This window comes from Escherichia sp. WS1265 (genome assembly GCF_046487585.1).
Classification (GTDB): Bacteria; Pseudomonadota; Gammaproteobacteria; order Enterobacterales; family Enterobacteriaceae; genus Escherichia; species Escherichia coli.
In genome coordinates, this window is the sequence record NZ_JBJQJE010000012.1 from 57,672 (window position 1) to 115,342 (window position 57,671).

The following is a 57,671-nucleotide window of genomic DNA, read 5'->3' on the forward strand; positions in this document are numbered from 1 at the left end:
CTGGAACGCTTTAAAGAAGCGCATCCGGAAATCCCGACCAAGTCTGGTCTGATGGTGGGTCTGGGTGAAACCAATGAAGAAATTATTGAGGTAATGCGCGACCTGCGCCGTCATGGTGTGACGATGTTAACGCTGGGGCAATATTTGCAGCCAAGCCGCCATCACCTGCCGGTTCAACGTTACGTTAGCCCGGATGAGTTCGACGAAATGAAAGCCGAAGCGCTGGCGATGGGCTTTACCCATGCTGCATGCGGTCCGTTTGTCCGCTCGTCTTACCACGCCGATTTGCAGGCGAAAGGGATGGAAGTTAAGTAATCCTGTAATAATTGCTTACATCTGTCTGATAAAAAACCCGCTTTTTGAAGCGGGTTTTTTGTATCGAACAAGATATTGAGGGAGCGTCCTGCTCGCCACGTCACTCTTTATGAGAGAGCTTTTCAGCCTGAAGATCAACGTCTGCGCCTTTTTTCGCCGCAGCATCGTCATCATTCATCGCCTTCTTGAACCCTTTAATGGCCGCTCCAAGGTCTCCGCCCAGCGTACGTAACTTCTTAGTCCCAAACAGCAGAACGACCAGCGCCGCAACTACCAGCAGTTTGGTAATACTAATCTCACCCATAGATACCTTCTTGACATATAACCGGCAACAGAACGCGCCTTAAAAACCAGAGAATATTAACGGTCATTCGACGCGCGCACACAATAGCAATCTGTAACAAGGTGAATCAAGCGCCGAGTAAAAAAACATCATAATAATTGCGGCGGCGCAAAGCGACGGTTGTTTAAGACGGGCAGTTGCGCGCGCACCTGACGCACACGTTCGGGCGTCACTTCCGCCATAATGAGTGCAGGCATTTCTGACGCTGCCGCAATGGTGACGCCAAAGGGATCTATAATCCGGCTTTGCCCGATATTTTTGTTCCCGCACTCCCCCGCCGCCACCATATAACAGGTGGTATCCAGCGCACGAGCGGCAAGCAACGTTGACCAGTGATGCTCTTTGAGCGGCCCACGAACCCAGGCGGCAGGAAGTACCAGGATTTCAGCTCCCTGTAATGCCTGTGCCAGCGCCAGCTCTGGAAAGCGTAAGTCATAACAGGTCATCAGACCGACCTTCATCCCTTCCACCTCCAGTAACGGAGCTATTTCATTACCAGCATCAACATGGCGTGATTCCTGAATGGCAAATGCATCATAGAGATGCAGTTTGGCATAACGGGCGACGATGTTTCCTGCCTGAAGTGCCACCAGCATATTCCATGCGCGCCCCGGCGTTGAAGGAACATGAATCGTCAGAATTGTCGTCAACATGTTACGTTTACTTTCTCGCCGTAAACGTCCGAGGAATTCGCCTTCCAGCAGCTGTGCTGATTTAACCGATAGATCTGCATCATGATCATCGCGCGCCAGCAATGCTTCCGGCAGGACAAACAGCGATACGTCGTTTTCCGCCGCCTGCGCCATCAACGAGGCACAAATCTCAGCGTTCTTTTCCCACACAGATGTAACAGCAAACTGTCCTGCGGCAACCAGCATTGCCACCTCCTCCTGTCAGAGTCGTAAAATTCGCCAACGGCGATTATTCGGCGTTACACTTATCACTCATACAAATCAAATAGCAGGATTTTGCAGTGTTACAACTTCTTTTAGCAGTTTTTATTGGCGGTGGTACGGGAAGCGTGGCGAGATGGCTGTTAAGTATGCGATTTAACCCGCTGCATCAAGCGATTCCGTTGGGGACGCTGGCTGCAAACCTGATTGGGGCATTCATCATAGGAATGGGATTCGCCTGGTTTAGCAGGATGACGAACATTGATCCAGTGTGGAAAGTATTAATCACCACCGGATTTTGTGGCGGTCTAACAACCTTCTCAACATTTTCGGCAGAAGTGGTGTTTTTGTTACAAGAGGGCCGCTTTGGCTGGGCGTTACTGAACGTTTTCGTCAACCTTTTGGGGTCTTTTGCCATGACCGCACTGGCTTTCTGGCTGTTTTCCGCCTCAACCGCACACTAAAGACCAAAAAAAACCCGCTGATTAAGCGGGTTTTGAATTCTTGCTGACGTATCTTACAGAGCGATTACGTTTGCAGCAGAAGGGCCTTTGGCACCGTTAGTGATTTCGAACTCTACGCGCTGACCTTCAGCAAGAGTTTTAAAACCATTAGTCTGGATTGCAGAGAAGTGTACGAACACGTCTTTGCTGCCGTCTTCCGGAGTAATGAAACCGAATCCTTTGGACTCATTAAACCACTTAACGTTACCTTTAATCTTAGACATCAAAATTACCTTTACATGAAAAATAGACACAAATGCTGTGTCGGTTACCAGTACACCAATTGTGGTACGCTTTGTCCAGTGCAACTTTACTAAAAAGTGATAAAAGTCGCGTTATTTTTGATGTTAATTATTTTACCCATTGATTTTAAAGAGTTTACTAAAATTTCATTTGTCTCAAAACTGAAAGCGCATCCAGGCAAAGTACACATTGCCATTGTTATAGGTACCCGGAATGTAGGTCATCTGAAAAGTCACTGGACCATAACCCACAGAGGCCAATGGCAGTAGAACCGGGAGAGGGATGTAATTCCAGTTATCGCGTGCCCTTACGCCAGCGGTGAATCCCAGTCCTAAATGAAAATTTTCATCCGCCAGCGGTCGCCAGGTACTTTCCCATCCGTATCCGGCAATCGGTTCCCATTTGTTCCACGAGTCCTTAAATGCCATGGCATACAGGCCATGCCAGTTTCCTTTTTCATCCCATCGCGACTGACCAAAACCGCCACCCCACGGTCGCTCGTTATAGCGATCGGTTTTTTCTTTGTCGTAAGCGAAACGTGCATGCCAGGTGATGGCAGGAATATATAAATCATAATGTTCAGGCTGTTGCCAGGTTTGAGCAATATTTTCTCTAAACGTTGTCATCCACTCATCTGCGTTAGCAAAAACTTTACCAACGCTGATTAACTGAATAAAAACAAAGGAAAAGATAGCAACATATTTACTCACGTTCATTTGTGACCATAAAACATTTATCAAAAATCTACTACTAGCATAGCAAAGCTACAATTAACATAACCTTAATAGCCCCAACATAAAGAACAATCTGAATAGCTGCTCTATTTATTTCCGCTTGTTTAAGTTAAATATTTCCGCGCATCGATTAAAGATGATGTATCGTTTTCTGCGATGGGAATAGTCATAAAAAAACCAAGTCTTTTTTGATGACAAAATACAACCAAGAAAAAATTACTTTATTTTTTAATAGGATACAAAAAACCTCTTAACGAAGAATATATTATATATCGTCAACCTATGCTCATGTTAGATTGTTTTTTGAGCGCACAGCCGCAGCTAACACCATTGCAATTAACAAATTTGCATCAATCCACCATCAATTTACACACATTATTATGTGATAATTGCCAACCGCTAAATATGCGTTTTGTTATCTATGTATAAAAACAGCAAATTCAATGTCTTAATGGCAGTTTTTCTTGATTTTAATCAGCATTCATCGCCAATTTATTGGGCATATTTTTTCCTTAAGCTTTAGGAATTTTTTATTATTTACTTTGGGGCCTGGAGACAGGAAAAATTATGCTGACATTCATTGAACTCCTTATTGGGGTTGTGGTTATTGTGGGTGTAGCTCGCTACATCATTAAAGGGTATTCCGCCACTGGCGTGTTATTTGTCGGTGGCCTGTTATTGCTGATTATCAGTGCCATTATGGGGCACAAAGTGTTACCGTCCAGCCAGGCTTCAACAGGCTACAGCGCCACGGATATCGTTGAATACGTTAAAATATTGCTAATGAGCCGCGGCGGCGACCTCGGCATGATGATTATGATGCTGTGTGGCTTTGCCGCTTACATGACCCATATCGGCGCGAATGATATGGTGGTCAAGCTGGCGTCAAAACCATTGCAGTATATTAACTCCCCTTACCTGCTGATGATTGCCGCCTATTTTGTCGCCTGTCTGATGTCTCTGGCCGTCTCTTCCGCGACCGGTCTGGGTGTTTTGCTGATGGCAACCCTGTTTCCGGTGATGGTAAACGTTGGTATCAGCCGTGGTGCAGCTGCTGCTATTTGTGCCTCCCCGGCGGCGATTATTCTCGCACCGACTTCAGGGGATGTGGTGCTGGCGGCGCAGGCTTCCGAAATGTCGCTGATTGACTTCGCCTTCAAAACGACGCTGCCTATCTCAATTGCTGCAATTATCGGCATGGCGATCGCCCACTTCTTCTGGCAACGTTATCTGGATAAAAAAGAGCACATCTCTCATGAAATGTTAGATGTCAGTGAAATCACCACCACTGCTCCTGCGTTTTATGCCATTTTGCCGTTCACGCCGATCATCGGAGTGCTGATTTTTGACGGCAAATGGGGTCCGCAATTACACATCATCACTATTCTGGTGATTTGTATGCTGATTGCCTCCATTCTGGAGTTCATCCGCAGCTTTAATACCCAGAAAGTTTTCTCTGGTCTGGAAGTGGCTTATCGCGGGATGGCAGATGCGTTTGCTAACGTGGTGATGCTGCTGGTTGCCGCTGGGGTATTCGCTCAGGGGCTTAGCACCATCGGCTTTATTCAAAGTCTGATTTCTATCGCCACCTCGTTTGGTTCGGCGAGTATCATCCTGATGCTGGTATTAGTGATCCTGACAATGCTGGCGGCAGTCACGACCGGTTCAGGCAATGCGCCGTTTTATGCGTTTGTTGAGATGATCCCGAAACTGGCGCACTCTTCCGGCATTAACCCGGCGTATTTGACTATCCCAATGCTGCAGGCGTCAAACCTCGGTCGTACCCTGTCACCCGTTTCTGGCGTAGTCGTTGCGGTTGCCGGGATGGCGAAAATCTCACCATTTGAAGTCGTAAAACGCACCTCGGTGCCGGTGCTTGTTGGGCTGGTGATTGTTATCGTTGCTACAGAGCTGATGGTGCCAGGAACGGCAGCCGCGGTCACAGGCAAGTAAATAGTCATGCCGGAGGCAAGTTTCCTCCGGCTTTATCATGTCACCCACTGTGGTATATGCGTTGCGGTCTGCCAACTTTGCCGTGAACAATTTCAGCAATAATCAGATGGCGGCTGGCGCAATATTCAAGATAACGTCTGGCAGTGGTGCGGCTGATAGTCAGTGCCTGCGCCACCGTTTCTGCCGTATGTTGCACACCAGGCTCTTTAAACAGTTTTCGCACCGCGTTTAGCGTCAAGGGGTCAATGCCGGTCGGCAGTTCGTCTTTGGGTTCACCGCGAGCATAGGCATTAAACATCTCATCAATTTGCTTCTGGCTGGCGCTATCAATACTTTCCAGCATATGTTTACGCTGGCGGAAACGGGTTAGCGTTTGCCCCATCCGTTCATAGGCAATTGGCTTAATGAGATAATCAAATACACCACAACGTACGGCCTCAGACACCGTTTCCATATCGCTGGCTGCAGTGGTAAACACCACGTCGCCGGGATAATGCGCCTGCACCAGTTCATGCAGTAAATTAATCCCTCTACCGTCAGGAAGATAGTTATCGAGCAAGATTAGCCCCGGCTTAAAACGCTCGATCATCATTCGGGCCTGCGCCAGGTTTCCCGCCAGTAATATCTGACTGAATCCGGGAATGTGACGAATATATTCCGCATGCATCTCTGCCAGCGGCGTTTCGTCCTCAACGATCAATAGGGTTAATGGAGCTGTCATTAGGTTTCACTTTCGGAATATAGATTGAAAATAAGGTACCGCAGGGATCATTATCTTCGAGAGTGATAACACCACCGCAGCGCGTTACGTAACTGGCAATCAAGTACAACCCAATGCCATGTTCGCCGGGCTCGTCAGCACGCGTACTGACACCCTGCTCAAATATTTTGTCTCGTAGAGACTCTGGAACGCCGCAGCCCTGATCGGCGACTTCAATCACCACATCATCGCCTTCATCGCTGAGGAATAATTCAACGATCTTGTTTCCTTCATCGCTACGCAGGCTGGCTTCGAAGGCGTTATCAAGTAAATTGCCAACAATGGCTGCAAACTCGGTGCTGTCCAGTCCTGGCGGCAGTTGCGAAAGCTGACTTCCGGGGACGATGACCATTTTTAGCCCCAGTTCGCGGGCGCGCTGCACTTTACCAAAAAGCAGCCCCGCCACCTGGCGATCGGCAAACGCCTCGCGCAGGCTATCAATAAGCTGTTGCTGGGCCTGAGACTCCCCCTGCACCATCGCCAACACGCGATCATACTCTTTCATCTGCAACAGACCATTGAGCGTCGACATCCAATTGAGATGCTCGTGTCGCAATGTGCGCAGGCTCTCGACGTATTGTTTAATTTGCGTCAGTTGCGCATTGAGGGTGGATATTTCGTCTTTACTACGAAAGCTGATAATGGCCCCCAGCAAATCATCACCTGAACGAATAGCTTCCCGGTTGGCAATAACGCTCAGACCGTTAAAGTTCGCCACCACATCCTGACGTTTTTCATCAATCTGTTCGGTAAAGAAATCGGCGGGCCTGACCACTTCAGCAATGGGTTTACCCAACCATTGCCGTCCGGGGGAACTCAGACCCAGCATCTTTCTTGCGTTACGATTGATGGCGGTAATGTAACCATGCGGATCCACCGCAATGAGCCCTTCATAAACCGAACTAAACAGCGCCTCTTGCTGACGGACCACGCGTGCGATTTGCTTTGGCTCCATGCCCATCATCTGCCGACGGATATGCGCGGCCAGGAACCACGATAGCAACATCAGAATCCCTAACAGCACGACAAACACGCCAGCCATCGGTAATAAAAACTCAGCCCGCCAGCTATCGATTTTACTCACCAGGTAGCCAATCGACACCACGCCGATGACTTTTCCATCGTCATCAAAGATTGGCGTTTTGGCACGCATCGCCATGCCAATTGACCCTTTCCCGGTGATGAAGTAGCTCTCCCCTTTCTCCAGCGCGCCCGGTTTGGTGAACTGCATAGGATAACCAATTTTCTCCGGATTAGGATGGTAAAGACGAATCGAGTGCCGATCGCCAATCACCACATAATCGAAATCAGTATCTCTTTGTAATTTGTTAGCGATGGTCGCCAGCCTCTTGTAGTCACGCGTTTTCACTGCGCTGATGATACTGTCATTAGAAGCAATAATTTTTGCCTGATTCATTGCCATGTCGCGCACATGAAGCGTTAAATAGTCCTCAAAACTGGCCGTAAAATATTGCGCCAGGGCTGCAATGACAAATATTGAGAACACCAGAATCAGCAAAAAGATACGCAGCGGAAATGCCAGTCTTTGGAAAAATGCAAACTGTTTATTCTCGTTAAGCTGCAACATTGTTTTCCTTGCGGGTTGTCCCGAGCCTCTTTGACGGATGTAATTAAAATGTTGAATCAAAATACATAGATATTAAATATAATCGTGGCAAATTTTATTCATTAAATCAATTAAATCACTTAAACCTGCGGGTCATTTCGTAATTACATTAATTAAAAAACTTAAAACCATTAAATAAATAAAAAACCACTAACTCTATGTGAAATAAATCAAAATTTCACGCTACAATACTCCTTAGGATGTATAGCGAAAGGAGAAAAAGATATACCTCGATCGCCCCCCTTTCTCCCAAGTGAAAATAAAAGGTTATCAGTTTGCAACATCGAACAACATTCGTTGCAAATCGATAACAACATGCACCTTCAGGATACTATTTATTATGTTCGGCAATGATATTTTCACCCGTGTAAAACGTTCAGAAAATAAAAAAATGGCGGAAATCGCCCAATTCCTGCATGAAAATGATTTGAGCGTTGACACCACAGTCGAAGTATTTATTACCGTAACCCGCGATGAAAAGCTTATCGCGTGCGGTGGAATTGCCGGAAATATTATTAAATGCGTTGCTATCAGTGAATCCGTTCGCGGTGAAGGACTGGCGCTGACATTAGCCACCGAGCTAATTAACCTCGCCTATGAGCGGCACAGCACGCATCTGTTTATTTATACCAAAACCGAATACGAGGCGCTGTTCCGCCAGTGCGGTTTTTCCACGCTGACCAGTGTACCCGGCGTGATGGTGCTGATGGAAAACAGCGCCACGCGACTGAAACGCTATGCCGAATCGCTGAAAAAATTTCGTCATCCAGGGAACAAGATTGGCTGCATTGTGATGAACGCCAATCCCTTTACGAATGGTCACCGTTATCTGATTCAACAGGCTGCAGCACAGTGCGACTGGTTGCATCTGTTTTTAGTTAAAGAAGATTCTTCACGCTTTCCCTATGAAGACCGGCTGGATCTGGTGTTAAAAGGCACCGCCGATATTCCACGCCTGACTGTGCATCGCGGCTCCGAATACATCATCTCCCGCGCTACGTTCCCTTGCTACTTCATTAAAGAACAGAGCGTCATTAACCATTGTTACACCGAAATTGATCTGAAGATTTTCCGTCAGTACCTCGCTCCCGCGCTGGGTGTAACTCACCGCTTTGTCGGTACTGAACCCTTTTGTCGCGTTACCGCCCAGTACAACCAGGATATGCGCTACTGGCTGGAAACGCCGACTATCTCCGCACCGCCCATCGAACTGGTTGAAATTGAGCGGCTGCGTTACCAGGAGATGCCGATATCCGCTTCCCGGGTACGTCAACTGCTGGCGAAAAACGATCTCACGGCTATCGCGCCGCTGGTCCCTGCAGTCACGCTGCATTATTTGCAGAACCTGCTTGAGCACTCCCGCCAGGACGCGGCAGCTCGTCAAAAGACCCCCGCATGAGAAACAGGTGAAAAATGAAAATAAACCAGCCCGCCGTTGCAGGCACCCTTGAGTCTGGGGATGTGATGATACGCATCGCCCCACTCGATACGCAGGATATCGACCTGCAAATCAACAGCAGCGTTGAGAAACAGTTTGGCGATGCCATTCGCACCACCATTCTGGACGTTCTCGCCCGCTACAACGTGCGCGGCGTACAGCTGAATGTCGATGACAAAGGCGCACTGGACTGCATTTTACGTGCACGACTGGAAGCCCTGCTGGCACGCGCCAGCGGTATCCCGGCTCTGCCATGGGAGGATTGCCAATGATTTCCGCTTCGCTGCAACAACGTAAAACTCGCACCCGCCGCAGCATGTTGTTTGTGCCTGGTGCCAATGCCGCGATGGTCAGCAACTCCTTCATCTACCCGGCTGATGCCCTGATGTTTGACCTCGAAGACTCCGTGGCATTACGTGAAAAAGACACCGCCCGTCGCATGGTTTACCACGCGCTGCAACATCCGCTGTATCGCGATATTGAAACCATTGTGCGTGTAAACGCGCTGGATTCCGAATGGGGTGTTAACGACCTGGAAGCCGTCGTTCGCGGTGGTGCGGACGTTGTGCGTCTGCCGAAAACCGATACCGCTCAGGATGTTCTGGATATCGAAAAAGAGATCCTGCGCATCGAAAAAGCCTGTGGTCGTGAACCCGGCAGCACCGGCTTGCTGGCGGCGATTGAATCTCCGCTGGGCATTACCCGCGCAGTGGAAATCGCTCACGCTTCCGAGCGTTTGATCGGTATCGCCCTCGGTGCAGAAGACTATGTGCGCAACCTGCGTACAGAACGGTCCCCGGAAGGAACTGAACTGCTGTTCGCTCGCTGCTCCATTTTGCAGGCCGCGCGCTCTGCGGGTATTCAGGCGTTCGATACCGTCTATTCCGACGCTAACAACGAAGCCGGATTCCTGCAAGAAGCCGCCCACATCAAACAGCTGGGCTTTGACGGCAAATCGCTGATCAACCCGCGTCAGATTGATCTGCTGCATAACCTCTACGCACCGACCCAAAAAGAAGTGGATCACGCCCGCCGCGTCGTAGAAGCCGCTGAAGCCGCCGCTCGCGAAGGCCTCGGCGTGGTTTCCCTGAACGGCAAGATGGTGGACGGTCCGGTTATCGATCGCGCCCGTCTGGTGCTCTCCCGTGCAGAACTTTCCGGCATCCGCGAAGAATAAGGCAATCAAAATGACGCAGAAAATTGAACAATCTCAACGACAAGAACGGGTAGCGGCCTGGAATCGTCGCGCTGAATGCGATCTTGCCGCTTTCCAGAACTCGCCAAAGCAAACCTACCAGGCTGAAAAAGCGCGCGATCGCAAACTGTGCGCCAACCTGGAAGAAGCGATTCGTCGCTCTGGTTTACAGGACGGCATGACGGTTTCCTTCCATCACGCTTTCCGTGGCGGTGACCTGACCGTCAATATGGTGATGGACGTCATCGCGAAGATGGGCTTTAAAAACCTGACTCTGGCCTCCAGCTCCCTGAGTGATTGCCATGCGCCGCTGGTAGAACACATTCGCCAGGGCGTGGTTACCCGCATTTATACCTCTGGCCTGCGCGGTCCACTGGCGGAAGAAATCTCCCGTGGTCTGCTGGCGGAACCGGTGCAAATCCACTCTCACGGCGGACGTGTGCATCTGGTACAGAGCGGCGAACTGAATATAGACGTGGCTTTCCTCGGCGTCCCGTCCTGTGATGAATTCGGTAATGCCAACGGCTACACCGGTAAAGCCTGCTGCGGCTCCCTCGGCTATGCAATGGTTGATGCCGACAACGCGAAACAGGTTGTGATGCTCACTGAAGAACTGCTGCCTTATCCTCATAATCCGGCAAGCATTGAGCAAGATCAGGTTGATCTGATCGTCAAAGTTGATCGCGTTGGCGATGCCGCGAAAATCGGCGCTGGCGCGACCCGTATGACCACTAACCCGCGCGAACTGCTTATTGCCCGTAGCGCTGCGGATGTGATTGTCAACTCTGGCTACTTCAAAGAAGGTTTCTCCATGCAAACCGGCACCGGTGGCGCATCGCTGGCGGTAACCCGTTTCCTGGAAGACAAAATGCGTAGCCGCGATATTCGCGCCGACTTCGCCCTCGGCGGTATTACCGCGACGATGGTTGACCTGCACGAAAAAGGTCTGATCCGCAAACTGCTGGATGTGCAGAGCTTTGACAGCCACGCTGCGCAATCGCTGGCCCGTAACCCCAATCACATCGAAATCAGCGCCAACCAGTACGCTAACTGGGGGTCGAAAGGTGCATCGGTTGATCGTCTCGACGTGGTGGTACTAAGCGCGCTGGAAATTGACACCCAGTTCAACGTTAACGTGCTGACCGGCTCTGACGGCGTACTGCGTGGTGCTTCCGGTGGTCACTGCGATACCGCGATTGCCTCTGCGCTTTCCATCATCGTCGCGCCGCTGGTACGCGGTCGTATTCCGACTCTAGTGGATAACGTGCTGACCTGCATCACCCCGGGCTCCAGTGTCGATATTCTGGTCACTGACCACGGTATCGCAGTTAACCCGGCACGTCCGGAGCTGGCAGAACGTCTGCAGGAAGCGGGCATTAAAGTGGTTTCCATTGAGTGGCTGCGTGAACGTGCGCGTCTGCTGACCGGTGAACCACAGCCGATTGAATTCACCGACCGCGTCGTTGCCGTTGTGCGTTACCGCGATGGCTCGGTGATCGATGTTGTGCATCAGGTGAAGGAATAAGCCATGCACCTGCTTCCTGAACTCGCCAGCCACCATGCGGTGTCAATTCCCGAGCTGCTCGTCAGCCGGGATGAAAGGCAAGCACGGCAACACGTCTGGCTCAAGCGCCATCCTGTTCCACTGGTCTCCTTTACCGTGGTTGCGCCTGGGCCGATTAAAGACAGCGAGGTCACACGCCGAATTTTTAATCATGGCGTGACAGCCTTGCGTGCCTTAGCCGCAAAACAGGGCTGGCAAATTCAGGAGCAGGCTGCACTGGTTTCCGCCAGCGGGCCGGAGGGCATGTTGAGCATTGCCGCCCCGGCTCGCGACCTCAAGCTCGCCGCCATTGAGCTTGAACATAGTCATCCTCTCGGGCGGTTATGGGATATCGATGTCCTGACACCCGAAGGCGAAATTCTCTCCCGCCGCGACTATTCACTGCCGCCTCGCCGCTGCCTGTTGTGCGAGCAAAGCGCAGCTGTTTGCGCGCGTGGAAAAACCCATCAACTGACCGATTTACTCAACCGCATGGAGGCGCTGCTGAACGATGTCGATGCCTGCAACGTCAACTAAAACCACAAAGCTTGCGACGTCATTAATCGATGAGTACGCCCTGCTGGGCTGGCGCGCCATGCTGACTGAAGTCAATCTGTCACCGAAACCAGGCCTCGTGGATCGGAATAACTGCGGTGCGCACAAAGATATGGCGCTGGAAGATTTTCACCGCAGCGCGCTGGCGATTCAGGGCTGGTTACCCCGTTTCATTGAATTTGGTGCCTGTAGTGCTGAAATGGCACCAGAAGAGGTACTCCACGGATTACGCCCAATAGGTATGGCTTGCGAAGGTGATATGTTCCGCGCCACTGCGGGCGTAAACACGCATAAAGGCAGCATTTTTTCTTTAGGGCTACTGTGTGCGGCAATTGGCCGTTTGCTTCAACTCAACCAGTCGATAACGCCAATAACAATTTGTGCGACGGCGGCAAGTTTCTGCCGTGGCCTGACCGATCGCGAACTGCGTACCAATAATTCACAACTGACGGCAGGTCAACGGTTGTACCAGCAGCTTGGCCTTACCGGCGCACGCGGTGAAGCCGAAGCGGGTTATCCACTGGTGATCAACCACGCCCTGCCGCATTACCTCACTCTGCTGGATCAGGGGTTAGATCCTGAACTGGCATTGCTCGATACCTTACTCCTACTGATGGCGATCAACGGCGATACCAACGTTGCATCGCGCGGTGGCGAGGGGGGCCTGCGCTGGCTACAGCGCGAGGCGCAAACATTATTGCAAAAAGGGGGCATCCGAACCCCCGCCGATCTCGATTATCTCCGGCAGTTCGACAGGGAGTGTATCGAACGAAATCTCAGTCCAGGCGGCAGTGCCGACCTGCTGATCCTTACCTGGTTTTTAGCACAGATTTAATTATTTAAGCACTTGATAAATTTGGAAATATTAATTTTCGGAGAACCCGTATGTCTTTAGCAAAAGATAATATATGGAAACTATTGGCCCCACTGGTGGTGATGGGCGTCATGTTTCTTATCCCTGTCCCCGACGGTATGCCGCCGCAGGCATGGCATTACTTCGCTGTGTTTGTGGCAATGATTGTAGGCATGATCCTCGAGCCAATTCCGGCAACAGCGATCAGTTTTATTGCGGTTACTATTTGCGTTATTGGCAGTAATTACCTGCTCTTTGATGCCAAAGAATTAGCTGACCCAGCGTTTAATGCGCAAAAACAGGCGCTGAAATGGGGTCTGGCTGGTTTTTCCAGCACCACGGTATGGCTGGTATTTGGCGCATTTATTTTTGCATTAGGGTATGAAGTTTCCGGGTTAGGTCGTCGTATTGCCCTTTTCCTGGTGAAATTCATGGGCAAACGCACGCTGACGTTAGGTTATGCGATTGTCATTATCGACATTCTGCTGGCACCGTTTACACCGTCCAACACCGCGCGTACCGGGGGTACGGTTTTTCCGGTCATTAAAAACCTGCCGCCGTTGTTTAAATCATTCCCGAACGATCCGTCCGCGCGTCGTATTGGCGGCTATTTGATGTGGATGATGGTCATTAGTACCAGTCTGAGTTCGTCCATGTTTGTCACCGGTGCGGCACCAAACGTGCTGGGTCTGGAGTTCGTCAGCAAAATTGCCGGTATCCAGATTAGCTGGTTGCAGTGGTTCCTCTGCTTCCTGCCGGTTGGGGTTATCTTGCTTATCATTGCGCCGTGGCTTTCCTACGTGCTGTACAAACCGGAAATCACACACAGTGAAGAAGTGGCAACCTGGGCGGGTGATGAACTAAAAACCATGGGTGCGCTGACACGCAGAGAGTGGACGCTGATTGGTCTTGTATTGCTCAGCTTAGGTTTGTGGGTATTTGGCAGTGAAGTCATTAATGCTACTGCGGTAGGTCTGCTGGCAGTTTCGCTAATGCTGGCCCTGCACGTTGTGCCGTGGAAAGACATTACCCGCTATAACAGCGCATGGAACACACTGGTCAACCTGGCAACTCTGGTTGTGATGGCTAATGGCCTGACTCGTTCTGGTTTTATTGACTGGTTCGCCGGTACCATGAGTACGCACCTGGAAGGATTCTCACCAAACGCAACGGTGATTGTACTGGTTCTGGTGTTCTACTTTGCGCACTACCTGTTTGCCAGCCTGTCTGCGCACACCGCAACCATGCTGCCGGTTATTCTGGCCGTCGGTAAAGGTATTCCGGGCGTACCAATGGAACAACTGTGTATTCTACTGGTGCTGTCTATCGGTATCATGGGCTGTCTGACGCCGTATGCAACCGGTCCTGGGGTGATTATTTACGGCTGTGGCTATGTGAAATCAAAAGATTACTGGCGTCTTGGCGCAATCTTCGGGGTGATTTACATCTCTATGTTGCTGTTGGTTGGCTGGCCGATTCTCGCCATGTGGAACTAATACGTTCGCCAAACGCTGAATAAATCATCACGCCCGCCAGGTAAGCCCACCTGGCGGGCTTTTTTATGATTTAATAGATAGTATTCAGTGTATGTATGAGTTCCACACCCATTATGAAAGCATTCTGGCGTAACGCCGCGTTGCTCGCGGTTTCTCTGCTTCCCTTCTCTTCTGCCAACGCCGTGGCGTTGCAGGCAAAACAGTATGGCGATTTTGATCGCTATGTCCTGGCCCTCTCCTGGCAAACCGGATTTTGCCAGAGTCAACACGATCGAAATCGTAACGAACGAGATGAATGTCGCCTGCAAACCGAAACGACCAACAAAGCTGATTTTCTGACCGTACATGGTCTGTGGCCAGGATTGCCTAAATCGGTTGCTGCCCGTGGTGTTGATGAACGCCGCTGGATGCGCTTCGGTTGCGCTACTCGCCCAATCCCGAATCTACCAGAAGCGCGCGCCAGCCGAATGTGTTCATCGCCGGAAACCGGGTTATCGCTGGAAACGGCCGCTAAACTAAGTGAAGTCATGCCAGGAGCTGGCGGACGTTCCTGCCTGGAACGCTACGAATATGCCAAACACGGTGCCTGCTTTGGTTTTGATCCAGACGCATACTTCGGCACGATGGTACGCCTGAATCAAGAAATTAAAGAGAGCGAAGCCGGAAAATTCCTTGCGGATAACTACGGTAAAACAGTGAGCCGCCGTGACTTTGACGCCGCCTTTGCCAAAAGCTGGGGAAAAGAGAACGTGAAAGCAGTTAAGCTAACATGCCAGGGTAACCCTGCGTATTTGACTGAAATTCAGATCTCGATCAAAGCTGACGCCATCAACGCTCCGCTTTCTGCCAACTCATTCTTGCCACAACCACACCCAGGCAACTGTGGCAAAACCTTTGTGATTGATAAAGCAGGTTATTAATCCTCTGATTTACAAAAGACGCTAATTCGTCTTCCATAAACCATGACGATTAAGATTTATACATAATGCGCTGCATTGAGGAATTCCCTGAATGTGACGCAAATCACTTCAAAGAGTGAGCAACAGTCAGTATCATCATGTGAGTTAAACCCTCGCCGCCTGACGGTGAGGGTTTTCTTTTGGGTATGTTTATCTGCGACACTCGCAGTACCGACGACATGGAGTAAAAATGTCCAGACCAACTATCATCATTAACGACCTGGATGCCGAACGCATCGATATTCTGCTGGAGCAACCCGCCTATGCTGGTTTGCCAATCGCCGACGCGTTAAACGCAGAGTTGGATCGCGCCCAAATGTGTTCGCCAGAAGAGATGCCACACGACGTGGTGACAATGAACAGCCGGGTTAAATTCCGCAATCTTAGCGATGGCGAAGTGCGTGTGCGCACGCTGGTGTATCCGGCAAAAATGACCGACAGCAATACTCAGCTTTCCGTTATGGCTCCGGTAGGTGCCGCACTGCTGGGGCTGCGCGTTGGCGATTCCATTCACTGGGAACTTCCGGGCGGCGTTGCAACCCACCTTGAAGTGCTGGAACTCGAATACCAGCCAGAAGCTGCTGGCGACTACCTGCTTTAATCCCATCTGCACAAGCGATAACTCGCTTTGCCCAGAGGATGCACTCGCATCCTCTTTCCGCTCAAATATCAACCAGATTTATCATTTTGCTCTTAAGCGCAGCATTCTAATCTGAACTGGTTATTCATCTGCGGAACCTCATATGAGCGAAGCTCTCGGTATCACTGCATTTTATATATTCATAGCCGCAATTATTGTTGCTGCAGTGCTATACCTTGAACAACGCTGGTAGCGCCTGGTTTTATTTATTTTCCAGCTCAATAGCAAATTCAGATCAAATCAGCCTCGCAAATTATAGATTCATAACCAATAATGTGTTGTTATGTATACATGCAAAAACAAGGAGAGAATGCTTATGTACAAAACAATCATCATGCCAGTGGATGTTTTCGAAATGGAATTGAGCGACAAAGCGATTCGCCACGCTGAATTCCTCGCCCAGGATGACGGAGTTATTCATCTACTTCACGTACTACCCGGGTCAGCCAGCCTGAGCCTGCACCGTTTTGCCGCTGATGTGCGTCGTTTTGAAGAGCATCTGCAACATGAAGCAGAAGAACGTCTGCAAACGATGGTCAGCCACTTCACCATCGATCCTTCCCGCATTAAACAACATGTCCGTTTTGGTAGCGTGCGGGATGAAGTCAATGAGTTGGCAGAAGAACTGGGGGCTGATGTTGTCGTTATCGGTTCGCGCAACCCATCGATTTCGACCCATCTGTTAGGTTCTAACGCCTCAAGCGTTATCCGCCACGCCAATCTGCCGGTGCTGGTCGTTCGCTAATAGATAAAAGTATTTATGTCGCCCTGCCCGGAGCCATCCCGGCGGGGCTTTTTATTGCCATAAAAAAGCCGCCAGGTTTGACCCCGGCGGCTAAGCAATTGCAGGTGAATCTTACTTCTTCTTATGCAGTTTTGGTGCGAATCAGGTAGTCAAAAGCACTCAGAGAGGCTTTGGCACCTTCGCCAGTAGCGATGATGATCTGCTTGTACGGAACCGTAGTACAGTCACCCGCTGCGAACACGCCTTTCACGTTGGTTTCGCATTTCGCATCAATGATAATCTCGCCCATGCGGTTACGTTCGACTGCGCCTTCGAGCCAGTTGGTGTTCGGCAGCAGACCAATCTGCACGAAAATACCGGCCAGTTCGATGTTGTGAATATCGCCGCTGACACGATCTCGATATTCCAGACCTACGACTTTGCTACCGTCGCCTTTCACTTCCGTGGTTTGCGCATTCAGAATAATGTCGACGTTTTTCAGGCTGCGCAGTTTGTCCTGCAGAACCTGGTCGGCTTTCATTTCTGGCGCAAATTCCAGCAGCGTTACGTGCTCAACGATACCCGCCAGGTCAATTGCCGCTTCCACGCCGGAGTTACCGCCGCCGATAACCGCTACGCGTTTACCTTTAAACAGCGGGCCGTCGCAGTGCGGGCAGTAGGTCACGCCTTTGGTGCGATACTGATCTTCGCCCGGAACGTTCATGTTGCGCCATTTTGCACCGGTCGCCACGATAATGCTGCGTGCTTTCAGTACCGCGCCAGAAGCTGTTTCAATCTGATGCAGGCCACCTTCAACCGCTGCCGGGATCAGTTTGCTGGCGCTCTGGCTGTCGATCACATCAACGTCGTATTCATCAACGTGAACTTTCAGCGCACCTGCCAGTTTCTGGCCTTCGGTCTTCGGTACAGAAATGTAGTTTTCGATATCAACGGTATCGAGGATCTGACCTCCAAAACGTTCGCCCATCAAACCAGTACGGATACCTTTACGTGCGGAGTAAATTGCTGCCGCTGCACCCGCCGGGCCGGAACCGACGATTAATACGTCATAAGCATCACGCTTGTTCAGCTCTTCTGCCGCACGTTTTTCCGCGCCAGTATCAATTTTGGCGACGATTTCAGTCAACGTCATGCGACCCTGACCAAACTCTTTCCCGTTTACGAACACTGCCGGAACGCCCATCACGTTGCGATCGGTGATTTCGTTCTGGAAGGTGCCGCCGTCAATTGCAGTGTGCTTGATGCGCGGGTTCAGTACGCTCATCAGATTCAGCGCCTGCACCACATCCGGGCAGTTGTGGCAAGAGAGCGAGTAATAGGTTTCGAATTCAAAATCACCGTCAATATGGCGAATCTGCTCCAGCAGAGACTGCGCTTCTTTCGACGGATGACCACCGGTCCACAACAACGCCAGTACCAGCGAGGTAAACTCGTGGCCCAGCGGGGAACCTGCAAAACGTGGCCCCTGGTTGGAACCTGGGTTAGTGATCAGGAAAGACGGCTTACGCACCGGCAAGCTGTTATCTTCTTTAAAGGTGACTTTGTCTGACAGTTCTGCGATTTCAGCCAACAGTTCCTTGATTTCTGCCGATTTAGCGCTGTCATCCAGCGTGGCAATTAACTCAACAGGCTTGGTCAATTTCTCAAGGTAAGCCTTGAGTTGAGTTTTCATATTTGTGTCGAGCATGTTTATCTCCTGGGCTTTAAACATCATCATGCAAGCGGCCTCTGCGGCTACCTGGATGCAGCTTGCATCATGGTGCGGGGAAGAAAATCGGGTGCCGCAGCACCCGAAGAATTAGGTGAATTTCCGAAGTATTTCACACCAGAGCAAGGCGGCTAGCCTGTGAATCCCCGGGAGCTTACACAAGTAAGTGACCGGGGTGAGCGGGCGACGCCAACGCCGCTATGGCGTGAAAGACGAAGGAAATTTAGATTTTACCAACCAGGTCCAGAGACGGAGCCAGAGTTGCTTCACCTTCTTTCCATTTAGCCGGGCAAACTTCACCTGGGTGAGAAGCTACGTACTGTGCTGCTTTGATTTTACGCAGCAGGTCAGACGCGTCACGGCCAATGCCTTCAGCGGTAACTTCGATTGCCTGGATGATACCCTGCGGGTCAACAACGAAGGTCGCACGGTCAGCCAGACCTTCATCTTCACGCATGTTGTCGAAGTTACGGGTCAGGGCGCCAGTCGGGTCGCCGATCATCGCATATTTGATTTTAGCGATGGTTTCAGAGCTGCTGTGCCATGCTTTGTGGGTGAAGTGAGTATCGGTAGATACTGCGTATACGTCTACGCCCAGTTTCTGCAGTTCTTCGTAATGGTCAGCAACGTCACCCAGTTCGGTCGGGCATACGAAAGTAAAGTCAGCCGGGTAGAAGAAGAAGACGCTCCAGCGGCCTTCGGTATCTTTTTCGGTGATTTCGATGAATTCGCCGTTTTTGAATGCCTGGTTTTTAAAAGGTTTAATTTTGGTGTTAATCAAGGACATCTATACTTCCTCCGTGTTTTCGATGAGATGTAAGGTAACCAATTTTTGCCGATTCGGCTAATGCGTTTCCATTATCAAATCGATAAGTTTTACCTTACAACCTTCGTAAGACAACTTTGTGAACTTTGCACCGCCAGCGGCGATAAAAAGTAAAATGGCCCCCTTTCCAGGTGACCGTGTAATCTGAACTACCCTTTGGTATCTTCAGCGCCTGCCTGCAGGCTGAGGTGTTGCCCTTACAAATGCAACAACGACATGGATTACAACACCCTCATAAACAAAGGGCAATCACCTGATCTAAGCTCTTACCTATGACAGTGATAGGTTATGCCTTTTACCCGACTTTTGCACTGACTGAAAAGGACAAATTAATGTTAAAAAAGATACTTTTACTGGCTCTGCTTCCTGCAATCGCCTTCGCAGAGGAACTTCCTGCTCCAGTAAAAGCGATTGAAAAACAGGGTATTACGATCATCAAAACGTTCGATGCCCCCGGAGGAATGAAAGGTTATCTCGGCAAGTATCAGGATATGGGCGTCACCATCTACCTGACTCCAGATGGTAAGCACGCTATCTCTGGTTACATGTACAACGAGAAAGGTGAAAACCTGAGTAACACACTTATCGAAAAAGAAATTTACGCACCAGCCGGACGCGAAATGTGGCAACGGATGGAACAATCCCACTGGCTCCTCGACGGTAAAAAAGACGCGCCGGTCATTGTTTACGTCTTCGCCGATCCGTTCTGCCCATATTGTAAACAGTTCTGGCAGCAGGCGCGCCCGTGGGTAGATTCTGGCAAAGTGCAATTAAGAACATTGTTGGTTGGGGTTATCAAGCCAGAAAGCCCGGCGACAGCAGCGGCAATTCTTGCCTCCAAAGATCCCGCAAAAACCTGGCAAGAATATGAAGCCTCTGGTGGCAAGCTTAAGCTAAACGTGCCTGCAAACGTAAGTACAGAGCAAATGAAAGTGTTAAGCGACAACGAGAAACTCATGGACGATCTGGGGGCAAATGTCACACCAGCTATCTATTACATGAGTAAGGAGAATACGCTGCAACAGGCCGTGGGGTTGCCCGATCAGAAAACGCTTAATATCATTATGGGGAATAAATAAAAGGTAATTCATGGATGGTTGAACTATATCCCTGCTTTTCAACCATCCTAAAAAAGCATGAATTGCTCGCTCTGCCCTAAGTGGCTGTGCTATTTTAGTAAAACTTAATCCTGAGTTAAGCAAAAAAACATAACCAATAAAAATATATACGCAAAAAAACATTGATTAAGTGAATATATCATGGAAGAAAAATATAACCGGAGTAGTGTATGGCCAATCTCTACGACTTGAAAAAGTTCGACTTAAATCTTCTTGTCATATTTGAGTGTATTTATCAGCATTTAAGCATTAGCAAGGCTGCTGAATCACTATATATCACCCCGTCAGCCGTGAGCCAGTCGTTACAACGCTTACGTGCGCAATTTAATGACCCTTTATTCATTCGCTCAGGAAAAGGTATCGCGCCGACGACGACAGGGTTAAATCTGCATCACCATCTTGAGAAAAATCTCAGAGGCCTTGAACAAACAATTAATATAGTCAATAAGTCCGAACTAAAGAAAAACTTTATTATCTACGGTCCTCAGCTCATTTCTTGCTCTAATAATAGTATGCTGATCCGCTGCCTACGGCAAGATGCCTCTGTCGAGATTGAGTGCCATGATATCCTCATGTCAGCAGAGAATGCTGAAGAACTGTTGGTTCACCGCAAAGCCGATCTGGTGATCACCCAAATGCCAGTGATCAGCCGTTCCGTCATTTGCATGCCATTGCATACAATTCGCAATACTCTAATTTGTAGTAATAAGCATCCGCGAATTACTGACAATAGCACTTATGAACAAATTATGGCAGAAGAGTTCACCCAATTAATATCCAAATCAGCAGGAGTTGATGATATTCAAATGGAAATAGACGAGAAGTTTATGAATCGCAAAATTTCATTTCGTGGTTCCTCTTTGCTGACAATCATTAATAGCATTGCAGTTACAGATTTACTGGGAATAGTCCCCTATGAACTTTATAACTCCCACCGTGACTTTCTTAATTTAAAAGAGATAAAACTAGAACATCCGTTACCTTCAATAAAGCTTTACATTTCCTATAATAAATCTTCTTTAAACAATCTGGTGTTCTCACGATTTATTGACCGTCTAAATGAGTGTTTTTGATATATAATTTCAGACAGCTACTATAACTTTCACCTATTTATTCACAGCGCGAATGAAAAATAAAACACTCTGCTTTTTAGTGTTTACTTTATAATTAACAGTCTTATCTCACTGATCACCCTGTAACGTTCAGAGAGCGTCTTCAGATGTCTATTTATAAAATTCCTCTTCCGCTCAATATTCTGGAAGCTGCACGAGAGCGTATTACCTGGACACTTAACACCCTACCCCGCGTTTGTGTCTCATTTTCTGGCGGCAAAGACTCTGGTTTAATGCTGCATCTGACAGCCGAACTTGCTCGACAAATGGGCAAAAAAATCTGCGTTTTGTTTATCGACTGGGAGGCGCAATTCTCTTGCACCATTAACTATGTTCAGTCCCTGCGCGAGTTGTACACCGATGTGATCGAAGAGTTTTACTGGGTTGCGCTCCCGCTTACGACGCAAAATTCCCTTTCACAATACCAACCCGAATGGCAGTGCTGGGAACCTGATGTCGAATGGGTGCGTCAGCCCCCGCAAGATGCGATAACCGATCCTGACTTTTTCTCCTTTTACCAGCCAGGCATGACCTTCGAACAATTTGTGCGTGAGTTTGCTGAATGGTTTTCACAAAAACGTCCGGCGGCGATGATGATCGGCATCCGTGCGGATGAGTCCTACAACCGTTTTGTCGCCATCGCCAGTTTAAATAAACAACGTTTTGCCGACGATAAACCCTGGACTACGGCCGCACCAGGCGGTCATAGCTGGTACATTTACCCCATTTACGACTGGAAAGTGGCTGATATCTGGACCTGGTATGCAAATCATCAAAGTCTCTGCAACCCACTGTATAACCTAATGTATCAGGCAGGCGTTCCTCTGCGTCATATGCGAATTTGCGAACCTTTTGGCCCGGAGCAACGACAAGGATTATGGCTCTATCACGTTATCGAACCGGATCGCTGGGCTGCTATGTGCGCACGAGTCAGCGGGGTAAAAAGTGGCGGCATTTACGCCGGACATGACAACCATTTTTATGGCCATCGTAAAATCCTCAAGCCGGAACATTTAGACTGGCAAGAATATGCATTATTGCTGCTCAATAGCATGCCGGAAAAAACAGCTGAGCATTACCGCAATAAAATCGCCATTTATTTGCACTGGTATCAGAAAAAAGGCATCGAGGTTCCACAACCCCAGCAAGGGGACATTGGCGCGAAAGATATCCCCTCCTGGCGGCGGATATGCAAAGTTTTACTCAATAACGATTACTGGTGTCGGGCATTATCATTTAGCCCGACCAAAGCGAAGAACTATCAGCGTTATAACGAACGGATAAAAGGAAAACGTCAGGAATGGGGGATACTATGCAACAACGATTAACGCAGGATTTAACCCAATTTCTCGCCAGCTTGCCGGAAGACGATCGCATCAAAGCGATTAATGAAATCCGCATGGCGATCCATAAGGTCAGTCCTTTTCGTGAAGAGCCGGTGGATTGTGTTTTGTGGGTGAAAAATAGCCAGCTCGTGCCGAATGATTACAATCCCAATAATGTGGCACCACCAGAGAAGAAACTGCTGCAAAAATCCATTGAAATAGATGGCTTTACGCAACCCATTGTGGTCACGCATACGGATAAAAATGCCCTGGAAATCGTGGATGGTTTTCACCGCCATGAAATTGGTAAAGGCTCATCATCGTTAAAATTACGCTTAAAAGGTTATTTGCCGGTGACCTGTCTGGAAGGTACGCGTAATCAACGCATCGCCGCGACTATTCGTCATAATCGCGCCCGTGGACGTCACCAAATCACTGCCATGTCAGAAATCGTCCGTGAACTCAGCCAGTTGGGATGGGACGATCATAAAATCGGCAAAGAGCTGGGAATGGACGGCGACGAAGTGCTGCGCCTGAAGCAAATTAACGGCCTGCAAGAACTGTTTGCCGACCGTCAATTTTCCCGCGCCTGGACGGTTAAATAACTACAGCTGGCGCAGGCGTTCAGCTGCTGCCAGCAACGTCGGTTCCTTCTTGGCAAAACAGAGACGAATCAGTTTATGGGGGAAGGGCTCGGCGCAAAACACCGACAGCGGAATCGCCGCTACACCGTGCTCCCGCGTCAGCCACTGGCAAAACTCAACGTCATCCAGGGTAGAAACCGCGCTGTAATCCACCAGCAAAAAGTATGTACCTTCGCAGGGTAGTATCTCCAGCCGGCTTTCATTTAAGGCGTTCACCAGAATATCGCGCTTCTGGCGATAAAAGTCCGGTAACGCAAGATAATGCTCAGGTTCTGCACGTAGCATATCCGCAAGTGCCAGCTGTGCCGGGGTATTCACCGAAAAGGTCAGATACTGGTGTACCTTGCGAATTTCAGCGCTGATGGGCGCTGGCGCAACGCAATAACCCACTTTCCTGCCGGTCATATGATAGGTCTTGCCAAATGAAGAAACTGCCACCGCCCGCTCACGCAGCTGCGGATGCGCCTGCACGCTGGCATGGCCCTGTTGTGAAAAGTTGATGTGCTCGTAAACTTCATCGCTAATGACAAAAATCTCGTGCCCGGCAATTGCCTGCCACAAAGCGGCGAAATCAGCCTGCTGCCAGACAGTTGCACTGGGGTTATGCGGGGTGTTGAGGATCACCAGTCGGGTGCGCTCGCTTAACAATGCGGCAAATTCCTGCCAGTCCACGCGAAAATGAGGTGGTTGCAGTGCAATACGTTTCACTATTCCCCCCGAAAGCGCGATGGCGGGCGCGTAACTGTCATAGCTGGGATCAAAGCAGATCACTTCATCACCATTGCGCACCAATGCGGTAATCGCTGCATATAACGCTTCCGTCGCCCCTGCCGTTACGGTGATATCACTATCGGCATCCGGTTGATAGCCATACAGACGTTCCGTTTTCTGAGCAATCGCCTCGCGCAAGGCCTGCACGCCAGTCATAGGCGCGTATTGGTTTGCCCCCTGGTCAACATGGTACGCCAGCCGCTCCTGCAAATAGCGCGGACCATCAAAATCAGGAAAGCCTTGCGACAGGTTAATCGCCTGGTGTTGCTGCGCCAACGCGCTCATCTGGGTGAAAATAGTGGTGCCAAGTTGTGGAAGTTTGCTTTGTGGAATCAGAGGGTTATTTGTCATTTTTTATTGTGCCTGACGAAGTTGTGTTGAAGGCACTATAACACGATGCTAGTATTTGGCAATCAAGACGTTTAGATGTCTAAATAAAACAATAAGGACAACACAACATGCCTCACAACCCTATCCGCGTGGTCGTCGGCCCGGCTAACTACTTTTCACATCCCGGCAGTCTCAATCACCTGCATGATTTTTTCACTGATGAACAGCTTTCTCGCGCAGTGTGGATCTACGGCGAACGCGCCATTGCTGCGGCGCAAACCAAACTTCCGCCAGCGTTTGAACTGCCAGGGGCAACGCATATTTTGTTTCGCGGCCATTGCAGCGAAAGCGATGTACAACAACTGGCGGCTGACTCCGGTGACGACCGCAGCGTGGTGATTGGCGTCGGCGGCGGCGCACTGCTCGACACCGCGAAAGCCCTCGCCCGCCGTCTCGGTCTGCCGTTTGTTGCCGTTCCGACAATCGCCGCTACCTGCGCCGCCTGGACACCGCTCTCCGTCTGGTATAACGATGCCGGACAAGCGCTGCATTATGAGATTTTCGACGACGCCAATTTTATGGTGCTGGTGGAACCGGAGATTATCCTCAATGCGCCACAAGAATATCTACTGGCGGGGATCGGTGACACGCTGGCGAAATGGTATGAAGCGGTGGTGCTGGCTCCGCAACCAGAAACGTTGCCGCTAACCGTGCGGCTGGGAATCAATAATGCGCAGGCCATTCGCGACGTCTTGTTAAACAGTAGCGAACAGGCGCTTGCCGATCAGCAAAATCAGCAGTTAACGCAATCATTTTGCGATGTGGTGGATGCCATTATTGCTGGTGGTGGGATGGTTGGTGGTCTGGGCGATCGTTTTACGCGTGTGGCAGCAGCTCATGCCGTGCATAACGGTCTGACCGTGCTGCCGCAAACCGAGAAGTTTCTCCACGGCACCAAAGTCGCCTACGGAATTCTGGTGCAAAGCGCCTTGCTGGGTCAGGATGATGTGCTGGCGCAATTAACTGGAGCGTATCAGCGTTTTCATCTGCCGACTACGCTGGCGGAGCTGGAAGTGGATATCAATAATCAGGCGGAGATCGACAAAGTGATTGCCCACACCTTGCGTCCGGTGGAATCCATTCATTACCTGCCGGTCACGCTGACACCGGATACGTTGCGTGCAGCGTTCGAAAAAGTGGAATCGTTTAAAGCCTGACGTACACATTTAGCAGCAGCGCGCGCCGCCTTTTCCACCGTAGCGCGCGTCCTGCCGCTCACGGAAAAACTCCTCGTAGGTCATCGGCGTTTGATCGGGATGGTTAACCCGCATATGTTCGACATAGTTGTCGTAATCAGGCATACCAATCATCAGCTTCGCCGCCTGACCTAAATATTTTCCGGCTTTTGCCAGTGAATCAAACATCAATACCTCCGGTAAACAGGTTGCTGATAGAGTGCATTAATAGCTATCAACGCGCTCGGTCAGTCCCCTCGCCCCACCGGGGAGAGGGTTAGGGTGAGGGGGAACCCTCGGCACCATGCCAACTTTCGCCAACATTCGCCAACATTCCCCCCTCACTCTGACTTTAGTGCGCGCCTTTTGCCTGCGCCACGATCTCCTCGACATTTTCCGGCATTGGCTCATACGGCGTTTCTTTCGCCGTTGGCTTCGGCTCTTTCAATGCCGCAAGTGCCGCCTTAATCGAGAACAGTGCCAGAACCACCACGACCACCATAAAGAAGATGGTTAACCCGGCATCCAGACGGTTGTTGAACACCAGTTGCGCCAGCTGTGACTCAGTATACTGCGACGGAATATTGCCGCTGTCGATCATTGCCTGAAACTTATTAGCAATGGCCAGGAAGCCGACTTTCGCATCCGGGCTAAACGCTTTCTGCCAGCCTGCGGTCAGGGTACAAATCAGCAGCCAGGCCGTTGGTACCAGCGCCACCCAGGCGTAACGTTGACGTTTCATTTTGAACAGCACCACAGCACAGAGCATCAGCGCCATCCCTGCCAGCATCTGGTTGGCAATACCAAACAGCGGCCACAAGGTGTTAATACCGCCCAGCGGATCGACCACGCCCTGATGCAGGAAGTAGCCCCACGCCAGCACGCACAGCGCCGTTGCCAGCAGATTAGCAGGCAGTGAATCGGTCCGTTTCAGGCCCGGAGACACCACGCCCAGCAGATCCTGCAACATAAAGCGCGCAGCACGCGTACCTGCATCCACCGCCGTCAGAATAAACAGTGCTTCAAACAGAATGGCGAAGTGATACCAGAACGCCACATCCATCATGCCGCCCAGCGCACCGTGCAGAATGTAGGCCATCCCCACCGCCAGGGTCGGCGCACCGCCCGCACGGGAAATGATCGACTGTTCACCCACTTCGCTGGCAATCTGGTTTAGCGTATCCGGGGTAATCGCAAAGCCCCAGCTACTCACCACCTGCGCGGCAGAAGCGACTACATCCGCCGTCCCTGCAGGAGCCAGCACCGCCATCGGGCTGTTCATGGCGAAGTACACACCTGGATCGATGATACAGGCGGAAACCAGCGCCATAATCGCTACGAAGGATTCCATTAACATCCCGCCGTAGCCGATAAAACACGCCTGCCCTTCGTTCGCCAGCATCTTCGGCGTGGTACCGGAAGAGATCAGCGCATGGAAGCCAGACACCGCGCCACAAGCGATGGTGATAAACAGGAACGGGAACAGGTTACCGGTCCATACCGGGCCAGTGCCATCAACAAATTTAGTCAGCGCAGGCATGGTCAGCGTCGGGCGCATGATCAGAATGCCTACCGCCAGACCGACGATAGTCCCGATTTTCAGGAAGGTAGAGAGGTAGTCACGCGGAGCCAGCAGCAGCCACACCGGCAGCACCGCCGCCACGAAGCCGTAACCCACCAGCATCCAGGTCAGCTGCACACCCGTAAAATCAAAGTACGGTGCCCAGGTCGGGCTTTCTGCCACCCAGCCGCCAGAGATAATGGCGAAAATCAGGAATACCAGGCCAATCACCGACACTTCGCCAATACGCCCCGGACGCAAATAGCGCAGGTAGATCCCCATAAACAGCGCCAGCGGAATGGTGAACGCAACGGTATACGTTCCCCACGGGCTATGAGTCAGGGCTTTCACCACGATCATCGCCAGCACGGCAAGGATAATGACCATGATCATAAAGCAGGCCACCAGCGCAATCACCCCGGCGGTTGGCCCCATCTCTTCTTTGACCAACTCACCCAGCGAGCGACCATCGCGGCGCGTAGAAACAAACAGCACCATGAAATCCTGCACCGCACCGGCGAGAACCACCCCAGCGAGCAGCCAGATCATCCCTGGCAGGTAACCCATTTGCGCCGCCAGTACCGGCCCAACCAACGGACCTGCTCCGGCAATGGCCGCAAAATGGTGACCGAACAGCACTTTTTTGTCCGTCGGCACATAGTCCAGGCCGTCGTTATGGCGCACCGCTGGCGTCATACGCGTCGGGTCAACCGCCAGCACATTTTTGGCGATATACAGACCATAAAAACGGTAAGCGATCAGATAGATACAGACCGACGCCACCACAATCCACAGCGCGTTGATCTGTTCCCCACGATTTAAAGCAATATATCCCAGAGCAAATGCTCCCATTACAGAGAGCACTGTCCAGACGAGGTATTTCCCTGATTTGTTCATAGTTGTTATCCGTGTGCGTGTCCATAGAGATGTTACATTTTGTTTCTATAACATCTTTGTACAATTTAACAACACAGCAACCATGTAAATCGGAGTTGAAACCAATATTTAACTTAACAATGTTAACTCGATCACTCCGTTAACCGAGTTTTCCTGCAATCTCATTTAATTCTGTCGGGCTCATCCCAAAACTGCCGTACCCAGCCGACAAGTGCAGCAACGCCGCCCCTGTTCATCGAAAACAACAATTTCCCAACTCTGATTTTGCCGCCCAAGATGCAGCGGCTGGCAGACGCCACGTACCTTGCCTTCAGACACCGGGCGATGATGGGTGGCGTTAAGTTCCGTGCCCACCACACACTGTCCGTCGCGGGTCATCATAAATCCGGCCATCGATCCCAGCGTTTCCGCCAGCGCCGCCGACGCGCCGCCATGCAGCAGGCCAAACGGCTGATGAGTACGGGTATCAACCGGCATTTCGGCTTCCAGCACATCATCGCCCAGACGGGTATACACAATTCCCAGATGCGCCACCATTGTGTTATCGCTGGTGGCGTTCAGCTCGTCGAGCGTTAAATGGCGTTTCCAGATCATGCTTATGCCCCCAGCGTTGAGCCGCCATCGACCACAATATCCTGTAGGGTGATATGGCTGCCGAGATCAGAGGCGAGGAACAAAATCGTATTGGCGATCTCCTGTGGACGGGCGATTTTCCCCAGCGGAATGCCGAGTTTAAACTGCTCGCCAAAGCCGCGAATACGCTGCTCTTCGGCGTCATCGCTCACCCACAGCGTGCGTTGCATATCGGTGTCGGTGGAGCCAGGCGAAACCACATTACAGCGCACGCCGCTACTCGCCAGTTCCAGCCCGACGCTCAATGCCAAACTTTTCAGCGCCGCTTTCGACGCACCGTAAGCACTCATACCAATGCGCGGCGTGTGTGCGGCGTCGGACGCAACAGTAACAATCGCCCCGCCCCGCTGACGGCGAAACTGGTTCATGGTCTGCTGGAACAGGTTAAACGCACCGCCGACATTGACCGCAAAAGTCTGCTGCCAGTCTTCCTTACTGAGCTGATCGGTCGCGCCCATACGCAAAATTCCCGCCGCATTGACCAGCACGTCCAGTCGCTCCGTTTCAGCTAACAGTCGCTGACATACCTGCGCCACCTGCGCAGCATCGGCAACATCCATCACTTCGGTCGCAAAGGGATATTGCTCCTGCGCGAACGCTTGATCAAAACCAGTGACTTTCGCTCCCGCCTCAACAAACGCCAGCGCCGTGGCGTAGCCGATACCTTTCCCCGCGCCAGTTACCCAGACATTTTTACCGCTGAAATCCATTATTTCACCTCGCGGGAAAGTAGCTTCCACCAGGCGTCGATGGTCGGGTTTTTCGCCAGCATGACAAAGTCGATATCGCCATGCACTTTGCGCCAACGCGCTGCCAGCGCCATCATGCGCACCGAATCCAGACCGTAGTCGATCAGGTTGTCGTCATCGAACGGTTCATCGGACTCGTCCAGCAACGGCAGGATAACCTCACGCAGCGCCGCTTTGCTGGCGGGGACAGGTGCTGGCAGTAATTCTTCAGTCATCACCACCCGGCCAGACCGTCCGGCCACATATTTCAGCGACATCAAATGCTCGTCACGGCTGAAATCGGCCAGCGCATCCGCCACCATAAACGGTTTAATATCGCGCATAAATGCGTCGGTTGCGGTGGTCATACAGCCAATGTGGGCATATACCCCGGTAATAATCAGCTGGTTACGTCCACTCTCTTTGAGCATTTGCTCCAGCGGAGAACGATGAAACGCGCTGTAGCGCCACTTCACCAGCACCGTGTCGTCGGCATCTGGCGTCAGGCGATCCACCACCTTTTGCTGTTCCGGCGAACGGGTCAGGCCTGGCCCCCACATATCATTCAACAGCGCCCGATCTTCATCGCTCTGCTCTTTCGGCTGGGCGGTGTAATAAACCGGGATATTGTGCTGTTTGCAGTAGTCGCGTAGTGCCGCAATATTCGCGATCACCTGCTCCATCATTGGGCAGTTCTCGCCCCAGAAGCTGACAAAATAGTCCTGCATATCATGGATTAACAACGCGGCACGTTGCGGTTCAAAGGCCCAGTCAACTTTATTCTGCGGAATATCGTGAGACTCCGGCAGTGCGTAAGCCTGTAATTTTGGAATAGCCATCGTGTTCTCTCCTTCAGGCTGATGCGCGTGACGCCAGCCACTGACGTAATTGTTTTTTATCGACTTTCCCGACCGCCGTCAGCGGAAGTGAATCCACACACTCCACGCGATCCGGTAATTTAAATTCGGCAATACCCTGTTCACGCAGGAAACGACGCACCTGCACCGCGCGTAGAGGCTCTTTTACCACCAGATAAGCACAGCTTTTTTCGCCCATCAGCTCATCTTCCATGCTCACCAGTGCGGCGTAGATCACCGCCGGATGGCGCAGCAGCAGGTTTTCGATCTCTTCGGCAGCGATCTTCTCGCCGCCACGGTTGATCTGATCTTTCTCGCGCCCCTGCACGGTGATGTACCCCTCTGGATCAATAGAGATCAGATCGCCGGAACAGTAAAAACCGTTGCCATCAAAGGCGCTGGCATTGTGCTGCGGGCTTTTGTAATAGCCACGGAAGGTGTACGGACCGCGGGTCATCAGGCGTCCAACTTCTCCTTGCGGCAGTGGATTTCCTTCAGCATCGGCAACCCACACTTCATCGTCCGGGCACATTGGGTAACCCTGGGTATGGATAATTTTCTCCGCGCTATCATCAAGACGGGTGTAGTTCACCAGCCCTTCCGCCATGCCGAATACCTGCTGCAACTGGCAGCCAATCTCAGCGGGAATACGCGCCGCAAGCGTGGCAGAAAGACGTGCGCCGCCGACCTGTAACAGTTTCAGCGAGGCAAGCTGCGCCCGGCTTTCGCCTTCGGTCAGCGCCTGCAACCACAGGCTGACTGCCGGCGGCACCAGCGCGGTGACGTTCACCTGATGTTTTTCAATCAATGGGAAGCAGAGCGTGGCGCTGGGGTCGGCAGCCAGAACGACAGTGCCGCCAGCGAGAAATACGCCCAGCGATCCTGGCGAACTCATGGCGTAGTTATGAGCCGCCGGGATCGCGCACAGGTAGCGTGTCTGTTGTGTGAACTGACAAATCTCGACGCTACGACGCACGCTGTAGTAGTAGTCGTTATGAGTGCGCGGGATCAGTTTCGGTGTGCCGGTGGTGCCGCCGGAAAGCTGGAAATAGGCCACTTCATCAGCAGGTGACGGCGTGGCAGTAAAATCCTCAGCCGGATGGTTAATCGCATCCTGCAAGTTATGCTCACCGCTGTCGTTGTGCAGTTGCACCACGCGAATGGAGGAATGCTCTGCAACAAATGTATTGAGGAAATCATCTCCGCTAAACAGCGCATGCTGGCGATCGGCAATCAGTAACGCCGGTTCAATCTGGCTGGCATAGGCGTTCAGTTCACTACGCTGATGGCTGAACAGCGCCAGCACCGGCGCAACGCCCAGTTTCAGCAGCGCGAAAAAAGTAATGTACAGTTCAGCGACGTTACCCAGTTGTACCAGCGCAGTTTCACCAGGTTTAATGCCCTGACGGCGCAAACTACACGCGAGGTTATCCGCCGCCTGATTCAGTTCCCGGTAACTCAACTGCCGCTCGCCGTCGATGACCGCGATGCTGTCGCTTGCGGCATGACGGGTCAGAATGTCGGTCAGCGGCAAATCCTGCCAGTAGCCTTTTTCCCGATAGCGACGGGCAAACTCTTCCGGCCAGCGGGTGAATGGAATGCTCATCCTCACTCCTTAATGCAATCCAAAAACGTTCAACATGGTAGAAAGTTTGACGCCCGTTTCGCGCCACTCACCCAACGGTGACGACGCAGGCACAATCCCCGCTCCGGCAAACAGACGCACCTGATTTTCCCGCAGCTTCGCGCAGCGGATGGTCACCACCCACTCGCCGTTACCTTCGCTGTCACACCAACCCACAATGCCGCCAAACAGTTCGCGGTCGAACGGCTCCAGTTCAGCAATAACCTGGGTCGCGGCCTGATGCGGGAAACCGCTCAGCGCGGGGGTCGGATGCAGCAGACAGGCCAGCGTCAGTGCGTTCTCATGCGAATTCGCTTTACCTTCAAAGGGAGTTGCGAGATGCCACAGCGTCGGCGTGGTGATCAGTTGTGGAGAAGAAGGGACGTGTAACTCACTACTTCGTTCGCGCAGTACCTCTTTCATCGCCTGAGTCACCAGTTCATGTTCATGGCGATCTTTTTCTGACGCCAGCAGACGATTACCCGCTTCGCGATCGAGCACTTCATCCGGCTGACGACGCGCGGAACCGGCTAACGGAATGGAGCTAAAACGCTCGCCGTCTTTACGTAGCAGCAGTTCCGGGCTGGCCCCCAGCAGAACGCCACCATCAGCCAGCGGGACATGGAAGTTGTAACTAACCGGGTTTTGCGCAATCAACCGTTCCAGCAATACGCCACTATCAATGGCGGCGTCAGTGGTGATATCAATCAACCGTGACAACACCACTTTGTCGACCTGCGGCGTGGCGGTAAGTGCGGCGGCGCGAGCAACCATCTGTTCAAACGTGGTTTGATCCGGAATTGCCTGACGTTCCACCACGTTCAGCGACTGGCTGCGGGTGAAACGGCGTGCGGAAGCTTGTTTTTCCTGGCGGGAGAACGACTGCCAGGATTCAGGAATATACAGCGATGAAGGCTGACGTGGATCGAAGGGAATCGCCCCGACCATCACCGGATTTTTGATGCCCTTCGCTTTGGCATCGGCAAACAGCGCGGCGAGTTTTTGCTGGAAGGGACTGTCGGGCGAATCCCCGTTCACAGCCGGTTCATCGAAGCGGGCGAAACATCCTGACGTCGTAAAACTGCGGTACGGCGACATAAAGAAAAAGCGATTGGGCGCAAGTGTTGCCATGGTCTGCTGTACTTCCTCAGCCAGTGACGTATCCATATCATCCTCCACAAAATGATAAAGGCTTTAATAATGATTATCATTTATATTTTCGGTCGCTAACCTAAAAGCAAACGCGCACTATGTCAACTCTTGAGGTAACGCAATCTGCAACTCGGGGTTGCATCTGGTTGTGGTTACAATGAAAATGAGAAGCATTAACTTCATTAATAACAGGAAGCTGACTTGTGAGACTCGCCCCGCTCTACCGCAACGCCCTTCTATTAACAGGACTTTTGCTTTCAGGAATAGTCGCAGTTCAGGCCGCCGACTGGCCGCGTCAGATTACTGACAGCCGGGGCACTCATACCCTGGAAAGCCAGCCGCAGCGTATTGTTTCCACCAGCGTCACCCTGACCGGCTCACTGCTGGCGATTGATGCTCCGGTGATTGCCAGCGGCGCGACCACGCCGAATAACCGCGTCGCGGATGACCAGGGCTTTTTACGCCAGTGGAGCAAGGTGGCGAAAGAACGCAAACTGCAACGGCTCTATATCGGCGAACCGAGCGCCGAAGCCGTTGCCGCGCAAATGCCGGATCTGATTTTAATTAGCGCAACTGGCGGGGATTCGGCGCTGGCGCTGTACGATCAGCTTTCTACCATCGCCCCAACATTAATCATCAATTACGACGACAAAAGCTGGCAGGCGCTGTTAACGCAACTTGGCGAAATTACCGGGCATGAGAAACAAGCGGCAGAGCGGATTGCACAGTTTGATAAGCAACTGGCGGCGGCGAAAGAGCAAATCAAATTACCGCCGCAGCCGGTCACTGCCATTGTCTATACCGCCGCTGCACACAGTGCCAATCTCTGGACGCCGGAATCAGCACAAGGGCAGATGCTGGAACAACTCGGCTTTACGTTGGCGAAATTGCCCGCAGGGTTAAACGCCAGCCAAAGCCAGGGCAAACGTCATGATATCGTTCAGCTTGGTGGGGAAAATCTGGCTGCAGGGTTAAATGGCGAGTCACTATTCCTGTTCGCCGGTGATCAGAAAGATGCCGATGCTATTTATGCTAATCCGCTGCTCGCGCACCTGCCTGCAGTACAAAACAAGCAGGTTTATGCGCTGGGAACCGAGACGTTCCGACTGGATTACTACAGCGCCATGCAAGTGCTGGAACGACTTAAGGCGCTGTTTTAAGCATTAACTGTCGGACGCTGTCACCTGCGGCGGCGTCTGGCGAAAACGTCGCAACTCCACCAGCACCAGCAATAACAACACACCGATAATCAACAAACCAAAACCGCTCGCGCTTGCGGAAGCAACCGGTGTCATCATCGCTCCCAGACCGCCTAACAGCGCCGCACCTATGGCATCGCCCGTCACGTTTTGCGCCGTCCACAAACCGTTAATCCGCCCTAACATCGCTTCCGGGGTTTGCGTTTGCAGCATTGTGTATTGCAGCAACGAGCTGACCGCGCTCAGCCAGCCGAATAGCGCCAGACAAATCACGCCTAAAATCCACATCGGCATCAGGCCAAACAGCCCAATGGCGAGGAACGATCCCAGCGTGGAGAGCAGCATCAATAACCCTGGTCGCGCGCTATGTGCCAGCTTCCCGCTGGTTAACGCGCCAATAGCCGCGCCGAGCGGGATCGCCGCATAGAGAAAACCAATCTGTGCCGCCGACATCTGCCAGTTGTCAGCCAGCGCCGGATACAGTACCCGCACCGCGCTCGCCATCGTCAATAAACCACCCAGCAGCGCAATCCCTCCCACCAGCGGGCTGGCGAGCAGAAAACGAAATCCTGCCAGTAATGATTTCAACGGATGCTCACGCGGCTGAGGTGGCGGTGGCAACGCCGGAAGGCTTAATAACGGCAGCAAGGTAATAAACGTGCCCGCCGCCGCCAGCCCGTAGTTCCAGGCTACGCCGCCGGTCGCCAGCAATAAACCGCCAATCATGGGCGAAATCACCGACCCCAGGCGCACGGTCAACATGGTGATCGCCCCGGCCTGCATTAAGTTTTCACGCCCTACCAGTGCAGGTGTCGCCGCCAGTAGCGCCGTAACGCCAAGTGATGCGAAAAAACCATCCCATAAACCAAGTAAATAGATTGCCAACAATGACGGCTCCGGCAGCAGTGCATTAAGGCACAGTCCAATGAAGCCAATGCCACAGGTGCCGCGCGCCAGCAAAATCACTTTTTTGCGTTCATAGCGATCCGCCAGCACACCGCCGACCATCAGGCCAACAAACATCGCGCCGCCGGTCAGCGTCACCGAAAGCCCCACCTGCCAGGTAGAATGCGTCATCATCTGGATCTGCACCGGCACCGCGACGCCGAGCAAACCCAGAGACACAATTGAGATAAAACGAGCGAGGAATACTGCGCGAAACGCCGGGTGCGTTTTCAACAGGCTGAGGTTAAGCAGCCAGGATTGTTTATTCATTACAATGCCTTGCCATCAAATATTTTAAATACCTATTCTTAGGCTGCACATGCTAACATATCCAAATAAGATCGATAACGATAATTAATTTCATTATCATGGAAGTTCGTATGTCTGGTTCTGTTGCCGTGACACGCGCCATTGCCGTGCCCGGATTGCTGTTCTTACTGATTATCGCGACGGCATTAAGCCTGCTCATTGGGGCAAAATCACTCCCCGCTTCCGTAGTGCTGGAGGCCATCTCCGGCACCTGCCAGAGCGCCGACTGCACCATCGTGCTCGACGCGCGACTGCCGCGCACCCTTGCCGGTTTACTGGCCGGCGGTGCGCTTGGGCTTGCAGGGGCGCTGATGCAAACCCTCACCCGAAACCCACTTGCCGACCCCGGCTTGCTTGGTGTGAACGCCGGAGCCAGCTTTGCCATTGTGCTGGGCGCGGCGCTGTTTGGTTACTCATCCGCGCAGGAACAACTGGCGATGGCCTTCGCCGGGGCGCTGGTGGCCTCGTTGATTGTTGCCTTTACCGGCAGCCAGGGCGGCGGGCAGTTAAGTCCGGTGCGTTTAACCCTGGCGGGCGTGGCGCTGGCGGCGGTGCTGGAAGGGCTGACCAGTGGTATCGCCCTGCTTAATCCCGACGTCTACGATCAACTGCGTTTCTGGCAAGCCGGTTCGCTGGATATTCGCAATTTACACACCTTAAAAGTGGTGCTGATCCCGGTGCTTACCGCCGGAGCAACTGCGCTATTACTGAGCCGCTCGCTGAACAGTTTAAGCCTTGGCAGTGACACCGCGACGGCGCTGGGCAGTCGCGTAGCACGCACACAGTTGATTGGCCTACTGGCGATTTCCGTGCTTTGTGGTAGTGCGACGGCGGTAGTTGGCCCGATTGCTTTTATTGGCCTGATGATGCCGCACATGGCGCGCTGGCTGGTAGGTGCCGATCATCGCTGGTCGCTGCCCGTCACGCTACTCGCTACCCCTGCCCTGCTGCTGTTTGCCGATATCATCGGGCGGGTAATTGTGCCCGGCGAACTGCGCGTTTCTGTAGTCAGTGCCTTTATTGGCGCACCGGTGCTGATCTTCCTCGTGCGACGTAAAACGCGAGGTGGCGCATGATTTACGTCTCTCGCCGATTAATCATCACCTGTTTGCTGCTAATTACCGCCTGTGTGGTTGCAGGTATCTGGGGATTACGCAGCGGTACCGTCACGCTGGAAACTTCGCAGGTATTCGCCGCGTTGATGGGCGACACGCCGCGCAGTATGACGATGGTGGTCACCGAATGGCGTTTACCACGCGTGCTGATGGCGCTGTTGATTGGCGCGGCGCTGGGCGTCAGCGGCGCGATTTTTCAGTCGCTGATGCGTAACCCGCTCGGCAGCCCTGACGTAATGGGCTTTAACACCGGGGCGTGGAGCGGCGTGCTGGTGGCGATGGTGCTGTTTGGTCAGGACCTGACGGCTATTGCCCTGGCAGCAATGGCGGGGGGCATTATCACTTCGCTGTTGGTCTGGCTGCTTGCCTGGCGTAACGGCATCGACACCTTTCGGTTGATTATTATCGGCATCGGCGTTCGCGCCATGCTGGTGGCCTTTAATACCTGGCTGTTGCTGAAAGCGTCTTTAGAAACGGCGCTAACAGCGGGTTTGTGGAATGCCGGATCGCTCAACGGCCTGACGTGGGCAAAAACCTCGCCTTCCGCACCCATCATTATATTGATGCTCATTGCCGCCGCCTTACTGGTACGCCGGATGCGCTTGCTGGAAATGGGCGATGATACCGCGTGTGCGCTGGGCGTCAGCGTCGAACGTTCGCGTCTGTTAATGATGCTGGTTGCAGTGGTGCTTACCGCTGCGGCAACAGCGCTTGCCGGGCCGATTTCCTTTATTGCTTTAGTCGCGCCGCACATTGCCCGACGCATTAGCGGCACCGCTCGCTGGGGGCTGACCCAGGCGGCGCTGTGCGGGGCGTTGTTACTGCTGGCGGCCGATCTCTGCGCCCAACAACTGTTTATGCCGTATCAACTTCCGGTTGGCGTCGTTACCGTCAGCCTCGGCGGTATTTACCTTATCGTCTTGTTAATTCAGGAGTCTCGCAAAAAATGACCGAATCAGTAGCCCGTTTGCGTGGCGAACAGTTAACCCTCGGATATGGCAAATATACCGTTGCGGAAAATCTGACTGTAGAAATACCTGATGGTCACTTCACGGCAATTATCGGGCCAAATGGCTGCGGTAAATCCACGTTACTGCGTACCTTAAGCCGCCTGATGACGCCTGCTCACGGGCATGTCTGGCTGGATGGTGAGCACATTCAACATTACGCCAGTAAAGAGGTTGCACGCCGGATTGGCCTGTTGGCGCAAAACGCCACCACGCCGGGAGATATCACCGTGCAGGAGCTGGTGGCGCGTGGGCGTTACCCGCATCAACCGCTGTTTACCCGCTGGCGCAAAGAAGATGAAGAGGCCGTCACAAAAGCGATGCAGGCCACGGGAATCACCCATCTGGCGGATCAAAGCGTGGATACCCTTTCTGGCGGACAACGCCAGCGAGCGTGGATAGCAATGGTGCTGGCCCAGGAAACGGCAATTATGCTGCTCGATGAACCAACGACCTGGCTGGATATCAGTCATCAGATTGATTTGCTGGAACTGTTAAGCGAACTGAACCGCGAGAAAGGCTATACCCTGGCGGCGGTGCTGCACGATCTTAATCAGGCCTGTCGTTACGCCAGCCATTTGATTGCATTGCGGGAAGGGAAAATTGTTGCTCAGGGAGCGCCGAAGGAGATTGTCACTGCTGAATTGATCGAGCGCATTTATGGTCTGCGCTGCATGATTATTGACGATCCGGTAGCCGGAACTCCGCTCGTGGTGCCGCTCGGACGAACGGCACCTTCAACTGCCAAGATTTAAACTAAGTGCTCTTCCATCACGGCATCCTGTTTTCTGGATGCCATCGCATAGCGCAACAGCACGCCACCACAAGCCACCATCCCGCCGATCATCGCAGAAAGGATCACAATAATCGCCTTACCCGGACCGTCTTTTTTCACTGGCAATGACGGGCTTAACTGATATTTAAACGGCGTAAAATTCACATCGTTGATATTTGCTTTTGTTAACTGCTCAACAAGATACTGACGATTACGTAATTCACCGTTCAGTTCCGCAACGTCAGTGACTGCTTTTTCAATTTCCAGTTTGCGTTCAATACCGTCTGCGCCGAGAGAAATAGAGAAATCGGGGTCATCTTTAACGGCCTGACCATTACTGTAAACGGGCTTTTTAATTCCTGCCGCGTTGGCAATGTCGAGTGAATAATTGAGGCGCTGAATGTTTGCATCAAGTTGATTTTTCGTTTTAATGCGATCCTGAGCCAGTTTTTCTTTTTCAAACTGGGTTTTGATCTCCAGTTTATTACGGACGTTTTCTATCGACTCTTTCACCACCAACGCAGAGATATAATCGATATACCCGCTCAAAACGGTCTGCGCCTCTTCGCTGGTTGGCGCGGTAAAACTTAGCGTCCAGGAGGTATACAGTGACGGTTCATCTTTTTTCTTACTGGCATTGTCATCAACCGCTTTCATTTTTTCGCTCAATGCGACAATTGCGCGATGCAAATCCAGTTCGTCGATTTTCGCCTCTTTTAATTGGTCCATCACATAAGGTGTTGAGCGCAGGTACTCTTCCAGCAAGCTAACCGACTGAAACTTCTTGATAAACAGGTTAAATGCTTCTGTACGATCAATTTTGATATCCAGATCCAGCACACGAAGCTTAGTGAATGTTTTCTCAAGCGCCTGCCACTGAACAGGTTCTGGAGGTGTGACAACCGCCGCGCTGGTCCATTTTTGCGGCAGGATGAAAGAGATCAGTAAACCTGCGCAGGCAAACGCAAAAACGACCGCCATGACCGTTTTTTTGGCTCGCCATAAAACTTCAATTAGATTAAGTAAATCAATTTCATTATTACTGGGCGACGCCAGAGGATACTCGGGAAAATGAGCGTCGCTTCCCTGTTTAATATTCAGTGATGACATGGGGTATAACCTGAAAATGAGTCCAATAGGGGAAAATCTCCACGGCGCTCACTTTACCAGTTGGTGAGAATTATCCGAAGCTGAAGTTTGTAAATTCCTTCCACTGAATGCAACATTCACTCTATTTAAGAGAAATATCCACCAAACTTATAAATTAAATAAATGATAAACCCATAATCATTTCCTGTAATTATAGGTTTATGGATAATATTAATTTACCTGTTTAGCGTAGCGCGAATAATCGGCCCAATTTTTTCAAACGCCCCTGGAGAGATAATATCCACATGCGCACAATCCTGACGATAGATATCCAGCTCCGCAATCCACGGCGACCAGGCGCGTTCGGGATTCATACCTTCCTGAAGTGTGCGTTCAGCAACAAACAGCGTCGCTTTACCTTCAAACGGTACGCTATGAGCAGTCGTCAGCAGGCGCACAGCATCAGCGTAGTTGCCTTCAATGGTGGTAAACAACTCCGTTGAAGTACTTCCCTGTTGTGCCGCCAGGAAGGCCTCGCGCTCGCGGTTAATCTCCGCCAGCACTTCCGGGTCCAGGCCATTAGCCTCTTTTTCCTGCCAGTTTTGCGTTTCTGGCGGCCAGGTATCCAGCAAGCCAAGAAATGCCACCTGTTCACCACGGGCACGCAGCCGCGCCGCAATACCCTGCGCCAGCGTACCGCCCAGCGAATACCCCAGCAGGTAATAAGGGCCGTGCGGTTGTTGTTCAAGTAACGTTGCCAGATGCGCTTCGCAGACTTCATCCAGATTTGCCGCGGTCTGCATGGGGCCATTGGGGCGCGGCGACTGAATGCCGATAATAGACCATTGTGGATCGAGATAACGCGAGAGCACGCTGAACTGCCAGGCATAACCGGACGCAGGATGGAAACAAAACAGCGTCGGGCCATTACCTTCACGCAACGGCAGAATGGTTTCGAATCCCATGCGCCGGGAGCTGTCCTCGTCACCATCAATAATCGTTGCCAGTTTGGCGACGGTTGATGCGACCATCACCTGCCCCGGCGTCACCTGACGGGCAAACTGCCGACTTAACTGCGCTGCCAATTTCATTGCCAGTAGCGAATGACCACCAAGCGCGAAGAAGTCAGCATCGGCATCCTGCACGTCACAACCCAGCAACGACGCGAATGCCGCAGCGATAATCGTTTCACTGCCCGCTTTCGGCGCACGCCCCGGCGCTTGTGCTTTCAGTTCAGGCAACGGTAAGGCTTTGCGATCCAGCTTGCCGTTGGCGCTAAGCGGCAACTGCGGAAGTTGCAGCAGAACCACGGGCACCATATGCGGTGGCAATGTTTCGCGCAACTGCGCCTGCAATGCAGTGGTATCCAACGGCAGGCCCGATTGCGACACCAGATAGCCCACCAACTGACGCGCATCACCACCAGTGGCTGCCGCCTGGTTAATCACACAGGCGTGGGTAACGGCCTGTTCGACATCCGGCAGCGCCTGCATCACGCGATCAATTTCGCCTAGTTCGATACGCTGCCCGCGAATTTTTAGCTGATCGTCACTGCGCCCGAGGTACTCCACTGCGCCGTTATCCAGCCAGCGGGCAACGTCTCCGGTACGGTACATCCGTTCACCTGGGGCAAAAGGATCGGCAATAAAGCGACTGGCGGTCAGATCGGGTCGTCCCAGATACCCCTGCGCCAGTTGAATACCGGTGAGATAGAGATCACCCGCCACACCTGGCGGCACCGGATGCATCATCGCATCAAGAATACGCAGGCCCGTATTCCACACCGGATAACCAATCGGCACACTGCTACCGCGCACCTGTGCCAGTTCCTCGCCAAAAGCCGGATACCAGCTGACATCTACCGCCGCTTCCGTCGGGCCATATAGATTATGCAACGGCACGCTGGTTAACTGTTGCCATTCGCGGCATAAATCAGCGGGTAAGGCCTCACCACTACAGAAAACCTGTTTCAACGTCGCGCAATTCTGACGAGCGGTTTGCGGAGTCAGCGATGCAACAAATGCCGCCAGCATCGACGGCACAAAGTGCGTGGTCGTTACGCCATATTCGGCAAAGAATTGCTGCATAGCGAGCGGGTCGCGGTGCGCTTCCGGTTCAGCCATCACCAGTTTAGCCCCGGCAATAAACGGCCAGAAAAACTCCCACACCGAGACATCAAAACTGCACGGCGTTTTTTGGGCAACGATATCTTCGCCTGTAAGCGGGTAGTGGTTTTGCATCCAAAGCAGGCGGTTAACGATAGCCGTCTGCCCGACCATTACCCCTTTCGGCCTGCCGGTGGAGCCAGAGGTAAAGATGATATAAGCCGTGTGGTGCGGTTGTGAAAGTTGCAGCGGCGCACTGCCCTGCGGTGTAAGCGGGGCGTTATAGCAAAGGCTGGTTAAATCTGGAACATCGGCAAAGCGCGGCAGTTGATCGTCGGTGGTGATTAACAGCGACGGACGCGCATCTTCCAGCATCATTTTCAGGCGATCGTCCGGATAGCCGGTATCCAGCGGTAACCAGGCCGCACCTGTTTCAACAATCGCATGTAGTGCCAGAGTCAAAAAGACCGAGCGCGGTAGCGCCACCGCCACGCTGTCGCCTGGTTTAACGCCGCGCTCACGCAGCAGATTCGCCAGCGCCACCACCTGCTCGCGCATTTCCCGATAGCTGAACAGGTAACGCGCATCTGCCAGCGCCGGAGCATCCGGTGTTTTTGCCGCTTGTTCTGCCACCAGCGCGCTCAGCGTGGTTTCTGGAATCTCAACCTGAGTGGCGTTGATCTGCGCCAGCTGCACATATTCACCTGGCAGCATAATATCGACATCGCCGCACAACAGCGCCGGATCCGCGGCGAACTGGGCAATCAGCATTTTCAGGCGTTCAGCATGTTGAATTAACGTTGGCTCATCGTAACGCTGTTTATTGGCGAGGATCTCAATACTCAAATCACCGTGTTCATCCGGGAACAGGGCCAGTTCAAGGTCATTAACCGGACCGGTTGCCAGGGTATGGGTTTGCGCCTGAACACCAGGAATATCCAGTTGGTAATCAAATACCTTGATATTGAGTACCGGACCAAACAGCGGTTCATCACCTGCCGCTCGCCCGCTGTCACGGACAATTTGTTCGGCATCGTAACGTTGATGACGACGCATTTTTTTCAGTTGTGCTGCCAGTCGGGTTGCCAGTTGCGGCAGCGTTTCTTGCGCCGCAATGTGAATACCCAACGGCAAAACGTTGAGCACGGGTCCGGTAGCCGTCAGCGCCGCCGAGCCCAGTCGACGCATAAAGATAAATCCGGCAGCGTAGTCCATGCGGTTGCACAATCGCCCCAGCCACAAGGCTGCCAACGCAAGTGCTAAATCGGTACGCTGCACACCTGAAAGTTGCGTAGCCAGCTGGCGGAATTCCCCGTCGGTAAATTCCAGTTTCAGGCGTAGAATATCTGCCGAGGCGCTGCGCCCCGGTAAAGGTGCCGGAGAAAGTGACGCGGGCGGCGGCAATTGACGACGCTGTTCCGCCCAGAATGCCGCATCACGCTGCCAGGCTTCGCTTTCGCGGTATTGCTGGTACTCTTCCACTACATCAGCGAAAGGCGTAAACGGCGAAGCAGGCGTTGGTTCGCCACGCAGCCATGCGCAGTAAATATTGGCGATCTGGCGGGTAATGGCTGGGAAACTGAAGCCATCGACCAGCAAATGGTGATAACGCTGATACCAGTACCAGCGGTTATCCGCCACCTGTATCAACTGATGAAAGACCAGTGGTTTACCGCTATCGACGCGCAGATCTTGTTGCAAATCTGCCTGCATTAATGCCCGCGCAGTACCGTGCGGATCAATGTTGGTTCGCAGGTCGATAATTTCTGGCAGTTCGAACGTCAGCGCATCATCGACCCACTGCCAGACTTCGCCGTTATCTTCCGTAAAACGCATCCGCAGCGTATCTGCTTGCGCTAATCCGGCAACCACCGCGCGGGCCAGTAATGGCGCATCAACCTCTCCGGTTAACTCAACGTAATGCGCCACGCTCCAGGCGGAGGGTAAATCCGACAGTTTTTCTGCCATCCAGATGCCGGGCTGTGCGGCGACCAAAGGTAAATGCTGGCTCATTGCGCCTCCTGCAACTGGGTGAAATTCGACGGTGTCAGAGTACGCCAGTGGGCTTCCAGCCACTGCTGGCAGGACGCCTGTGACTGCGGCTGACACACAACGTCCCAGCCTGCCGGTAAGGCGCATTGTTGCGGCCACAGACTGAATTGCCCCTGCGCATTGCGCAAAATGTAAAACGCTCCCTGCGGATCATCGAAGGGATTACTGAATGCCATATTCAACTCCTGTCATGGAAAAGTGGTTGCCAGAGGTCGATTAGCCCCTGCATCAAGCCACCGCGCCAACAAAGCGCATCATGTCCGCCGTCAACCTGACGCCAGAAAATGGATTCTTTTATGGGGTGTAATTGCGCATACAGCGCCTGATTGGCCCGCATAATCATCGGCTCGCGAATACCCGCTTCCAGCACAATGCGCAGACCTTCGGCGCTAACTTCACCAGCTTTAAGTTGCTCAAGTAAAACACCTTCTTGCTGCCCGCCCCGATGCGGCCACCAGTACGATCCTGACTGGCTTAATACACAGCCAAAGCGTTCAGGCCAGTGCAGTCCGGCATACAGCGCGGAAAGCCCACCAAAACTCTGCCCGGCGACCACGGTGCGATCGGCGCGATCGTTAAAAGGGGCAATAGCTTTCACCAGGGGTAATAACTCTTGCTGTACTGCCAGCCAGAAATCCGCATTACACGGCAGTTCGTGGGCGCGGTGCGTGGTGTCGATAGCGTCGATCAACACATACACGGCGGGAGGAAGTTGCCGACGATGGGTCAGCGAAGTTAGCGCAGGCCAGACGGGCATACTTTGCGCCCAAAATTCGCCATCGAGCAAAACTGCCAGCGGGCGTTCTTCTGCTGTTGCATCGCCGGTGGTAAAAATCCATACACGGCGTGAATTTTTCAACCGTTCACTTTTCCAGATAATTTCTTTGGCAGGCGTTTCTGGCGCTTGCGGACAATTCCAACCCGGTTGTAGGGGCGCTTGCGGCATTTCGAGTGCAGAAACAGCGTGCCCTCGCCCGCCTTTCCAGCTTTGTGGATTCAGCGGATCGGCTATCGCCTGGGGTAATAGTTTTCGCCAGCCTTCGCGTAATTCGAGGCGATCGGGGGATGGTGCAGAAAAAATGTCATCGCGTTCAGTAGGAATAAAGCAGTAGCTGCCGCGCCAGTTGGCATTGAGTTGTGTCGTCCACTGCCAAACATCGGTTCCTGCAATTCGCTGCATCGACTGGGGCTGGCTGTTCTGATGGTGATCGGTCACACCAGTGATGTAGACCCATACGCGCTTTATCGTCGAGTATTCTTCAGAACCTTGGGGATCACGCCACCAGAAAGTGACCTCAAACATTTCGTCATTCAGACGCTGCCATTCCGGGCCATGTTTCGACTGCCACCAGCTCTCACTTCCTACTTTTAACGCCGTCACACCATAACCCCATGTTTACTGTGCAATTTTTCATTGATTGCAGAAATATATTGATAATATTATTGATAACTATTTGCATTTGCAATAGCGTAATGGCGCGCCGTGGGAAGCGCGGACATTAATTAACCAACTGCACTGCGTGTCTTTCAGGATCAAAGGTTTTCGCGGTAGCGGGATGCGTCGTGTTGATGACGACCATACCCGACAGTTGCAATTCGTGGCAAAAATGCAGGAATAAAACAATGAACAAGAAGATTCATTCCCTGGCCTTGTTGGTCAATCTGGGGATTTATGGGGTAGCACAGGCACAAGAGCCAACCGATACTCCTGTTTCACATGACGATACCATTGTCGTTACCGCCGCCGAGCAGAACTTGCAGGCGCCTGGCGTTTCGACCATCACCGCAGATGAAATCCGCAAAAACCCGGTTGCCCGCGATGTGTCGGAGATCATCCGTACCATGCCAGGCGTTAACCTGACCGGTAACTCCACCAGTGGTCAGCGTGGGAATAACCGACAGATTGATATTCGCGGCATGGGTCCGGAAAACACGCTGATTTTGATTGACGGTAAACCGGTAAGCAGCCGTAACTCGGTGCGTCAGGGCTGGCGTGGCGAGCGCGATACCCGTGGTGATACCTCCTGGGTGCCACCTGAAATGATTGAACGTATTGAAGTTCTGCGTGGTCCGGCAGCTGCGCGTTATGGCAACGGCGCGGCGGGCGGCGTGGTTAACATCATTACCAAAAAAGGCAGCGGTGAGTGGCACGGCTCCTGGGACGCTTATTTCAATGCGCCAGAACATAAAGAGGAAGGTGCCACCAAACGCACTAACTTTAGCCTCACCGGTCCGCTGGGCGACGAATTCAGCTTCCGCTTGTATGGCAACCTCGACAAAACTCAGGCTGACGCGTGGGATATCAACCAGGGCCATCAGTCCGCGCGTGCCGGAACGTATGCCACGACGTTACCAGCCGGGCGCGAAGGGGTAATTAACAAAGATATTAATGGCGTGGTGCGCTGGGACTTCGCGCCTCTGCAATCACTCGAACTGGAAGCGGGCTACAGCCGCCAGGGTAACCTGTATGCGGGCGACACCCAGAACACCAACTCTGACTCCTATACCCGCTCGAAATATGGCGATGAAACCAACCGTCTGTATCGCCAGAACTACTCGCTGACATGGAACGGCGGCTGGGATAACGGCGTGACCACCAGCAACTGGGTGCAGTACGAACACACCCGTAACTCGCGTATTCCGGAAGGTCTGGCGGGCGGTACCGAAGGGAAATTTAACGAAAAAGCGACACAGGATTTCGTCGATATCGATCTCGATGACGTGATGCTGCACAGCGAAGTTAACCTGCCGATTGATTTCCTCGTTAACCAGACGCTGACGCTGGGTACGGAGTGGAATCAGCAGCGGATGAAGGATTTAAGTTCCAACACCCAGGCGCTCACTGGGACGAATACCGGCGGTGCTATTGATGGCGTGAGTGCCACCGACCGTAGCCCGTATTCAAAAGCAGAAATTTTCTCGCTATTTGCCGAAAACAATATGGAGCTGACTGACAGCACCATCGTAACGCCGGGGCTGCGTTTCGATCATCACAGCATTGTTGGCAATAACTGGAGTCCGGCGCTGAACATCTCGCAAGGTTTAGGCGATGACTTCACGCTGAAAATGGGCATTGCCCGTGCTTATAAAGCGCCGAGTCTGTACCAGACTAACCCGAACTACATTCTCTACAGTAAAGGTCAGGGCTGCTATGCCAGCGCGGGCGGCTGCTATCTGCAAGGTAATGATGACCTGAAAGCAGAAACCAGCATCAACAAAGAGATTGGTCTGGAGTTCAAACGCGACGGCTGGCTGGCGGGCGTCACCTGGTTCCGTAACGATTATCGCAATAAGATTGAAGCGGGCTATGTGGCTGTAGGGCAAAACGCAGTCGGCACCGATCTCTATCAGTGGGATAACGTACCGAAAGCGGTGGTTGAAGGTCTGGAAGGATCGTTAAACGTACCGGTTAGCGAAACGGTGATGTGGACCAATAACATCACTTATATGCTGAAGAGTGAAAACAAAACCACGGGCGACCGTTTGTCGATCATCCCGGAGTATACGTTGAACTCAACGCTGAGCTGGCAGGCACGGGAAGATTTGTCGATGCAAACAACCTTCACCTGGTACGGCAAGCAGCAGCCGAAGAAGTACAACTATAAAGGTCAGCCAGCGGTTGGACCGGAAACCAAAGAAATCAGCCCGTACAGCATTGTTGGCCTGAGCGCGACCTGGGATGTAACGAAGAATGTCAGTCTGACCGGCGGCGTGGACAACCTGTTCGACAAACGTTTGTGGCGTGCGGGTAATGCCCAGACCACAGGCGATCTGGCAGGAGCCAACTATATCGCCGGTGCCGGGGCATATACCTATAACGAGCCGGGACGTACGTGGTATATGAGCATTAATACTCACTTCTGATGCTAACGTCAGATTGTTGACAAAGTGCGCGTCGTTCATGCCGGATGCGGCGTGAACGCCTTATCCGGCCTACAAAAATCTTGCCAATTCAATATATTGCAGGACCACGTAGGCCTGATAAGCGTAGCGCATCAGGCAGTTTTGTGTTTGTCATCATTCTCTAATATGGTCGACATGAAAACTACGCATACCGCCCTCCCCTTTGCAGGACATACGCTGCATTTTGTTGAGTTTGATCCGGCGAGTTTTCGCGAGCAGGATTTACTCTGGCTGCCGCACTACGCGCAACTGCAACACGCTGGACGTAAACGTAAAACAGAGCATTTAGCCGGACGGATCGCTGCAGTTTATGCGCTGCGGGAATATGGCTATAAATGTGTGCCCGCAATCGGCGAGCTACGCCAACCTGTGTGGCCTGCGGAGGTATACGGCAGTATTAGCCACTGTGGGGCTACGGCATTAGCCGTGGTATCTCGTCAACCGATTGGCATTGATATCGAAGAGATTTTCTCTGTACAAACCGCAAGAGAATTGACAAACAACATTATTACACCAGCAGAACACGAGCGACTCGCAGAATGCGGTTTAACCTTTTCTCTGGCGCTGACACTGGCATTTTCCGCCAAAGAGAGCGCATTTAAGGCAAGCAAGATACAGGCCACTCAAGGTTTTCTGGATTATCAGATAATTAGCTGGAATAAACAGCAGATCATCATTCGACTAGAGGATGAGCAGTTTGCTGTGCACTGGCAGATAAAAGAAAAAATAGTCATAACGCTGTGCCAACACGATTAATTGACAACATCTGGTACGATTCGCCCGCAGCCATCACTGACCGCGGGCGAAAGTGTAAAGCAGGTGCCTTACCACCCTGACCTGACAACCGGATATGCGGGGATTACTCCCCGCACAACGGCTACTTCTTCGGTTCGTAAGCGAGAACAGCCTTAAACTCAATATTACGTTCCTTCACCGTAAACTCACACAGCGAGTCTCCGACCAGAAGCGTAAATCCCAGCACCGTCAAACACAGCACTATGACTGCCGCAAGGGCATATTTCGTCAGCATGTTTATATTGCCTCCATGCGAAGAAGGGACTACCATCCAAATTGTTTGGGTTTGGAGTGGCAGCCCCAGGGTTGATAGAAATATCGTCCTGGGGCTTCATCTTTCCAGACCTCAGAGTAAACCTGAAACCGGAAAGCTTCAGGCACCCGCCGTTATCTTACCCTTCCTTAGCAAAATGGCTGTTTATTTATACAGTAAGTCCTGTTTCGGACTTCTCAATCCTCATTTGATCAACTGAAGCTGAACCCGTTTTTTTCTGCATGCCTCAATCGTCAAAATTCTTCGCCACCAGTCCGCACTGCCATAACTTGTCATATTGCAAAATGTAGCCAATTTGCTTCAGTCACCATCACCAAAAAAAAGAAACATTCCAGAACTTCCGCATCTCGCCCAGTCGCGCCCACTTCTATACTGAATAGAAAACGCCAACATAAGAGAAACCTATGCCATTACCCGATTTTCATGTTTCTGAACCTTTTACCCTCGGTATTGAACTGGAAATGCAGGTGGTTAATCCGCCGGGCTATGACTTAAGCCAGGACTCTTCAATGCTGATTGACGCGGTTAAAAATAAGATCACGGCCGGAGAGGTAAAGCACGATATCACCGAAAGTATGCTGGAGCTGGCGACGGATGTTTGCCGTGATATCAACCAGGCTGCAGGGCAATTTTCAGCGATGCAGAAAGTCGTATTGCAGGCAGCCGCAGATCATCATCTGGAAATTTGCGGCGGTGGCACGCACCCGTTTCAGAAATGGCAGCGTCAGGAGGTATGCGATAACGAACGCTATCAACGAACGCTGGAAAACTTTGGTTATCTCATTCAACAGGCGACCGTTTTTGGTCAGCATGTCCATGTTGGTTGCGCCAGTGGCGATGACGCCATTTATTTGCTGCACGGCCTGTCACAGTTTGTGCCGCACTTTATCGCCCTTTCCGCCGCGTCACCATATATGCAAGGAACGGATACGCGTTTTGCCTCCTCACGACCGAATATTTTTTCCGCCTTTCCCGATAATGGCCCGATGCCGTGGGTCAGTAACTGGCAACAATTTGAAGCCCTGTTTCGTTGCCTGAGTTACACCACGATGATCGACAGCATTAAAGATCTGCACTGGGATATTCGCCCCAGCCCTCATTTTGGCACGGTGGAGGTTCGGGTAATGGATACCCCGTTAACCCTTAGCCATGCGGTAAATATGGCAGGATTGATTCAGGCTACCGCCCACTGGTTACTGACGGAACGCCCGTTTAAACATCAGGAGAAAGATTACCTGCTGTATAAATTCAACCGTTTCCAGGCCTGCCGCTATGGGCTGGAAGGCGTCATTACCGATCCGCATACTGGCGATCGTCGGTCACTAACGGAAGACACCTTGCGTTTACTGGAAAAAATCGCCCCTTCGGCACATAAAATTGGTGCATCGAGCGCAATTGAAGCACTGCACCGCCAGGTCGTCAGCGGTCTGAATGAAGCGCAGCTAATGCGTGATTTCGTCGCCGATGGTGGCTCGCTAATTGGGCTGGTGAAAAAGCATTGTGAGATCTGGGCTGGTGACTAAGCCGGGAATTGCCTTACAGAAGAATATCCCTGACAATGGTGTTTTAACTTACATTTAACAATGTTATGAAACACCCTTTAGAAACCTTGACCACCGCAGCAGGCATTTTGCTGATGGCTTTCCTTTCTTGCCTGCTGCTGCCCGCCCCCGCACTGGGGCTGACGCTGGCACAAAAACTGGTGACCATGTTCCATCTGATGGATCTTAGCCAGCTTTACACTTTATTGTTTTGTCTGTGGTTTTTAGTGCTGGGCGCTATTGAGTATTTTGTTCTGCGCTTTATCTGGCGACGCTGGTTCTCACTGGCGGATTAAACGTCGATTATCGCCGTACTTCGCGGCATACTTTGCTTATTCTCCTTCGCCTAAAGGAACGTTTATGGATAAGCAATCACTGCACGAAACGGCGAAACGCCTGGCCCTTGAGTTACCCTTTGTCGAGCTTTGCTGGCCGTTTGGCCCGGAGTTCGATGTTTTTAAAATTGGCGGCAAGATTTTTATGCTGTCGTCGGAGCTGCGCGGCGTCCCCTTTATCAATCTGAAGTCCGATCCACAAAAATCCCTGCTAAATCAGCAAATATACCCAAGCATCAAGCCAGGGTATCACATGAATAAAAAGCACTGGATTTCGGTGTATCCCGGCGAGGAAATCTCCGAAGCGTTACTTCGCGATCTGATCAACGATTCGTGGAATCTGGTGGTTGATGGTCTGGCTAAACGCGATCAAAAACGACTGCGTCCTGACTCAACCGTAAATCAATAGCGCATTTTTCTCGCTTACCATTTCATCTCGATCCTTGTAATCTGCTGGCACGCAAAATTACTTTCACATGGAGTCTTTATGGATATCATTTCTGTCGCCTTAAAGCGTCATTCCACTAAGGCATTTGATGCCAGCAAAAAACTTACCCCGGAACAGGCCGAGCAGATCAAAACTCTCCTGCAATACAGCCCATCCAGCACCAACTCCCAGCCATGGCATTTTATTGTTGCCAGCACGGAAGAAGGTAAAGCGCGTGTTGCCAAATCCGCTGCCGATAATTACGTGTTCAACGAGCGTAAAATGCTTGATGCCTCGCACGTCGTGGTGTTCTGTGCAAAAACCGCGATGGACGATGCCTGGCTGAAGCTGGTTGTTGACCAGGAAGATGCCGATGGCCGCTTTGCCACGCCGGAAGCGAAAGCCGCGAACGATAAAGGTCGCAAGTTCTTCGCCGATATGCACCGTAAAGATCTGCATGATGATGCGCAGTGGATGGCAAAACAGGTTTATCTCAACGTCGGTAACTTCCTGCTCGGCGTGGCGGCGCTGGGTCTGGACGCGGTGCCCATCGAAGGTTTTGACGCCGCCATCCTCGATGAAGAATTTGGTCTGAAAGAGAAAGGCTACACCAGTCTGGTGGTTGTTCCGGTAGGTCATCACAGCGTTGAAGATTTTAACGCTACGCTGCCGAAATCTCGTCTGCCGCAAAACATCACCTTAACCGAAGTGTAATTCTCTCTTGCCGGGCATCTGCCCGGCTATTTCCCCTCAGATTCTCCTGATTTGCATAACCCTGTTTCAGCCGTCATCATAGGCTGCTGTTGTATAAAGGAGACGTTATGCAGGATTTAATATCCCAGGTTGAAGATTTAGCGGGTATTGAGATCGATCACACCACCTCAATGGTGATGATTTTCGGTATTATTTTTCTGACCGCCGTCGTGGTGCATATTATTTTGCATTGGGTGGTACTGCGGACCTTCGAAAAACGCGCCATTGCCAGTTCACGGCTTTGGTTGCAAATCATTACCCAGAATAAACTCTTCCACCGTTTAGCTTTTACCCTGCAGGGGATTATCGTCAATATTCAGGCGGTATTCTGGCTGCAAAAAGGCACCGAAGCGGCAGATATTCTGACTACCTGCGCGCAGTTGTGGATCATGATGTATGCGCTGCTTTCAGTCTTCTCGTTGCTGGATGTTATTTTGAATCTGGCGCAGAAATTCCCGGCGGCATCTCAGTTACCGCTGAAAGGGATATTTCAGGGGATTAAACTGATCGGCGCGATTCTGGTCGGCATTTTGATGATCTCGCTGCTGATTGGTCAGTCGCCAGCGATTCTGATCAGCGGTCTTGGTGCAATGGCTGCCGTGCTGATGTTGGTATTTAAAGATCCGATTCTTGGTCTGGTGGCAGGTATTCAGCTTTCCGCGAACGATATGCTGAAACTGGGCGACTGGCTGGAGATGCCGAAATACGGCGCGGATGGCGCGGTGATCGATATTGGGTTAACCACCGTCAAAGTGCGTAACTGGGACAATACCATTACCACTATTCCCACCTGGTCTCTGGTCTCTGACTCCTTTAAAAACTGGAGCGGGATGTCAGCATCTGGCGGGCGACGTATTAAGCGCAGTATCAGTATTGATGTCACCAGTATTCGTTTTCTTGATGAAGGCGAAATGGAACGTCTGAATAAAGCGCATTTGTTAAAGCCATATTTAACCAGCCGCCATCAGGAAATTAATGAGTGGAATCGCCAGCAAGGTTCTACGGAGTCGGTATTAAACCTGCGCCGAATGACCAATATTGGAACCTTTCGTGCCTATCTGAACGAATATCTGCGGAATCATCCGCGGATTCGCAAAGATATGACCTTAATGGTACGCCAACTGGCTCCTGGTGATAACGGTTTACCGCTCGAGATCTATGCGTTTACCAACACCGTGGTGTGGCTGGAATATGAAAGCATTCAGGCTGATATATTCGACCACATATTTGCGATTGTCGAAGAGTTTGGTCTGCGACTTCATCAGTCGCCAACTGGCAATGATATTCGCTCTCTGGCGGGTGCATTTAAGCAGTAATTAAAAAAACCGCTCTTATCGAATGGATGAGAGCGGTTTCGGATGGTTGACATCGTTTTGTCGGATGTAGCGTGAATGCCTTATTTCCGACGCAGCGTTTTAAACGCTACAAACAGGAATACAATCCACACTGGCAGCAGAATCGCTGACAAGCGCATATCATCCATCGTGCACATCAGCAGCCAAATCATGCCGAGGAAGGCGATGCAAAGATAGTTGCCGAACGGATAGAGCAGCGCCTTAAACTGTGTTTCACGTCCCTGACGTCGCATCGCCGCGCGAAAACGCAGATGCGCCAGGCAGATCATAATCCAGTTCAACAGCAGCGTTGCTACCACCAGCGCCATCAGCAGACCAAACGCTTTTTGCGGCAGCAGATAGTTGATTAACACCACCAGCGAAGTGATGGCTCCGGAAAGCATCAGCGAGTTAATCGGCACGCCGCGACGGCTGACGCGAGTCAAAAACTTCGGCGCATTACCCTGCACAGAAAGGCCAAACAGCATCCGACTGTTAGAGTAAACCCCGCTGTTATACACCGACAGCGATGCCACCAGAATGACGAAGTTCAGCGCAGAAGCTACCACGTTGCTGTCGAGATTATGGAAAATCATCACAAACGGGCTACTGTTAGATTTCACTTCCACCCACGGATAGAGTGCCAGTAAAACCACCAGTGAACCGATGTAAAACAGCAGGATGCGATACACTACCTGATTTACCGCTTTCGGAATGCTTTTTTCCGGATCGCGCGCTTCAGCGGCAGTAATCCCAATCAGCTCCAGACCGCCGAAGGAGAACATAATCACCGCCAGCGACAAAATCAGCCCATTCCAGCCGGTGGCAAAGAAACCACCGTAGCGCCAGAGGTTGTCGATACTGGCTTTCTCGCCGCCGTGACCAGAAAACAGCAGCCACAGGCCAAAGCCGATCATACCGATGATCGCCAGCACTTTAATCAGCGCAAACCAGAACTCGGTTTCGCCATATAAGCGCACGTTCACCAGGTTAACGGCGTTGATGATAATAAAGAAGGCGGCAGCCCAAATCCACGTTGGAACATCCGGGAACCAGTACTGCATATAGATGCCCGCAGCGGTCAGCTCTGCCATTCCCACCAGCACGAACATCCCCCAGTAGTTCCAGCCGGAGAGGAACCCGGCGAACGGTCCCCAGTATTTATAGGCAAAGTGGGCAAATGAACCAGATACCGGCTCTTCGACCACCATCTCGCCGAGCTGGCGCATAATCAGGAAAGCGATGATCCCGGCGACGCCGTAGCCCAGCAATACAGCCGGACCCGCCATCTGAATCGCCGGGCCAATGCCAAGAAACAGACCAGTACCAATTGCGCCACCCAGCGCAATCAGTTGAATATGACGGTTATGTAATCCGCGATGAAGCGTCGGCTCTTGATTCGACGCAGTATCTTCCGATACGGTTGACGCGTTTTTCACGCCTTTCCCCTGTGTGTCTTTTTTGTTGAGGGGCACCTTTTAACATTTAGTGCCCATCGTCGCAAGACACAATCCACACGGTTAAACCGGGTATCCTGCTTTTATTTCCGTACCCGATGTCGGTGCAGCCACATCAGCTTATACGCCGCCGGGATAATAAACAGCGACAGCAAAGGCGCGGTGATCATGCCGCCAATCATCGGCGCGGCAATCCGGCTCATCACCTCTGATCCTGCCCCCGTTCCCCACAGAATCGGCAGCAGACCGGCGATAATCACCGCCACCGTCATCGCTTTCGGGCGCACGCGCAGGACCGCGCCGTGATATAACGCCTCATCCAGCTTCTGCTCGCTGAATGTTTGTGGATTATTCAACGACGGCTCGGCCTCTATGGCGTGACGTAAATACATCAGCATCACCACGCCAAATTCGGCGGCGACCCCCGCAAGGGCAATAAAACCGGTGCCCGTTGCCACAGAAAGATGAAAGCCCATCCACCACAGCAACCAGATGCCGCCCACCAGCGCAAACGGTACGCTGCTGATAATCAGCAACGCTTCGCCCACCCGACGGAACGCCAGATACAACAGCACGAAGATGATCATCAACGTCATCGGCACCATGAGTTTCAGCTTATGGTTGGCGCGCTCCAGTAGTTCGAACTGCCCGGAGAATGCCACGCTGGTGCCCGGTTTTAACTGCACTTTTTCAGCTATCGCTTTTTGCAGATCGTGAACCACCGACACCATGTCACGATCGCGGGCATCGATATAAATCCAGCTCGTCGGGCGCGCATTCTCGGTTTTCAGCATCGACGGTCCGGTAGAGACTTTAACGTCGGCCACGTCTGCCAGGGTGATTTGCTGCTTCATCGGCGTCAGGATCGGCAACTGGCGCAGCGCCTGCGGACTATCGCGCCAGCTTTGCGGATAACGCAGATTAATTGGATAACGGGCAATCCCTTCCACCGTTTCGCCAACCATCGCCCCGCCCACCGCAGAAGTCACAAACAATTGCACATCCGCCACCGTCATACCGTAACGCGCGGCTTTTTCACGGTTAATCTCAACGTTGATATAGCGCCCACCTTCCAGACGCTCAGCAAGCGCAGAAGCCACGCCTGGCACCGTTCGTGTCACTTCTTCAATTTGCTCCGCCATCGCGTCGATATCCGCCAGCACAGTGCCGGAAACTTTAATGCCGATAGGGCTTTTAATGCCGGTTGAGAGCATATCGATACGGTTACGAATTGGCGGCACCCACAGATTCGCCAGCCCCGGCAGACGCACGGTGTTATCCAGTTCCTCAATGATTTTGTCCATCGTCATGCCAGGCCGCCACTGATCCTGCGGCTTAAGCTGGATGGTCGTTTCTACCATCTCCAGCGGAGCAGAATCGGTGGCGGTTTCCGCTTTCCCGGTTTTGCCAAATACCCGCGCCACTTCAGGTACGCTCATAATCAGCTTGTCGGTTTTTTGCAGCATACTCGCCGCCTCTGCTGCGGAAATCCCCGGCAGCGTCGATGGCATATACAACAAGTCGCCTTCATTGATCTGCGGTAAAAATTCCCCGCCAACTTTATTGAGCGGCCAGAGAACCGTCAGCACCGAAAGCGTGGCCACCAGCAGCGTGGTTTTCGGCCAGTGCAGTACTTTCAGCAACAGCGGATGATAAACACGAATCAAAAAGCGATTGAGCGGGTTACTGCTTTCCGGCGGAATTTTGCCACGGATCCAGTAACCCATCAGGATAGGGATCACTACGATCGCCAGCAGCGCCGCGCCCGCCATCGCATAGGTTTTAGTGAACGCCAACGGGCCAAACAGACGCCCTTCCTGCCCTTCCAGGGTGAAGATCGGGATAAACGACAGTGTGATAATCAGCAGACTGATAAACAGCGCCGGACCCACTTCAACAGACGCATCGGTGATCACCTGCCAGCGCGTTTTATTATCCAGCGTGGCGTCAGGATGCTGGTGCTGCCACTCTTCCAGCCGTTTATGTGCATTCTCGATCATGACGATAGCGGCATCGACCATCGCCCCGACGGCAATCGCAATACCGCCCAGCGACATAATATTGGCGTTCAGTCCCTGAAAGTGCATGACAATAAAAGCAATACACAACCCCAGCGGCAACGAAATAATCGCCACCAGCGCCGAGCGCACATGCCAGAGAAACAGCGCACAGACTACCGCCACCACAATAAACTCTTCCAGCAACTTGCCGCTGAGGTTGTCGATGGCGCGGTCAATGAGCTGGCTGCGATCGTATGTTGTAACTATCTCCACGCCTTCCGGCAGACTACTTTTCAGCGTTTCCAGTTTGTCTTTCACGGCGGCGATCACTTCTCGGGCGTTTTTGCCGGAGCGCAGGATCACCACCCCGCCCGCCACTTCGCCTTCGCCGTTCAGTTCGGCAATGCCCCGGCGCATTTCCGGGCCAATCTGGACCTTCGCAACATCACGCAGATAAACGGGCACGCCATTTTCACTGGCTTTTAAAACGATGTGATTAAAGTCGTCGAGCGTTTGCAGATAGCCGCTGGCTCGCACCATATATTCCGCTTCCGCCAGTTCGATCGACGAACCGCCCGCTTCCTGGTTTGAAGCATCCAGCGCGCTTTTTACTTCGGCGAGACTGATGCCATATTGCGCCAGGCGCTGAGGATCGATAACCACCTGATACTCTTTCACCACACCGCCTACCGACGCCACTTCCGCAACGTCAGGAATGGTTTTCAGCTCATATTTGAGAAACCAGTCCTGCAATGAGCGTAAATCGGCCAGATCGTGCTTACCGCTGCGATCCACCAATGCATATTCATAGATCCAGCCAACACCCGTGGCATCTGGCCCCAGCTCGGCGCTGACTCCCGCAGGCAGCTTACCCTGTACCTGGTTGAGGTACTCCAGCACCCGCGAGCGCGCCCAGTACGGATCGGTGCCATCTTCGAAA

General features: G+C 52.1%; 55 protein-coding genes (2 of these 55 cut by a window edge). 31 read left to right on the plus strand and 24 right to left on the minus strand.

What is annotated here, in order from left to right; translation table 11 throughout:
* Positions 1–315 carry the 3' portion of a lipoyl synthase gene (gene lipA / locus ACJHX3_RS13440; RefSeq protein ID WP_000042632.1) on the plus strand. 651 nt of this gene lie to the left of the window's left edge, so the window shows 315 of its 966 coding nt (coding positions 652–966); its start codon lies off the left edge, out of view; it ends in the stop codon at positions 313–315.
* 100 nt (positions 316–415) lie between these two features.
* Here lipA and tatE read toward each other — a convergent pair whose 3' ends face one another.
* Positions 416–619: a twin-arginine translocase subunit TatE gene (gene tatE, locus ACJHX3_RS13445; protein ID WP_000503931.1), complete on the minus strand. Its 204-nt coding sequence runs from the start codon at positions 617–619 to the stop codon at positions 416–418.
* A gap of 128 nt (positions 620–747) precedes the next feature.
* A complete protein-coding gene (locus ACJHX3_RS13450) occupies positions 748–1,536 on the minus strand; it encodes a deaminated glutathione amidase (RefSeq protein ID WP_001314558.1) in 789 nt (262 codons plus the stop codon).
* Between the two features lie 95 nt (positions 1,537–1,631).
* On the opposite strand from ACJHX3_RS13450, the gene crcB reads away from it, so the two are divergent.
* Positions 1,632–2,015, plus strand: coding sequence for a fluoride efflux transporter CrcB (gene crcB, locus ACJHX3_RS13455; protein WP_000939738.1), 384 nt, complete (start codon positions 1,632–1,634; stop codon positions 2,013–2,015).
* Positions 2,016–2,068: 53 nt separating this feature from the next.
* On the opposite strand, the gene cspE is transcribed toward crcB, so the two are convergent.
* Both cspE and pagP read right to left on the minus strand, forming a co-directional pair.
* Positions 2,069–2,278: a transcription antiterminator/RNA stability regulator CspE gene (gene cspE / locus ACJHX3_RS13460; protein ID WP_000034825.1), complete on the minus strand. Its 210-nt coding sequence runs from the start codon at positions 2,276–2,278 to the stop codon at positions 2,069–2,071.
* 174 nt (positions 2,279–2,452) lie between these two features.
* Entirely contained in the window at positions 2,453–3,013 is a 561-nt protein-coding gene (gene pagP / locus ACJHX3_RS13465; RefSeq protein WP_094308233.1) for a lipid IV(A) palmitoyltransferase PagP, read from the minus strand.
* Between the two features lie 585 nt (positions 3,014–3,598).
* On the opposite strand from pagP, the gene dcuC reads away from it, so the two are divergent.
* A complete protein-coding gene (gene dcuC, locus ACJHX3_RS13470; RefSeq protein ID WP_000955057.1) occupies positions 3,599–4,984 on the plus strand; it encodes an anaerobic C4-dicarboxylate transporter DcuC in 1,386 nt (461 codons plus the stop codon).
* 40 nt (positions 4,985–5,024) lie between these two features.
* Here the strand turns inward: dcuC and dpiA are convergent, their stop codons facing one another.
* A complete protein-coding gene (gene dpiA, locus ACJHX3_RS13475) occupies positions 5,025–5,705 on the minus strand; it encodes a two-component response regulator DpiA (protein WP_000126507.1) in 681 nt (226 codons plus the stop codon).
* Positions 5,674–7,332, minus strand: a complete 1,659-nt coding sequence (gene dpiB, locus ACJHX3_RS13480) for a sensor histidine kinase DpiB (RefSeq protein ID WP_001353363.1) — start codon at positions 7,330–7,332, stop codon at positions 5,674–5,676. Before dpiB ends, dpiA begins: the two co-directional genes overlap by 32 nt.
* A gap of 379 nt (positions 7,333–7,711) precedes the next feature.
* On the opposite strand from dpiB, the gene citC reads away from it, so the two are divergent.
* From citC to uspG, 11 genes are all read left to right on the plus strand, one after another.
* Positions 7,712–8,770 carry a [citrate (pro-3S)-lyase] ligase gene (gene citC, locus ACJHX3_RS13485; protein ID WP_000467705.1) on the plus strand — a complete coding sequence of 353 codons (1,059 nt, stop codon included), beginning with the start codon at positions 7,712–7,714 and terminating at the stop codon, positions 8,768–8,770.
* A 14-nt stretch (positions 8,771–8,784) separates the two neighbouring features.
* Entirely contained in the window at positions 8,785–9,081 is a 297-nt protein-coding gene (gene citD, locus ACJHX3_RS13490; RefSeq protein ID WP_000700703.1) for a citrate lyase acyl carrier protein, read from the plus strand.
* Entirely contained in the window at positions 9,078–9,986 is a 909-nt protein-coding gene (gene citE, locus ACJHX3_RS13495) for a citrate (pro-3S)-lyase subunit beta (protein ID WP_000622357.1), read from the plus strand. The genes citD and citE overlap by 4 nt, the downstream gene beginning before the upstream one ends.
* A gap of 10 nt (positions 9,987–9,996) precedes the next feature.
* On the plus strand, positions 9,997–11,529 hold the full coding sequence (gene citF, locus ACJHX3_RS13500; RefSeq protein ID WP_000192245.1) for a citrate lyase subunit alpha: 1,533 nt from the start codon (positions 9,997–9,999) through the stop codon (positions 11,527–11,529).
* A 3-nt stretch (positions 11,530–11,532) separates the two neighbouring features.
* Positions 11,533–12,084: a citrate lyase holo-[acyl-carrier protein] synthase gene (citX, locus tag ACJHX3_RS13505; RefSeq protein WP_094321793.1), complete on the plus strand. Its 552-nt coding sequence runs from the start codon at positions 11,533–11,535 to the stop codon at positions 12,082–12,084.
* Positions 12,059–12,937: a triphosphoribosyl-dephospho-CoA synthase CitG gene (citG, locus tag ACJHX3_RS13510; RefSeq protein ID WP_042064018.1), complete on the plus strand. Its 879-nt coding sequence runs from the start codon at positions 12,059–12,061 to the stop codon at positions 12,935–12,937. The genes citX and citG overlap by 26 nt, the downstream gene beginning before the upstream one ends.
* A gap of 50 nt (positions 12,938–12,987) precedes the next feature.
* Entirely contained in the window at positions 12,988–14,451 is a 1,464-nt protein-coding gene (citT, locus tag ACJHX3_RS13515) for a citrate/succinate antiporter CitT (protein WP_000050323.1), read from the plus strand.
* A 113-nt stretch (positions 14,452–14,564) separates the two neighbouring features.
* Positions 14,565–15,371: a ribonuclease I gene (rna, locus tag ACJHX3_RS13520; RefSeq protein WP_001295857.1), complete on the plus strand. Its 807-nt coding sequence runs from the start codon at positions 14,565–14,567 to the stop codon at positions 15,369–15,371.
* Positions 15,372–15,600: 229 nt separating this feature from the next.
* A complete protein-coding gene (rnk, locus tag ACJHX3_RS13525; RefSeq protein ID WP_000089731.1) occupies positions 15,601–16,011 on the plus strand; it encodes a nucleoside diphosphate kinase regulator in 411 nt (136 codons plus the stop codon).
* Between the two features lie 142 nt (positions 16,012–16,153).
* Entirely contained in the window at positions 16,154–16,243 is a 90-nt protein-coding gene (gene yldA, locus ACJHX3_RS13530; protein ID WP_001287361.1) for a small membrane protein YldA, read from the plus strand.
* Between the two features lie 123 nt (positions 16,244–16,366).
* Positions 16,367–16,795 carry a universal stress protein UspG gene (gene uspG, locus ACJHX3_RS13535; RefSeq protein WP_024216675.1) on the plus strand — a complete coding sequence of 143 codons (429 nt, stop codon included), beginning with the start codon at positions 16,367–16,369 and terminating at the stop codon, positions 16,793–16,795.
* 121 nt (positions 16,796–16,916) lie between these two features.
* On the opposite strand, the gene ahpF is transcribed toward uspG, so the two are convergent.
* Both ahpF and ahpC read right to left on the minus strand, forming a co-directional pair.
* Positions 16,917–18,482 carry an alkyl hydroperoxide reductase subunit F gene (ahpF, locus tag ACJHX3_RS13540; protein ID WP_000887629.1) on the minus strand — a complete coding sequence of 522 codons (1,566 nt, stop codon included), beginning with the start codon at positions 18,480–18,482 and terminating at the stop codon, positions 16,917–16,919.
* 244 nt (positions 18,483–18,726) lie between these two features.
* Positions 18,727–19,290, minus strand: coding sequence for an alkyl hydroperoxide reductase subunit C (ahpC, locus tag ACJHX3_RS13545; RefSeq protein WP_000052796.1), 564 nt, complete (start codon positions 19,288–19,290; stop codon positions 18,727–18,729).
* A 371-nt stretch (positions 19,291–19,661) separates the two neighbouring features.
* Here ahpC and dsbG point away from each other — a divergent pair, with 371 nt between their 5' ends.
* From dsbG to ACJHX3_RS13565, 4 genes are all read left to right on the plus strand, one after another.
* A complete protein-coding gene (gene dsbG, locus ACJHX3_RS13550) occupies positions 19,662–20,408 on the plus strand; it encodes a thiol:disulfide interchange protein DsbG (RefSeq protein ID WP_001301891.1) in 747 nt (248 codons plus the stop codon).
* A gap of 209 nt (positions 20,409–20,617) precedes the next feature.
* The gene (gene citR / locus ACJHX3_RS13555) at positions 20,618–21,520 is read left to right on the plus strand and encodes a DNA-binding transcriptional repressor CitR (protein ID WP_000002465.1); all 903 of its coding nucleotides are present in this window, start codon (positions 20,618–20,620) and stop codon (positions 21,518–21,520) included.
* Positions 21,521–21,666: 146 nt separating this feature from the next.
* Positions 21,667–22,887, plus strand: coding sequence for a phosphoadenosine phosphosulfate reductase (locus ACJHX3_RS13560; RefSeq protein ID WP_094321794.1), 1,221 nt, complete (start codon positions 21,667–21,669; stop codon positions 22,885–22,887).
* Complete coding sequence (locus ACJHX3_RS13565) at positions 22,860–23,489, plus strand: IbrB-like domain-containing protein (protein ID WP_072146573.1); 630 nt, start codon at positions 22,860–22,862, stop codon at positions 23,487–23,489. The genes ACJHX3_RS13560 and ACJHX3_RS13565 overlap by 28 nt, the downstream gene beginning before the upstream one ends.
* Here ACJHX3_RS13565 and ybdL read toward each other — a convergent pair whose 3' ends face one another.
* Positions 23,490–24,650 (minus strand): methionine-oxo-acid transaminase, encoded by a 1,161-nt coding sequence (gene ybdL, locus ACJHX3_RS13570; protein WP_094308234.1) that lies wholly within the window; start codon positions 24,648–24,650, stop codon positions 23,490–23,492.
* Positions 24,651–24,757: 107 nt separating this feature from the next.
* On the opposite strand from ybdL, the gene hcxA reads away from it, so the two are divergent.
* Positions 24,758–25,846 carry a hydroxycarboxylate dehydrogenase HcxA gene (gene hcxA / locus ACJHX3_RS13575; protein WP_094308235.1) on the plus strand — a complete coding sequence of 363 codons (1,089 nt, stop codon included), beginning with the start codon at positions 24,758–24,760 and terminating at the stop codon, positions 25,844–25,846.
* A 9-nt stretch (positions 25,847–25,855) separates the two neighbouring features.
* On the opposite strand, the gene ACJHX3_RS13580 is transcribed toward hcxA, so the two are convergent.
* The 7 genes from ACJHX3_RS13580 to entC form a co-directional block, all read right to left on the minus strand.
* Complete coding sequence (locus ACJHX3_RS13580) at positions 25,856–26,053, minus strand: YbdD/YjiX family protein (protein WP_000460431.1); 198 nt, start codon at positions 26,051–26,053, stop codon at positions 25,856–25,858.
* Positions 26,054–26,216: 163 nt separating this feature from the next.
* A complete protein-coding gene (gene cstA / locus ACJHX3_RS13585; protein WP_094321795.1) occupies positions 26,217–28,322 on the minus strand; it encodes a pyruvate/proton symporter CstA in 2,106 nt (701 codons plus the stop codon).
* 180 nt (positions 28,323–28,502) lie between these two features.
* The gene (gene entH / locus ACJHX3_RS13590) at positions 28,503–28,916 is read right to left on the minus strand and encodes a proofreading thioesterase EntH (protein WP_000637953.1); all 414 of its coding nucleotides are present in this window, start codon (positions 28,914–28,916) and stop codon (positions 28,503–28,505) included.
* 2 nt (positions 28,917–28,918) lie between these two features.
* Positions 28,919–29,665, minus strand: coding sequence for a 2,3-dihydro-2,3-dihydroxybenzoate dehydrogenase EntA (entA, locus tag ACJHX3_RS13595; protein ID WP_094308236.1), 747 nt, complete (start codon positions 29,663–29,665; stop codon positions 28,919–28,921).
* The gene (gene entB, locus ACJHX3_RS13600; protein ID WP_001007142.1) at positions 29,665–30,522 is read right to left on the minus strand and encodes an enterobactin biosynthesis bifunctional isochorismatase/aryl carrier protein EntB; all 858 of its coding nucleotides are present in this window, start codon (positions 30,520–30,522) and stop codon (positions 29,665–29,667) included. Before entB ends, entA begins: the two co-directional genes overlap by 1 nt.
* 13 nt (positions 30,523–30,535) lie before the next feature.
* On the minus strand, positions 30,536–32,146 hold the full coding sequence (gene entE, locus ACJHX3_RS13605; protein ID WP_042096338.1) for a (2,3-dihydroxybenzoyl)adenylate synthase EntE: 1,611 nt from the start codon (positions 32,144–32,146) through the stop codon (positions 30,536–30,538).
* Between the two features lie 9 nt (positions 32,147–32,155).
* Positions 32,156–33,331 (minus strand): isochorismate synthase EntC, encoded by a 1,176-nt coding sequence (entC, locus tag ACJHX3_RS13610; RefSeq protein ID WP_001366512.1) that lies wholly within the window; start codon positions 33,329–33,331, stop codon positions 32,156–32,158.
* A 188-nt stretch (positions 33,332–33,519) separates the two neighbouring features.
* Here entC and fepB point away from each other — a divergent pair, with 188 nt between their 5' ends.
* Positions 33,520–34,476, plus strand: coding sequence for a Fe2+-enterobactin ABC transporter substrate-binding protein (gene fepB / locus ACJHX3_RS13615; protein WP_001234345.1), 957 nt, complete (start codon positions 33,520–33,522; stop codon positions 34,474–34,476).
* Positions 34,477–34,479: 3 nt separating this feature from the next.
* On the opposite strand, the gene entS is transcribed toward fepB, so the two are convergent.
* Positions 34,480–35,730 (minus strand): enterobactin transporter EntS, encoded by a 1,251-nt coding sequence (gene entS / locus ACJHX3_RS13620; protein WP_001041781.1) that lies wholly within the window; start codon positions 35,728–35,730, stop codon positions 34,480–34,482.
* Positions 35,731–35,840: 110 nt separating this feature from the next.
* Between entS and fepD the strand changes: the two genes are divergently transcribed.
* Genes fepD through fepC form a run of 3 tightly spaced genes read left to right on the plus strand, consistent with a single transcriptional unit; the run spans position 35,841 to position 38,646 of the window.
* Positions 35,841–36,845, plus strand: a complete 1,005-nt coding sequence (fepD, locus tag ACJHX3_RS13625) for a Fe(3+)-siderophore ABC transporter permease (protein ID WP_094321796.1) — start codon at positions 35,841–35,843, stop codon at positions 36,843–36,845.
* Positions 36,842–37,834 carry an iron-enterobactin ABC transporter permease gene (fepG, locus tag ACJHX3_RS13630; protein ID WP_000640928.1) on the plus strand — a complete coding sequence of 331 codons (993 nt, stop codon included), beginning with the start codon at positions 36,842–36,844 and terminating at the stop codon, positions 37,832–37,834. Before fepD ends, fepG begins: the two co-directional genes overlap by 4 nt.
* A complete protein-coding gene (fepC, locus tag ACJHX3_RS13635; protein ID WP_000140646.1) occupies positions 37,831–38,646 on the plus strand; it encodes an iron-enterobactin ABC transporter ATP-binding protein in 816 nt (271 codons plus the stop codon). The genes fepG and fepC overlap by 4 nt, the downstream gene beginning before the upstream one ends.
* Here fepC and wzz(fepE) read toward each other — a convergent pair.
* From wzz(fepE) to fes, 4 genes are all read right to left on the minus strand, one after another.
* Positions 38,643–39,776 carry an LPS O-antigen length regulator Wzz(fepE) gene (wzz(fepE), locus tag ACJHX3_RS13640; RefSeq protein WP_000096731.1) on the minus strand — a complete coding sequence of 378 codons (1,134 nt, stop codon included), beginning with the start codon at positions 39,774–39,776 and terminating at the stop codon, positions 38,643–38,645. The genes fepC and wzz(fepE) overlap by 4 nt on opposite strands.
* A gap of 215 nt (positions 39,777–39,991) precedes the next feature.
* Positions 39,992–43,873, minus strand: coding sequence for an enterobactin non-ribosomal peptide synthetase EntF (gene entF, locus ACJHX3_RS13645; protein WP_094308238.1), 3,882 nt, complete (start codon positions 43,871–43,873; stop codon positions 39,992–39,994).
* Positions 43,870–44,088, minus strand: a complete 219-nt coding sequence (gene ybdZ / locus ACJHX3_RS13650) for an enterobactin biosynthesis protein YbdZ (protein ID WP_000885788.1) — start codon at positions 44,086–44,088, stop codon at positions 43,870–43,872. The genes entF and ybdZ overlap by 4 nt, the downstream gene beginning before the upstream one ends.
* 2 nt (positions 44,089–44,090) lie before the next feature.
* Positions 44,091–45,293, minus strand: a complete 1,203-nt coding sequence (fes, locus tag ACJHX3_RS13655) for an enterochelin esterase (protein WP_000125831.1) — start codon at positions 45,291–45,293, stop codon at positions 44,091–44,093.
* Positions 45,294–45,535: 242 nt separating this feature from the next.
* Here fes and fepA point away from each other — a divergent pair, with 242 nt between their 5' ends.
* Together fepA and entD are read left to right on the plus strand one after the other, a co-directional pair.
* Positions 45,536–47,776 carry a siderophore enterobactin receptor FepA gene (fepA, locus tag ACJHX3_RS13660; protein ID WP_001034923.1) on the plus strand — a complete coding sequence of 747 codons (2,241 nt, stop codon included), beginning with the start codon at positions 45,536–45,538 and terminating at the stop codon, positions 47,774–47,776.
* A gap of 174 nt (positions 47,777–47,950) precedes the next feature.
* Complete coding sequence (gene entD / locus ACJHX3_RS13665; protein ID WP_001366506.1) at positions 47,951–48,571, plus strand: enterobactin synthase subunit EntD; 621 nt, start codon at positions 47,951–47,953, stop codon at positions 48,569–48,571.
* Between the two features lie 121 nt (positions 48,572–48,692).
* Here entD and hokE read toward each other — a convergent pair whose 3' ends face one another.
* Complete coding sequence (gene hokE, locus ACJHX3_RS13670) at positions 48,693–48,845, minus strand: type I toxin-antitoxin system toxin HokE (RefSeq protein ID WP_000956455.1); 153 nt, start codon at positions 48,843–48,845, stop codon at positions 48,693–48,695.
* Between hokE and ACJHX3_RS13675 the strand changes: the two genes are divergently transcribed.
* From ACJHX3_RS13675 to ybdG, 6 genes are all read left to right on the plus strand, one after another.
* Positions 48,814–49,083 (plus strand): hypothetical protein, encoded by a 270-nt coding sequence (locus ACJHX3_RS13675; protein WP_071526521.1) that lies wholly within the window; start codon positions 48,814–48,816, stop codon positions 49,081–49,083. The genes hokE and ACJHX3_RS13675 overlap by 32 nt on opposite strands.
* Positions 49,084–49,288: 205 nt before the next feature.
* Positions 49,289–50,407 carry a YbdK family carboxylate-amine ligase gene (locus ACJHX3_RS13680; RefSeq protein ID WP_001130628.1) on the plus strand — a complete coding sequence of 373 codons (1,119 nt, stop codon included), beginning with the start codon at positions 49,289–49,291 and terminating at the stop codon, positions 50,405–50,407.
* Positions 50,408–50,472: 65 nt separating this feature from the next.
* Entirely contained in the window at positions 50,473–50,721 is a 249-nt protein-coding gene (locus tag ACJHX3_RS13685; RefSeq protein ID WP_000682518.1) for a DUF1158 domain-containing protein, read from the plus strand.
* Positions 50,722–50,785: 64 nt separating this feature from the next.
* Positions 50,786–51,169 carry an MmcQ/YjbR family DNA-binding protein gene (locus tag ACJHX3_RS13690; protein ID WP_000360948.1) on the plus strand — a complete coding sequence of 128 codons (384 nt, stop codon included), beginning with the start codon at positions 50,786–50,788 and terminating at the stop codon, positions 51,167–51,169.
* A 78-nt stretch (positions 51,170–51,247) separates the two neighbouring features.
* Positions 51,248–51,901 carry an oxygen-insensitive NAD(P)H nitroreductase gene (gene nfsB / locus ACJHX3_RS13695; protein ID WP_000351452.1) on the plus strand — a complete coding sequence of 218 codons (654 nt, stop codon included), beginning with the start codon at positions 51,248–51,250 and terminating at the stop codon, positions 51,899–51,901.
* A gap of 107 nt (positions 51,902–52,008) precedes the next feature.
* On the plus strand, positions 52,009–53,256 hold the full coding sequence (gene ybdG / locus ACJHX3_RS13700) for a mechanosensitive ion channel YbdG (protein ID WP_001153150.1): 1,248 nt from the start codon (positions 52,009–52,011) through the stop codon (positions 53,254–53,256).
* An 80-nt stretch (positions 53,257–53,336) separates the two neighbouring features.
* Here the strand turns inward: ybdG and pheP are convergent, their stop codons facing one another.
* Together pheP and cusA are read right to left on the minus strand one after the other, a co-directional pair.
* Positions 53,337–54,713: a phenylalanine transporter gene (pheP, locus tag ACJHX3_RS13705; RefSeq protein WP_094308239.1), complete on the minus strand. Its 1,377-nt coding sequence runs from the start codon at positions 54,711–54,713 to the stop codon at positions 53,337–53,339.
* A 101-nt stretch (positions 54,714–54,814) separates the two neighbouring features.
* Positions 54,815–57,671, minus strand: the 3' portion of a protein-coding gene (cusA, locus tag ACJHX3_RS13710) for a Cu(+)/Ag(+) efflux RND transporter permease subunit CusA (RefSeq protein WP_094308240.1). Its footprint extends 287 nt past the window's final position; only the last 2,857 of its 3,144 coding nucleotides appear in the window; its start codon lies beyond the right edge, outside the window; its stop codon occupies positions 54,815–54,817.

Excerpts from the sequence above, each read along its gene's own strand:
- tatE (WP_000503931.1), bottom strand. The coding sequence starts at position 619 with ATGGGTGAGATTAGTATTACCAAACTGCTGGTAGTTGCGGCGCTGGTC.
- ACJHX3_RS13450 (WP_001314558.1), bottom strand. The coding sequence starts at position 1,536 with ATGCTGGTTGCCGCAGGACAGTTTGCTGTTACATCTGTGTGGGAAAAG.
- cspE (WP_000034825.1), bottom strand. The coding sequence starts at position 2,278 with ATGTCTAAGATTAAAGGTAACGTTAAGTGGTTTAATGAGTCCAAAGGA.
- pagP (WP_094308233.1), bottom strand. The coding sequence starts at position 3,013 with ATGAACGTGAGTAAATATGTTGCTATCTTTTCCTTTGTTTTTATTCAG.
- dcuC (WP_000955057.1), top strand. The coding sequence starts at position 3,599 with ATGCTGACATTCATTGAACTCCTTATTGGGGTTGTGGTTATTGTGGGT.
- dpiA (WP_000126507.1), bottom strand. The coding sequence starts at position 5,705 with ATGACAGCTCCATTAACCCTATTGATCGTTGAGGACGAAACGCCGCTG.
- dpiB (WP_001353363.1), bottom strand. The coding sequence starts at position 7,332 with ATGTTGCAGCTTAACGAGAATAAACAGTTTGCATTTTTCCAAAGACTG.
- citC (WP_000467705.1), top strand. The coding sequence starts at position 7,712 with ATGTTCGGCAATGATATTTTCACCCGTGTAAAACGTTCAGAAAATAAA.
- citD (WP_000700703.1), top strand. The coding sequence starts at position 8,785 with ATGAAAATAAACCAGCCCGCCGTTGCAGGCACCCTTGAGTCTGGGGAT.
- citE (WP_000622357.1), top strand. The coding sequence starts at position 9,078 with ATGATTTCCGCTTCGCTGCAACAACGTAAAACTCGCACCCGCCGCAGC.
- citF (WP_000192245.1), top strand. The coding sequence starts at position 9,997 with ATGACGCAGAAAATTGAACAATCTCAACGACAAGAACGGGTAGCGGCC.
- citX (WP_094321793.1), top strand. The coding sequence starts at position 11,533 with ATGCACCTGCTTCCTGAACTCGCCAGCCACCATGCGGTGTCAATTCCC.
- citG (WP_042064018.1), top strand. The coding sequence starts at position 12,059 with ATGTCGATGCCTGCAACGTCAACTAAAACCACAAAGCTTGCGACGTCA.
- citT (WP_000050323.1), top strand. The coding sequence starts at position 12,988 with ATGTCTTTAGCAAAAGATAATATATGGAAACTATTGGCCCCACTGGTG.
- rna (WP_001295857.1), top strand. The coding sequence starts at position 14,565 with ATGAAAGCATTCTGGCGTAACGCCGCGTTGCTCGCGGTTTCTCTGCTT.
- rnk (WP_000089731.1), top strand. The coding sequence starts at position 15,601 with ATGTCCAGACCAACTATCATCATTAACGACCTGGATGCCGAACGCATC.
- yldA (WP_001287361.1), top strand. The coding sequence starts at position 16,154 with ATGAGCGAAGCTCTCGGTATCACTGCATTTTATATATTCATAGCCGCA.
- uspG (WP_024216675.1), top strand. The coding sequence starts at position 16,367 with ATGTACAAAACAATCATCATGCCAGTGGATGTTTTCGAAATGGAATTG.
- ahpF (WP_000887629.1), bottom strand. The coding sequence starts at position 18,482 with ATGCTCGACACAAATATGAAAACTCAACTCAAGGCTTACCTTGAGAAA.
- ahpC (WP_000052796.1), bottom strand. The coding sequence starts at position 19,290 with ATGTCCTTGATTAACACCAAAATTAAACCTTTTAAAAACCAGGCATTC.
- dsbG (WP_001301891.1), top strand. The coding sequence starts at position 19,662 with ATGTTAAAAAAGATACTTTTACTGGCTCTGCTTCCTGCAATCGCCTTC.
- citR (WP_000002465.1), top strand. The coding sequence starts at position 20,618 with ATGGCCAATCTCTACGACTTGAAAAAGTTCGACTTAAATCTTCTTGTC.
- ACJHX3_RS13560 (WP_094321794.1), top strand. The coding sequence starts at position 21,667 with ATGTCTATTTATAAAATTCCTCTTCCGCTCAATATTCTGGAAGCTGCA.
- ACJHX3_RS13565 (WP_072146573.1), top strand. The coding sequence starts at position 22,860 with ATGGGGGATACTATGCAACAACGATTAACGCAGGATTTAACCCAATTT.
- ybdL (WP_094308234.1), bottom strand. The coding sequence starts at position 24,650 with ATGACAAATAACCCTCTGATTCCACAAAGCAAACTTCCACAACTTGGC.
- hcxA (WP_094308235.1), top strand. The coding sequence starts at position 24,758 with ATGCCTCACAACCCTATCCGCGTGGTCGTCGGCCCGGCTAACTACTTT.
- ACJHX3_RS13580 (WP_000460431.1), bottom strand. The coding sequence starts at position 26,053 with ATGTTTGATTCACTGGCAAAAGCCGGAAAATATTTAGGTCAGGCGGCG.
- cstA (WP_094321795.1), bottom strand. The coding sequence starts at position 28,322 with ATGAACAAATCAGGGAAATACCTCGTCTGGACAGTGCTCTCTGTAATG.
- entH (WP_000637953.1), bottom strand. The coding sequence starts at position 28,916 with ATGATCTGGAAACGCCATTTAACGCTCGACGAGCTGAACGCCACCAGC.
- entA (WP_094308236.1), bottom strand. The coding sequence starts at position 29,665 with ATGGATTTCAGCGGTAAAAATGTCTGGGTAACTGGCGCGGGGAAAGGT.
- entB (WP_001007142.1), bottom strand. The coding sequence starts at position 30,522 with ATGGCTATTCCAAAATTACAGGCTTACGCACTGCCGGAGTCTCACGAT.
- entE (WP_042096338.1), bottom strand. The coding sequence starts at position 32,146 with ATGAGCATTCCATTCACCCGCTGGCCGGAAGAGTTTGCCCGTCGCTAT.
- entC (WP_001366512.1), bottom strand. The coding sequence starts at position 33,331 with ATGGATACGTCACTGGCTGAGGAAGTACAGCAGACCATGGCAACACTT.
- entS (WP_001041781.1), bottom strand. The coding sequence starts at position 35,730 with ATGAATAAACAATCCTGGCTGCTTAACCTCAGCCTGTTGAAAACGCAC.
- fepD (WP_094321796.1), top strand. The coding sequence starts at position 35,841 with ATGTCTGGTTCTGTTGCCGTGACACGCGCCATTGCCGTGCCCGGATTG.
- fepG (WP_000640928.1), top strand. The coding sequence starts at position 36,842 with ATGATTTACGTCTCTCGCCGATTAATCATCACCTGTTTGCTGCTAATT.
- fepC (WP_000140646.1), top strand. The coding sequence starts at position 37,831 with ATGACCGAATCAGTAGCCCGTTTGCGTGGCGAACAGTTAACCCTCGGA.
- entF (WP_094308238.1), bottom strand. The coding sequence starts at position 43,873 with ATGAGCCAGCATTTACCTTTGGTCGCCGCACAGCCCGGCATCTGGATG.
- ybdZ (WP_000885788.1), bottom strand. The coding sequence starts at position 44,088 with ATGGCATTCAGTAATCCCTTCGATGATCCGCAGGGAGCGTTTTACATT.
- fepA (WP_001034923.1), top strand. The coding sequence starts at position 45,536 with ATGAACAAGAAGATTCATTCCCTGGCCTTGTTGGTCAATCTGGGGATT.
- entD (WP_001366506.1), top strand. The coding sequence starts at position 47,951 with ATGAAAACTACGCATACCGCCCTCCCCTTTGCAGGACATACGCTGCAT.
- ACJHX3_RS13675 (WP_071526521.1), top strand. The coding sequence starts at position 48,814 with ATGACTGCCGCAAGGGCATATTTCGTCAGCATGTTTATATTGCCTCCA.
- hokE (WP_000956455.1), bottom strand. The coding sequence starts at position 48,845 with ATGCTGACGAAATATGCCCTTGCGGCAGTCATAGTGCTGTGTTTGACG.
- ACJHX3_RS13680 (WP_001130628.1), top strand. The coding sequence starts at position 49,289 with ATGCCATTACCCGATTTTCATGTTTCTGAACCTTTTACCCTCGGTATT.
- ACJHX3_RS13685 (WP_000682518.1), top strand. The coding sequence starts at position 50,473 with ATGAAACACCCTTTAGAAACCTTGACCACCGCAGCAGGCATTTTGCTG.
- ACJHX3_RS13690 (WP_000360948.1), top strand. The coding sequence starts at position 50,786 with ATGGATAAGCAATCACTGCACGAAACGGCGAAACGCCTGGCCCTTGAG.
- nfsB (WP_000351452.1), top strand. The coding sequence starts at position 51,248 with ATGGATATCATTTCTGTCGCCTTAAAGCGTCATTCCACTAAGGCATTT.
- ybdG (WP_001153150.1), top strand. The coding sequence starts at position 52,009 with ATGCAGGATTTAATATCCCAGGTTGAAGATTTAGCGGGTATTGAGATC.